Genomic DNA, 56,708 nt, shown 5'->3' with positions numbered 1-56,708 from the left:
AACCCCCGCGAAGAGCCACGGCACCCGCGGACCGCGCTTCCTGCCGCGCCGCCCCGAGGGCAACCGGCTGCACCCGGTCACCCCGTGGCGGCGGGCCTGGGCGCCGCTCGCCGGGCTGCTGGCGTTCGCCGCGCACGACCTCGACCGGGCCCGCGAGTGGTCCGAGCAGCTCACCGCGGCCTGGACGGCGCTGGGACTGGCGGTGCTGCTGCCGGTGGCCTCCGGATACGGATTCCTGTCCTGGTGGTGCACCAGCTACCTGGTCACCGAAACCGAGCTGCGCATCCGTACCGGTCTGTTCTTCCGCCGCACCGCCCACATCCGGCTGGACCGCGTCCAGGCGGTCGACATCTCCCGTCCGCTGCCGGCCCGGATCGCCGGGGTGGCCAAACTGAAGCTGGACGTCGTCGGCACCGAGGACAAGGACGAGCTGGCGTACCTGGGCGAGCGGCAGGCCGTCGCGCTCCGCGCGGAACTGCTCGCCCGCGCCGCCGGCATCGCCCCGGACGCCGCCCCCGAGGCGGGCGAGGCACCCGCCAGGGAGCTGCTGCGGGTGCCACTGCACGCCCTGGTGGTCAGCGTGCTGCTGCGGGGCTCGGTCTGGGGCACGCTGGCCGCGCTGCTCCTCGTACCGACCCTGCTGTGGCTGGCGACGGAGAGCGTGTGGACGGTCCTGGCGACGGCCCTGCCACTCGCGGGCGGCTGCTGGGCGGCGAGCGGCGGGCGGGTCGTCAGGGAGTTCGACTGGACCGTGGCGGAGTCCCCCGACGGGCTGCGCCTGGACGCGGGCCTGCTGGACCGGCAGCACGCCACGGTGCCGCCGGGAAGGGTGCAGGCCGTCCGGATCGCGCAGCCGCTGCTGTGGCGGCGGCGGGACTGGGTGCGGGTCGAGATGGAGGTCGCGGGCACCGGCAGCGGTACCGGGGACGGAGTGCTCGTACCGGTGGCCGACTGGCGGCAGGCCGCGGCCGTGCTCACGCGGGTGCTGCCCGGCGTGGACCCGGACGCCGCCCTGGCCGCGGCGGGGCCCGTGCCCCGTCGCGCCCGCTGGTGCGCCCCGCTGGCCCGGCGCGGCTACGGGCACGGGGTCACCCCCGGCGTCTTCGTCGCCCGCCAGGGGCTGCTGACCCGCCGCACCACCCTGGTGCCGCACGCGAAGGTGCAGAGCGTGCGGTTCGCCCAGGGGCCGTGGGAGCGCCGCCACCGGCTGGCCGACGTATGCGTCGACCTCGGCGCCGGGGGCACGGCACGGGCACGGCTGCGCGACCAGGACGAGGCCCTGGCCCTGCTGCACGCACAGGCCGACCGCTCCCGCACCGGACGCCGCTCGGCGCTCCCGGAGCGCTGGCTGACGGCGCCGGGAGCCTCCGCCGACTGAGACACCCGGCCGCGGCCCCGGCACACAGCCGGACCGGCGGCGCGGTGGCGGTCCCGCCCCCGGGAAGGCGGGCGCCTACCCTGGGCACATGGGTGCGAGAACGCGTGGCCGCGTGGACGGCCTCCCCGAATGGGACCGCTGCGCAGTAATGGGTGTGGTCAACGTGACCCCCGACTCGTTCTCGGACGGGGGGCGGTGGTTCGACACCGAAGCAGCGGTCAAGCACGGGCTCGACCTGGTGGCGCAGGGCGCCGACCTGGTGGACGTCGGCGGCGAGTCCACCCGGCCCGGCGCCGCCCGGGTCGGCGAGGACGAGGAGCTGCGCCGGGTGCTGCCGGTGGTGCGCGGGCTGACCGGCGAGGGCCTGGTGGTCAGCGTCGACACCATGCGGGCCTCCGTGGCGGCGCAGGCGGTGGCCGCGGGTGCGGTCCTGGTCAACGATGTCAGCGGCGGCCGCGCCGATCCGGAGATGGTGCCCGCCGTCGCCGACGCCGGTGTGCCGTTCGTGGTGATGCACTGGCGCGGCCAGAGCATCGACATGAACAACCGCGCCGTCTACACCGATGTCGTCGGCGAGGTGCTCGACGAGCTGCGCACGGCCGTGGAGCAGGCCGTGGCGGGCGGGATCGACCCCGCCCGGATCGTGGTCGACCCCGGGCTGGGCTTCGCCAAGCGCGCCGAGCACGACCTCGCCCTCGTCGCGGCGCTCGCCGAACTGCGGGCCGGGCTGCCCCACCCGATGCTGGTGGCCGCCTCCCGGAAGCGGTTCCTGGGCCGGGTGCTGACCGACGAACAGGGCGCGGCCCCGCCGCCCGCCCGCGAACGCGACGCGGCGACGGCCGCCGTCACCGCGCTGGCGGCCCGCGAGGGTGCCTGGGCGGTACGGGTCCACGAGGTGCGGGCCAGCGCGGACGCCGTCCGCGTCGTCCGGGCCGTGGACGCGGCCGGCGCGGCTCTTCCCGACGCACCCCGGGTTCCGGTCACCCCCGGGACGACGAACCCGGAGGCGGCGACATGAGCGGCGCGCGAACCGACAGCGAGGCGGTCGAGGCCGCCAACACCGCCCTGTACGAGGCGGTCGAGCGGGGCGACATCGAGACTCTCTCCCGGATGTGGCTGGGTGAGGAGGCGGTCGATCCGGACGACCCCGAGGGCGGTGAGGGCGAGCACGGGGTCCGGGTCGTCCACCCCGGCTGGCCGGTGCTGACCGGGCGCGGCGAGGTGCTGCGCTCCTACGCACTGATCATGGCCAACACCGAGTACGTCCAGTTCTTCCTCACCGATGTGGAGATCTCGGTGCTGGGCGACACCGCGCTGGTCAGCTGCACCGAGAACATCCTCAGCGGCGGCCCGGCCGAGGCGGACGGTTCCGCGGGGCCGCTGGTCGGCGGTCTCGTGGTGGCCACCAACGTCTTCCGCCGCACCGAGCAGGGCGAGTGGAAGCTGTGGTCGCACCACGGTTCGCCGGTGCTGGTCGAGCAGGACGACGAGGACGGGGACGGCGAGGGCGAAGGGGACCTGGGCCAGGGCGACATCGAGCTCTAGAAGCGGTGGGCACAGCCCCCGCGAGCGTGCCGGCGGCCTCCTGTCCGGACCCGCTCCGTCCGGCCGCACCGGGCGCCTGCCGGCAACCGTTGCGCGCGGACCACCCGATCCGGCACTCGGCCGGGAATGCGCGCGTGACCGCGAACGCTGTGGGGTAGGCGGCGGCGCGAGCCGTCACGCTCACGGGTAGATTCGATCCGGTGCCGCGAGGGGCCGTCCGGTGCCCCGCGGGCCGGTATACGTTCGCACGACCGACGGGAGTGGTGAAGTGGATCGCGTCGCACTGCGCGGCCTCGCGGCGCGTGGGCATCACGGCGTGTTCGAGAGGGAACGCGAACAGGGGCAGACCTTCGTCGTGGACCTCGACATGGGACTCGACACGCGGTCGGCCGCCGAGCGCGACGACCTGTCCCGTACGGTCCATTACGGAGTCGTCGCCGAAGAGGTCGTCGCGGTCGTCGAGGGGGAACCGGTCGACCTGATCGAGACGCTCGCCCAGCGGATCGCCGACACCTGCCTGCGGCACGAGGCCGTACGCGAGGTGGAGGTGGTCGTGCACAAGCCCGACGCCCCGATCGCCGTGCCGTTCGAGGACGTGACCATCACTATCAAGCGGAGCCGCGCATGACGCCGAACAGTGACCCGACCGTACAGCCGGTGCCCGCCTCCGTGGTGCAGCAGGTGGACGCCGCCGACACGACGCTGCACAACCCGCAGACCGCCGTGCTGTCGATCGGCAGCAACCTGGGCAACCGGCTGGAGTCGCTGCAGAGCGCCGTCGACGCGCTCGCGGACACCCCGGGGATGAAGGTGACGGCCGTCTCGCCGGTCTACGAGACCGAGCCGTGGGGCGTCGAGCCGGGCAGCCAGCCCGCCTACTTCAACGCGGTCGTCGTGGTCCGCACCACCCTGCCGCCCGGCTCGCTCCTGGAGCGCGGCCACGCCATCGAGGAGGCACTGGAGCGGGTGCGCGAGGAGCGCTGGGAGCCGCGCCCCATCGACGTGGACATCGTGGCCTACCAGGGCGTCGTCTCCGACGACCCGCAGCTCACCCTCCCGCACCCCAGGGCGCACGAGCGGGCCTTCGTCCTCGTGCCGTGGCACGACGTGGACCCCGCGGCCGAGGTCCCGGGCCACGGCAGCGTCGAGGAGCTGCTGCGGACGCTCGGCACGGAGGGCGTCACCGTCCGCCCGGACCTGGAACTCATCGTGCACGCCTGAGCGTTGGCTGCGCGTACCCCGTTGCCGTTCCTGCCGTACCCCGTTGCCGTTCCTGCCCGGCGTCCCCCGGCCGACGCCCGCACCGCCCGGACCGCACCCGCGAGGTGGAAGCTCGATGAACCAACTCCGTATCCGCACCCTCGCGGCGCTCTTCGTCATCGCGGGAGTGCTCTCGTGGGGCGGAGCGCGGCTGTGGGACGCGCTGGGCACGCTGCCGGGGGTGCCGTTCGCCGCGCCGATCGTGCTCGGCGCCATCGCGGCCGTGCTGCTGGCCACCGCGCTCTCGCTGCGCTCCCGGCTGAAGGCCCAGCGGGAGCGGGAGCCGGGCGCCAAGGGCGTGGATCCGATGATGGCGGCCCGTGCCGTCCTCTTCGGCCAGGCGAGCGCGCTGGTGGCCGGGCTGGTCTCGGGTGTGTACGGCGGCACCGGGCTGTTCCTGATCACCGAGCGCGCCGAGGTCCCGGCCCGCGCCCAGCAGGCGCTCTATGCGGGCCTCTCCGTGGTGGCGGGCATCGCGGTGATAGCGGCGGCCGTGCTGCTGGAGCGCATCTGCCGGCTGCCCGAGGACGAGGACGAGAACGGCCCCCCTGCTGCCGCGGCCTGAGCCCGGCCGGACCTGAGCCCGCTGCGGCCGGAGCCCGGCGGGCGCGGCCGGAGCGGCCCGGGGCGTCGGCGGCGGGACGCGTGGCCCGGGGGCTCAGGCTCAGGCTCAGGCTCAGGCTCAGGCTCAGGCTCAGGCTCAGGCTCAGGCTCAGCGGGCCAGTATCAGGCTCATCGCCTCGGCCCGGGTGGTCGCGTCGCGGAGCTGTCCGCGGACCGCTGAGGTCGTCGTCTTGGCGCCGGGCTTCCGGACGCCCCGCACCGACATGCACATGTGCTCGCACTCGATGACCACGATGACTCCGCGGGGCTCCAGGATCCGCATCAGCGAGTCGGCGATCTGGGTCGTCAGCCGCTCCTGGACCTGGGGCCGGCGGGCGAAGACGTCGACCAGCCGGGCCAGCTTCGACAGCCCGGTGATCTTGCCGCTGGCGGACGGGATGTAGCCGACGTGCGCCATGCCGTGGAACGGCAGCAGGTGGTGCTCGCACTGGCTGACCACCTCGATGTCCTTGACCAGGACCATCTCGTCGTGCCCCAGGTCGAACGTCGTCGTCAGCACGTCCTCGGGGCGCTGGTTCAGGCCCGCGAACATCTCCCGGTAGGCGCGGGCCACCCGCGCCGGGGTCTCCAGGAGTCCCTCCCGGTCGGGGTCCTCGCCCACGGCGATCAGGAGTTCGCGTATCGCGTTCTCGGCACGCTTCTCGTCGAACACGCTGTCCGGGCTCTCCCCGTCCAGGGTCACCGGGTCGGTCATCTGGTCCCTCGTTCCTCGACTTCCACAACCTGCGAGCCGCCACCGTGCGTGACCGGTTCCGGCTGTCGCGTACACAGCGAAAAGCCGCGCCCCTCGACATTAACCCGAGGGGCGCGGCTGACATTCCGTGGCGCGGTTCTCACCCCGCCCACCTGCGGTTATCCGTTGTCCGGATCCACGGGCTCGACGATGGCGTCCGAGTCCCGGGGGCCGATCTCCTTGCCCAGGTTCGGGCCGGAGTTCCCGTTGGTCAGCGCCGCGGGCGGAGCCGACACCGGGGGCCGGGTGGAGGGGGTGCGCCGCGAGGACCCCGTCCAGGCGGGACGGGCCGGACGCTTGACGACCGGGTTGAAGACCTCGGCGATCTCCTCCTTGTTCAGCGTCTCCTTCTCCAGCAGGGCCAGGACGAGGTTGTCGAGGACGTCGCGATTCTCCACCAGGATTTCCCAGGCTTCGTTGTGCGCCGTCTCGATCAGCTTCTTGACCTCCTCGTCCACCAGTCCGGCGACCTCCTCGGAGTAGTCCCGCTGGTGGGACATCTCCTTGCCCAGGAAGGGCTCGGACTGGTCGGAGCCGAACTTGATGGCGCCCAGCCGCTCGGTCATGCCGTATTGGGTGACCATCGCGCGCGCGGTCGCCGTCGCCTTCTCGATGTCGTTGGCCGCGCCCGTGGTCGGGTCGTGGAAGACCAGTTCCTCGGCCGCCCGGCCGCCCATCATGTAGGCGAGTTGGTCGAGCATCTCGTTCCGCGTGGTCGAGTACTTGTCCTCGTCGGGGAGGACCATGGTGTACCCGAGCGCGCGGCCTCTGGAGAGGATGGTGATCTTGTGGACCGGATCGGAGTTCGGTGAGGCCGCCGCGACCAAGGCGTGCCCGCCCTCATGGTACGCGGTGATCTTCTTCTCCTTGTCGCTCATGATCCGGGTCCGCTTCTGCGGTCCGGCCACGACACGGTCGATCGCCTCGTCCAGATACTTGTTGTCGATCAGCTTCTGGTCGCTGCGCGCGGTGAGCAGCGCGGCCTCGTTCAGCACGTTGCTCAGGTCGGCGCCGGTGAAGCCCGGGGTGCGCCGGGCGACCGCACTCAGGTCCACGTCGGGCGCCATCGGCTTGCCCTTCTGATGGACCTGGAGGATCTCCAGGCGGCCCTGCATGTCGGGGCGGTCGACGGCGATCTGCCGGTCGAACCGGCCCGGACGCAGCAGCGCCGGGTCCAGGATGTCCGGCCGGTTGGTGGCGGCGATCAGGATGACGCCGCCCTTGACGTCGAAGCCGTCCATCTCGACCAGGAGCTGGTTGAGGGTCTGCTCCCGCTCGTCGTGGCCGCCGCCCATACCGGCGCCGCGGTGCCGGCCGACCGCGTCGATCTCGTCGACGAAGACGATGGCCGGGGCGTTCGCCTTGGCCTGCTCGAACAGGTCGCGCACCCGGGAGGCGCCGACACCGACGAACATCTCCACGAAGTCCGAACCGGAGATCGAGTAGAACGGCACGCCCGCCTCACCCGCGACCGCGCGGGCGAGCAGCGTCTTACCGGTGCCGGGCGGGCCGTAGAGCAGCACGCCCTTCGGGATCTTGGCACCGACGGCTTGGAACTTGGCGGGTTCCTGCAGGAAGTCCTTGATCTCGTGGAGCTCCTCGACGGCCTCGTCGGAGCCGGCCACGTCGGTGAAGGTCGTCTTCGGGGTGTCCTTGGTGATGAGCTTGGCCTTGGACTTCCCGAAGTTCATCACCCGGGAGCCGCCGCCCTGCATCTGGTTCATCAGGAACAGGAAGATGACGATGATCAGCACGAACGGCAGCAGCGAGATCAGCATCCCGACGAACGGGTTCTGCTTCTGCGGCGCGACCGTGTATCCCTTCGGGATCTCCTTCTGGTCGTACTTGCTCTGGAGTTCCTTGGCGATGTCGACTCCCTGGGAGTCGATGTAGCTCGCCTTGATCTTGTCGCTGTCCTCGACCTTGGCGCCGTCCTTGAGCTCCAGCTTGACGATCTGCTCGTCGCCCGTGGTGAGCTCTGCGGACTTCACCTTGTCCTGTCGGATCGCCTGTACGACCTGGCCGGTGTCCACCGTCTTGAAGCCGCCGGACGAGCCGACGACCTGCATCAACACGACCACGGCAAGGACGGCCAGCACGATCCACATGACCGGCCCGCGGAAGTATCGCTTCACGTCCATCCATACGGAGCGCGTGGGCCCCGTCCCTCCTGCCACAGTGAGTTGAAAAGCCTGACCTTCGGACGGTACCCCAGCATTGTCACCCGGCGCCGCCGAGGACGGTCAACCGCGACCGCCCTTCGAAGCACCAACGAGGGGGACCGACCCTGTGTTCCCGGGCCGCACACGCGCGCGCCCCGGATCGACCGGGATTCGGCCGCCCGGGGATCACCCGCCGTACACGTGCGGCGCGAGCGTGCCGACGAACGGCAGATTGCGGTACCGCTCGGCGTAGTCGAGTCCGTAGCCGACGACGAACTCGTTCGGGATGTCGAAGCCCACCCACTTCACGTCGATCGCCACCTTGGCGGCGTCCGGCTTGCGCAGCAGGGTGCACACGTTGAGGGAGGCGGGCTCGCGGGACCCCAGGTTGGACAGCAGCCAGGAGAGCGTCAGCCCCGAGTCGATGATGTCCTCGACGATCAGGACGTGCCTCCCCTTGATGTCGGTGTCCAGATCCTTGAGGATCCGGACCACACCAGAGGACTGGGTCCCGGCGCCGTAGGAGGACACCGCCATCCAGTCCATCGTCGCCGGGGTGGACAGGGCGCGCGCCAGGTCCGCCATCACCATGACGGCTCCCTTGAGCACCCCGACCAGCAGCAGGTCCTCGCCCGCGTACTCCGCGTCGATCCGCTCCGCCAGCTCGGCCAGCTTCGCGTCGATCTCTTCCTTGCCGACCAGCACCGACTGCAGGTCGGTGCCCATGTCTTTCTCGTCCACCCGTGCTGCTCTCGCTCGTCGCGGTCCGGTCGCCCCGGCCCGCCGCAGCCTCCGGACGGCCCGGTGAGTGCCGGGGCGCCGGTCAGCTCGGTGAGCCGTGCCGGATGACCAGTCTGCCACCCTGGCGCGCGACCTCCACACGCCCGGGCAGGTTGAGGGCCCGCTGGCCGCGCCACGCGGTGATGAGGCGGTCCATCTCCTCGACGTGCCGGGCGAACAGCGACCCGGCCGGGGAGCCGGCCTCGATCGCTGCCCGGCGCAGCACCCGGCGCCGCACCGCGGGCGGCAGCGCGTACAGCCGGACCACGTCCAGCTCCACCGCTCCGTCGGCGCCGGGCGGACCTTCCGTGCGGGCGACGGCCCGGTCGGAGGGCGTCGAGCCGTCCGCCTGGTCCGGTACCCCGGCGTCCTCCGGGCCGCTGCCGGGGGTGCGCACGACGGCGCGCTCGGCGTCGTCGGTCCACGCGTCGAGCGCGTCCGCGTCGTCCCGGGAGAGCTGCGCCGTACGGGCGAGTGCCTCGATGACGCCCTTGCCGAGCGCCTTCTCCAACGCGGGCAGCGCCTCGTGGCGGACCCGGGAGCGGGTGTAGGCGGGGTCGGCGTTGTGCGGGTCGTCCCAGACGGGGAGCGACTGGACCATGCACGCCTTGCGGGTGGTCTGCCGGTCGACGGCCAGGAACGGGCGGCGGTAGCGGCCGCCGGGGCCGGAGACCGCCGCCATGCCGGACAGCGAGCGGGTGCCGGAGCCGCGGGCCAGCCCGAGCAGCACCGTCTCCGCCTGGTCGTCGCGGGTGTGGCCGAGCAGCACGGCGGCCGCGCCGTACCGCTCCGCGATCGCGTCCAGCGCGGCGTACCGGCCCTCGCGCGCGGCGGCCTCGGGGCCGGTGTTGGTCCGTCCCACCTGGATGGCGACCGACTCGACCGGCGTCAGGCCCAGTCCGGCGAGCCGGTCGGCCACATCCTGGGCGCGCTCGGCGGAGCCGGGTTGCAGACCGTGGTCGACCGTGACACCACCGGCCCGCAGGCCGAGGCGGGGGGCCTCGAACGCGAGCGCGGAGGCGAGGGCCATCGAGTCGGCGCCGCCGGAGCAGGCGACGAGGACGAGCGGTGGCGGCGGCTCGGTGGGAAGGTCGGCGTGGAGGTCGGCGGGGAGGTCGGCGGGGAGGGGGCCGGCGGGCTGGGGAGTCGCCGCGAGCTGTGCGCCGCGCGCGCCACGCGCGCTCGCGTCGTGGGCGCTGAGGTCGTGCGCGCTGAGCACGTCATGGAGTGTGCGGCGGACCGCCAGGCGTATTGCGGCGACCGCGGGGTGGGGACCCATGTCCGATTCACTTCCTCGTCAGGAGCTGCGCGGATCGCGGAAGGAGGCTTCCGCGATCCGGGTGGGGGTGTCGAAGTCGGCAACTGCTGTCACGCTGTGTGTGTCGATGGTGACAGAGACGGACTGTGTTCCCCGAGCATCGCACGCGTACCCCGGCCGCACGGTCCCTCGGAAGGGTGATTGGCGAGGCTTCCGCCCGCCTCAATCGGCCTTGCGGTGCACCCTCGCGATCCACTCGGCGGGTTCGGCGATCTCCGCCTTCGTCGGAAGGGTGTTCGGTGACGTCCACACACGGTTGAAACCCTCCATGCCCACCTCGTCCACCACGGTGCGCACGAACCGCTCCCCGTCCCGGTACTGCCGCAGCTTCGCGTCCAGGCCCAGCAGCTTGCGCAGCGCCAGGTCGAGCCGTCCGGCACCGGCGGCCCGGCGTTTCTGGAACTTCTCCCGGATCTCGGTGACGGTCGGGACGACCTGCGGGCCCACCCCGTCCATCACGTAGTCGGCGTGCCCCTCCAGCAGCGACATGACAGCGGTCAGCCGGCCCAGCACCTCGCGCTGCGCCGGGGTCTGCACCAGTTCCACGAGACCGGGCCGCTCCTCCGCCTCAGCTGCCGCGCCGCTCTCGCCCGACCTGCCGCCGGCCAGCGACTGGACGGCCTCCCGCAGCCGCTCCACCAGCGTCGAGGGGTCGATGTCGGTCTGCTCCAGGAAGGACTGGATCTCCATCCGCAGGTGGTCGCGCAGCCAGGGCACCGCCGTGAACTGGGTGCGGTGCGTCTCCTCGTGCAGGCAGACCCACAGCCGGAAGTCGTGCGGATCGACCTCCAGCTCACGCTCCACGTGCACGATGTTCGGCGCCACCAGCAGCAGCCGGCCGCCGCCGTCGGCACCGCCCGGCAGGTCGCGGCCGGCCGGCGCGAACGTCTCGTACTGGCCCAGCACTCGCGAGGAGAGGAAGGACAGCAGCATGCCGACCTCGACCCCGGTGACCTTGCCGCCGACCGCGCCGAGCACGGCCCCTCCGGGGACCCCGGCACGGCGCTCGGCGACCTTGCCCAGCAGCGGGGAGAGCAGCTCCCGGAATCCGGCGACGTTGGCCCGCACCCAGCCGGGCCGGTCCACCACCAGGACGGGCGTGTCCCCCGCCTCGGCGTCGGCGGGGGCCATTCGGGTGAAGCCGCGTACGTGCTCCTCGGAGACCTTCGCGTGCCGCCGCAGCTCGGCGACGATGCCGCGGGCCTCCTCCCTGCTGACTTCCGGCCCCGGCCGTCCGAGCCGGGTCGCGGTCGTGACCGCGAGATTCCAGTCGACCATCTGCACACCACCGAGGCTCGTCATTCTTTCACCGTACGTGCAGCGCGCGCGGGGCGGGAGGAGAGCGCGAGGACCGGGCGCCCGCCCGGGGATCAGCCCGCGGAGGGCGAATCCCGGCAGCCGCAGTTGGCCAGGGCCGAGGCGAGCCGGTCCAAGGACTGCTGGGCCGCGTCCCGCGCGGCGGCCCCCGTCGTCAGGAACGCGAAGGCCAGCATCCGGCCGTCCGCGTCGACGACGGTGCCGGCCAGCGTGTTCACTCCGGTCAGGGTGCCGGTCTTGGCCCGCACGAGCCCCGCGCCGGGCTCGCCGCGCTCGCCGCCGTACCGGCTGCCGAGGGTGCCGGTGAACCGGGCGACGGGCAGCCCGGTGAGCACCGGGCGCAGCGCGGGCCGCTCCGGGTCGGCCGCGAGGGTGAGCAGCCGGGTGAGCAGCACCGGGGAGACGCGGTCCGCCCGGTCGAGGCCGCTGCCGTCCGCGAAGCGGGCGCCCTCGAGTGGCAGGCCGAGCCGGTCGAGGGTGTGCCGTACGGCGCGGCCCGCGCCGCGGAAGCCGGCGGGCTGGCCCGCGGCGAGGGCTGTCTGGCGCGCGAGCGCCTCGGCCAGGTCGTTGTCGCTGTTGGTGAGCATCCGCTCGACCAGCGCGCCGAGCGGCGCCGAGCGGTGCACGGCCAGCTCGGTGGCCCGCTTCCCCGCGGTGCGCTCCCGGGGTGCGCCCTCGACGGCGACGCCCTTGTCCTCGAGCGCGTCGGCGAACGCGTCGGCCGCCTCCCGGGCGGGGTCGGCGGCGCGCGGGGCCGGGCCGTGGTCGCTGCCGTCCGTGCGGCCTTCCTCGACCATCAGCGGGGTGACCCGGGCCAGGTTCTCGTTGGGCCCGATGACGTGCCGCTCGGTGCCGGTGTAGCGGGAGGTGTCGTACCGGAGCCGGACCGTGTGCGTGTCGCTCCCGTCCAGGGCCCGGGCGGTCCGCGCGGCCAGCGCCGTCAGGTCCTTCCCGGTGAGCGTGGGGTCGCCTCCGCCGACGAGGGTGACCCGGTCGTCCTCGCGGACCGCGCGGGTGGCGATGCGGTACGTCTCGCCGCGGGCGGTCAGCGCGGCGACGGCGGTGGCCAGCTTGATCGTGGAGGCGGGGGCCGAGACCGCCCGGGCGTCCCGGGAGAACAGCTGCCGTCCGGTGACGGCGTCCACGACGGAGGCGTGCCGGACGGCGCCGAGCGAGCCGTCCTCGATCAGCGGCTCCAGCGTGTCGGCGAGGGCCGAGGCGGTGGGCGGCGGCATCTGCTCCGGCCGGCTGTCGCCGCGGCCGGAGCCCTGCGGGCCGCCCTCGCCCGCGCCCTGTTCCGGGACGGGGCCGGCCGCGGCGAGCACCTGGGGGGCGGCGGGGGGTCCGGAGGGGCGACCGGGGGTGTGGTCCGCGCCACTTCCGTGTTCCTGGCGGGCCGCCCGGATCCGCTCGGCCGTACGCTGACCCGAGTCCCACGGCCCCGCCGCGGCCACCGCCAGCAGCGCGGCCACGAGCCCCAGCGCGGTGGCGGCGGCGGTGAACCGGACCGTCAGCCGCTGCTGCGGAGCGACCGCCCGCCAACGACGCCGGGCCCCGTGCAGCGCGGCGCGCCCGCGCGCGGTCGCGCCTGCGGCGGTCGTACGGGCGTGTGCCGCGAGGGCGCGCGCACGGGGCGCGAAGGTCCGGGTCCGCGCCGCCACCGCACGGGCCGCGCGGAGGCCGGCGCGGTATGCCCGGTTCGCGGTGCCACGCACCTTCGATCCGGTGTCATGCACCTCGACCAGCCCCTTTCGCGAGCACACATGTGCGTGGGGGACACTTAATCACCAGACTGGAGTTCTTCTGGGGGACGGCCCCCAGGGCACACGAGTGCTGATCTCATCATGATCTATACGGAGGAGCCTCCCTTGGAGTTCGACGTCACCATCGAGATCCCGAAGGGCTCGCGGAACAAGTACGAGGTGGACCACGAGACGGGCCGCATCCGCCTCGACCGGCACCTGTTCACCTCGACCGTGTACCCGGCGGACTACGGCTTCGTCGACGGCACCCTCGGCGAGGACGGCGACCCGCTCGACGCGCTCGTGCTGCTGGAGGAGCCCACCTTCCCCGGGTGCATCATCAAGTGCCGCGCCATCGGGATGTTCCGGATGACCGACGAGGCGGGCGGCGACGACAAGCTGCTGTGCGTCCCCTCCTCGGACCCGCGGATGGAGCACCTGCGCGACATCCACCACGTGAGCGAGTTCGACCGGCTGGAGATCCAGCACTTCTTCGAGGTCTACAAGGACCTGGAGCCCGGCAAGTCGGTCGAGGGCGCCGACTGGGTGGGCCGCGCCGAGGCCGAGGCCGAGGTCGAGGCCTCCATCAAGCGGCTGGCCGCCGAGGGCGGGCACTGAGAACCGTTTCTGCACGGGGCTGCGCCCCTGCCCCCGTTCGGGTGACGGAGGGGCTGCCCGCTCGCCGGGCGGCCCCTCCGCCGCTCAGAAGCCCCGGGTGCGCTTGGCGGCGCGGCGGCCGGGCAGCGGCGTCTCCTGGCCCGGGGTCTTGATGAAGAGGCGGGCCAGCTCGCCGCCCAGGTTGACCCCGATGGCGATGGCCAGGGCCAGCGCGCCGGCGGTCGCCAGGTGCTCGAACCCCTTGTTGACGTCGCCCTGGGCGATGTTCAGCAGCCCGAAGTAGGTGTTGCTACCCGGCAGCAGCGGGCCGATCGCCGCCGTGATGTACGGCAGCGACGAGGCGAACTGGTACCGGGACAGCAGCTGGCCGAAGAGGCCGACGAGCCCGGCCGCCACCACGGTGGCGGGGACCGGTGTGACGTCGGCCTTGGTCAGCACCCCGAAGATCAGCCAGGCGACGCCCCCGTTCATGGTGGCCAGCACCACGGTGTGGCGCTCCTGCTGGAGCAGCACGCAGAACGCGAGCGCCAGCAGCATGGCGGCCAGCAGCTGGGTGAGCGGCCGGTCGCTGTGGTGCACGATGTCGGGCGTCAGCCGGGCGTTCAGCCGGGCGCCCACGTACAGCACCATCAGCACTCCGCAGACGATGCCGACGATGAGGTAGATGACCTCCAGCAGCCGGGCGGCGGCGGTGATGTAGAAGCCGGTGAGTCCGTCGTGCACGGCCGCGACCAGCGCCCGCCCCGGGATCAGCGCGAAGAGGCCACCGGTGATCACCGCGGACGCCTGGATGCGGGTGTCGGTGTGCTGGGCGAGCAGCGCGACGGCCACGCCCATCCCGGCCGGGGGCATGGCGGCGGCCGCGAACTGGTAGAACTCCGGCAGTCCGCGCCCGGCGCACAGCCAGGCCAGCCGGTCGCCGAGCATGGCGCCGAACGCGGCCAGCACGAAGACCAGCCCGTCGCCGCCCACCAGCAGCGAGGCCGCGCCGGACAGGGCGCCGCTGGCGACGGTCAGCGCCCACTTGGTGTAGGGGTGCCGGTTGCGGCGCATCTCCGCGAGCCGCCGGTAGGCCTCCTCCAGCGACACCTCGCCCTGGGTGATGTCGGCGACGAGTGCGAAGACGGCCGACAGCCGGGTGTAGTCGGTGCCGCGCCTGCGGACGGTCCTGCTGAGCGTGACCGGGTCGTCCACCAGCGAGGGCTGGTGGGTGATGGACAGCAGGGTGAAGGTGACCTCGGGTTCGGTGCGGTCGAGTCCGTAGGCGTGCGCGACGCCGAACATGGCCGCCTCCACGTCCTCGGCGCCCTCCCCGCCCGCGAGCAGCAGCTCGCCGATCCGGAGCGTCAGGTCGAGGACGCGGGGAACGGGGGGCCCGCTCTCCGCGCCCTCGTCGCCGCGCGGGGAGCGCTCGGGCACCGGACGCTCGGCGAGCGGCATCCGGACCATGGAGCGCATCCGGTCCTGCCAGGGCGAGCCGGGCTTGGCGAGCGGCCCGACGACGGGGATGCCGTCGGGCGGTGTGAAGGCGCTGCCGGGGTCGTACGACAGCGGACTGACCAGCCCTTCCGGGATGGTGAACTCGGAGGTCGGGTGCTCCTCCTCCGGGACGGGGGGAAGCGGCACGCCCAAGGGCGCCGTGAAGGCGCTGCGTGATTCGTCGGACGCCGGTTTGGTGTCGTCCGGCTCACCACCCTGCTCCGCGGCGTCGCCGTTTCCCCGGGGCTGCCCCACCACTTTCTGTGCGCTCCTTACCCTCTCGCGCCTGGTGCGCGTTACGTCTCAAGTTTCCAGCAGTGCCACACGACCGACGTGGTGTCCAACGGAAATGGTTCCACGAACCGGAAGCGTGCTACCTCACAGTGGAGCATGAGAAGTGATCCTCTCCCCAAAGGTCCCCCTGTACAGGGGAATTAAAAGTGAGAGAACACGAGGGAGGGGGGTGCGGAGGGGGCTCAGGAGGCGGAAGAACCGCCCTCGCCCCGCTCCCTTCCTACTGCGTTTGCCGCGCGTGCGCGGGCGCGGTCACGTTCGACCTCCTCGTTGGCCGCGATCGCGTCCCGCAGGTACCGGGCCAGCCCCGGCCGGATCGCGTCGTAGGTGGCGGTGAAGCGCTCGTCCTGGACGTACATCTCGCCGAGCCTGCTGTGCATCGCGTGGTCGCACGGGTAGCTCGTCCGGGAGATGAACAGCCGGTGCCGTTCGGCCAGATCGGTCACCGCGGGCGCGTCCGGAGCGTCCCCGGCCGCCATCCGGTCGGCGACCGCGCGGTGGATCTCGTCCAGCTCCCGGGTCAGCGCCTTCCAGTCCTCCTTGGTGCGGGAGGCGGCGCGGCGCTGCGACTCCCGGTACGCCTCGGTGCTGCCCCAGCGGTGCTCCGCCTCCTCGGCGTGCGCCTCCGGGTCGAAGTCCCCGAAGACCTCGAACCGCTCCTCGGGGGTGAGACTGATGCCCATTTTCCGTGCCTCCATGGCGCGTTCCACGGCGGTGGCCATCTCCGTGAGCCGACCGATCCGCGCCGTCAGCACGGCGTGCTGCCGGCGCAGCAGGTCGACCGGGTCCGCAGCCGGATCGTCCAGCAGGACGGCGACCTCCTCCAGGGGGAAGCCCAGTTCCCGGTGGAAGAGGATCTGCTGCAGCCGGTCCAGGTCGGCATCGGTGTAACGGCGGTGTCCGGCCGCCGTGCGCTCCCCGGGGACCAGCAGTCCGATCTCGTCGTAGTGGTGCAGCGTGCGCACCGTGACCCCGGCGAGAGCGGCGACCTGCCCGACGGAGTGGCTCATGTCCGCCTCCTCGTTGGCTTGCGGCATCCACGGTGCTCCCTCACGTCACGTGAGGTGCAAGCCGTTCTTCCGGGCGCCGCTGCGGCGAAGGGCTCAGAACGGGCGCCGGTCCGTCAGGACGCTGAGATCCCGCTCGCCCTCGCCCGCCATCACGAAGGCGCCGCCCTCCAGCCGGGAGATCAGGTCGCGGGCCCACGCCGCGTCGCTCTCGGCCGTGTGCACCCACAGCTTCATGATCTCCCCGATGTGCCCCCACTCCGGCGGAACACCGCCGTCCGGGGTCCAGTTCGAGGTGACCTCCGCGCGCCAGGACTCCAGCGCGGCGACCCGCTCCTCCAGCAGCGCGACGGCCTCGGCCCGGGGCAGGTCCACGAGGAACCCGACGGCGGAGGTGAGCAGCTCCTGCTTCTCCCGGGTCGCGGTCAGCGCGTGCCGCAGCAGCCGGAAGAACTCCGCCTCACCGGCCCCGGTGATCTCGTACTCGGTGCGCGGCGGACCGCCCGCGGTGCTGGGGGCGATGTCGTGGGCGAGCAGCAGGTCCTGCTTGGCGAGCTGCTTGAGCGCGTGGTAGATCGAGCCGGGCTTGGCCGCCGACCACTCGTGCGCGCCCCAGAACTCCAGATCGTTGCGGACCTGGTAGCCGTGCGCCCGCCCCCGCAGACGCACGTCCCCCAGCACCAGCAGCCGGATCGCCGACATCGCTCCCTGTCCCAGTCACACCGCCGTGGTTCTGTCAAGCACCACCCTATGCGGGTCCGCCGGGACGGGGAGCGGCAGCGGGGTCAGTCCTGCGCGGTGTCGCCCCCGCCCGGTGCGCCGCCGAAGGCCGACCAGTCCGGCTCGGGCATCGCACCCGTCTCGAACACGAGGTCGAAAGCGCCCTTGCCGTCGAGCGTCTCGCGGATGATGTCGGCGTGCCCCGCGTGCCGCGCGTATTCCTCGATCAGGTGCAGCAGGCCCCAGCGCCAGGAGAACTCGCCGCCCTTGTCCCACGGCGCGGGCGGCACGACGAAGGTCTCGTCCAGCGAGCCGAGCCCGGCGACGGCCCGATCGGTCTCGGCGCCGACCCGCTCGCTCTCGGCGAGCAGCACCTGGATGGTCTGCTCCGCGCCGGGGGTGAAGCTGGTCTCCCACTCCGCGCGCTTGACCTCCTCAGAGGCCTCGATCCCGCGGAAGGTGCGCAGCCAGCTCGCCTCCATCACGGTCACATGCCTGAGGACACCGGCTACCGACAGTTCGCTGGCCGCGGGGGGCGCTGCGGGCCTGCTCCTCGGTCAGCCCGTGCAGGGCCCGGCGGATGCCGCCGCGCTGCGCCTCCAGGAACGCCAGCAGCGCTCCGCGCTCGTCTCCGGGTGCCTCTGCCTGGACGACTACCGGCATGCTGCTCGCCACCTCTCGGGTCGGTCCGGGGCCTCTCCCCGGCCGAGGACCACAAGCTATGCGGCCTCGCGGTCAGGTTCTGTCCTCGATCGCGCGCGAGAGGGCCCGCATTCCGGAGGCGCCGCCCGGCCCCGGGCGGAGACCGCGACGGGGCCGGGCGGAACGGCCGGGACGGTCAGAACGGGAACTCGCTGCGCTCCCGCTGGATGGAGACCCAGCGGGTGGTGGTGAACGCCTCCACCACCTGCGGCCCGTTCAGCCTGCCGAGGCCCGAGTGCTTCTCGCCGCCGTACGGCACGATCGGCTCGTCGGCGACCGTGGAGTCGTTCACGTGCACCATGCCCGCCTCGATCCGGCGGGCGAAGGCGACACCGCGCTCGATGTCCGCGGTGTGCACCGCGCCGGCGAGTCCGTAGGGGGTGTCGTTGGCGACCCGCACCGCGTCCTCCTCACCGTCCGCGCCGATGATCAACGCGACCGGCCCGAAGATCTCCTCGTGCCGCAGCGGGGAGTCGGCGGGCAGGTCCGCCAGCACGCTGGGCGAGACGAGGTTGCCGTCCGCGGAACCGTGCAGCAGCGCCGTGGCGCCTTCGGAGAGGGCCTGCTCGACGATGGCCGTCACCCGCTCCGCCTGCCGGGAGTTGATCAGCGGACCGATGTGGGTCTCCGGCTGCGCCGGGTCCCCCACCACCAGCCTGCCGACCCGGTCGACGAACTTCGCGGTGAATTCCCGCTCCAGGCTGCGGTCCACGATGATCCGGTTGGCCGCCATGCACAGTTGGCCCTGGTTGACGAAGCGGCTGTAGACCGCGGCGTCGACCGCGTAGTCCACATCGGCGTCGTCCAGCACCACCAGGCCGCTGTTGGAGCCGAGTTGGAGTATCACCCGCTTGAAGTTGCGGCCCGCGACGGTGGCCACGTGGCGGCCGACGCGGTCGGAACCGGTGAAGGAGATGACCTTCGGCACCGAGTGCTCGATCAGCGTGTCGCCGATCTCCGCGCTGTCGGTGATCACCACGTTCACCAGCCCCGGCGGCAGCCCGGCGTCCTCCAGCACCTTGGCGACCAGGGTGCCCCCGCACACCGGGGTCGACTGGTGCGGCTTGAGGACCGTGGCGTTGCCCAGTGCCAGGGCCGGCGCCACGGACTTGACCGCCAGCAGGAACGGGTAGTTGAAGGGGGAAATCACCCCCACGACCCCCACCGGGTCCCGGTAGACGCGGTTCTCCTTGCCGGGCACCGAGGAGGGCAGGATCTCCCCGAGCGGGTTGAGCGAGAGCTGGAGCGCCTCCCGGAAGAACTCCTTCACCATGTGGATCTCGAAGGCCGCCTTGTGCCGGGTGCCGCCCAGCTCGGCGATGATGGCCTCGGTGATCTGCGGCTCGTTCTCCTCGATGACCCGGATCGCCCGCTCGAAGACCCGTCTGCGGGTGTACGGGTTGGTGGCAGCCCAGTCGCGCTGCGCGCGCTCGGCCGCGCGATACGCCTCGTCCACCTCGTCGCGTGTGGCGACGGTGATGGAGGCGAGCTTCTCTCCGTTGTACGGGTTGAAGTCGATGATGTCCCAGGAGCCGGAGCCGGGACGCCACTCGCCGTCTATGCACTGGAGTGCCAGATCCGTGAAGTAGGCCATGCCATTCCTTCGGGGGGTTGAAGGAGATGCTGCTGCTTGGTCATCGTACCGACGTGTCACAGGAGTTGGCGGATTCGCCACAGGTGATCCCGGGTTTCTTCGGGAGAAAGGCTGATATCCACCAGTCGCCGCAGCACCTGGTCGTACTGTGCCACCTCGTCCCGCTTGTCCAGGTACAGGGCACTGGTGAGCTGCTCGAGGTAGACGATGTCGTTGAGGTCGGACTCCGGGAAGCGCAGCAGGGTGAAGGCGCCGGCCTCGGCGGCGTGCCCGCCGATGGTGAACGGGACCACGTGCAGATGCACGTTGGGCTGGTGGGAGACCTCGGCGAGGTGGGCGAGCTGGGCCTCCATGACCGCCGTCGAGCCGAACGGCCGGTGCAGCGCGGCCTCGTCCAGCACGCAGACCAACTGCGGGGCGCTCTCCCCCAGGAGCAGCTTCTGCCGCTCGAGCCGGAGCGCGACGCGGCGCTCGGCGTCCTCCTCGGCCAGCGGGGTGCGGTGGCCGGCGGCGACCACGGCCCGGGCGTACTCGCCCGTCTGCAGGAGGCCGTGCACGAACTGGACCTCGAACGTGCTGATGTGCGAGGCGGCACCCTCCAGCCCGACGTAGGTCTGGAACCAGCCGGGCAGCACGTCGCTGAAGTTGTGCCACCAGCCGGCGACGCTGGAGTCCCTGGCCAGCCCCAGGAGGGGGGCGCGCTCGGCGTCGTCGGTGACGCCGTAGAGCGTGAGCAGGTCCTCCACGTCGCGGGCCTTGAAACTGACCCGGCCCAGCTCCATCCGGCTGATCTTGGACTCGGAGGCCCGGATCGAGTAGCCGGCGGCCTCGCGGGTGACGCCGCGGGCCTCGCGCAATCTCCTGAGCTGCGATCCGAGCAGGATGCGCCGGACCATCGAGCCGCTGGAGCTGTTCACCCCCTTCGCCGCCCCGAGGTCGCTCCCTGCCGATTCTGCTGCCATTCCGATCAGCCCTCCACCCCTGCTTGAAGGGAAGTGTGCCATCCCCGCGCTCCGTTGCGTGCGCAGCCGATTACACACGATCGAAAGTCTCTCGTGCACGTGCATCTGCCCTTGCATCTGCTGTGAGCATTGGGAACCATGGGGAGGGCACAAGTGGACTCGCCGGTAAGCAAGTTGGCCGCGTGGGTTGCGCTGTGGCGCCCGCACCAGACGGGGTAGCACGGCCGACAGGATCCGCACAGGATCGACACTGCCGCTGACGCCAGGAGTGGCCCTTGTTGGGGACCGAAGGATCGACGGTGCTGGAGCCCTTAGGCGAGGGCCTCCGTACGCCGGATGCCGCCTCGGTCTCCGGCTCCGCTTCCTGTGCGCTCCCGCCACGCTACGAAGCGGTCTCCAGTGCCCGGAACTTCACCCGCAGCACGCTCCGGTACTGGGACCTGGCAGAGAAGTTCGACGACGTGGCGCTGGTGGTCTCCGAACTGGTGACCAACGCCATGCGGCACGGCCTCACCCCCGGCGCCGATCACGGGGCGGCGTCGGGGGACGAGGGCGACCCGCCGGTCCGGCTGCATCTGATGCGCTGGTCGGCCCGGCTGGTCTGTGCCGTACGGGACCCCAGCGACCAGCCCCCCGATGTGACGGCCGTGCGGGACACCGCCGCGCACCGGGGGGCACACGGGGGATGCGACGACCGCGGGACACCCGCCGGCCTCCAGGGCCGGCCGGCACTCGCGGGCTCCATGGAGTACGGGGGCTCCATGGATCGAGGGGGTGCCTCGGCTTTCGGGGCCCCTCTTGAACCCGGGAGGCCCCTCGGTTCCGAGGGGCCTCCCGGACACGGGGGACACGGGGGAAACGGGGGACACGGGGGCGCCGTGGAAGCCGCTGACGCGTTCGCCGCGTGCGACGCGTCGGGCGTCTCGTACTCCGAGGACGCGGAGTTCGAGACGCCCGGCTTCACGGCGGAGTCGGGCCGCGGCCTGTGCCTGGTCGACTCCTTCAGCGACGCCTGGGGCTGGCACCCGCTCTCGGGCCCGCTCGCCGGGAAGATCGTCTGGGCGCTCTTCCGGACCGGGCGCGAGGGACCGACTCCCGGCGGGACCCCGGCCCTCGGCGGGGCGGCACCGCTGGGGGAAGCACCGGCCCTGGGCGGGGTACCGGCCGTCAGCGGGCTGTCAGGTCGTCGAACTCACCGTCCTTGACGCCGAGGATCATCGCCTCCAGTTCGGCGGACGTGTAGACGAGCGCGGGCCCGTCGGGGAAGCGCGAATTGCGCATGGCGATCTCCCCGTTGGGCAGCTTGGCGAACTCCACGCAGGCTCCCTGCGAGTTGCTGAAGCGGCTCTTTCTCCACACGACCCCCTGGAGGTCCCTGGCGGCCATGCCGTTGAACGCGTCGGGCACTTGGAACTCCTGAGGTGGTCGAATGTGCAGGACCGGGTCGCGCAGCCGTGAACTGCCAACTTCCCGGGATCATAACTTCGTTCATGTACGGATGCATGTGCCGATGCACGTGCACGACCGCGGGTCGCAAGGCCGTCACAGCTGGTCAGACCCTTGACTTAAACTTAGCTTCAAGTTCTAGCGTCACGCCATGAGCATGGAGATGACGGCTTGGCAGGCGCTCTACAACGCACGCCAGGCCCACCAGGACCAGCACCCCTTCTCCGCGGCCGCGATCGGCCGCATCGTCCGCTTCGCACACCGCCACCACCGCAGAATGCTCGTGTTCATGCTGCTCAGCAGCGTGCTCGCGGTGCTCACCGTGGCCACCCCGCTGCTCGCGGGGCGGGTGGTGACCGCGATCGACCGACAGGCCGCCGCGGGCACCGTGCTGGGACTGGCCGGGCTGATCGCGGCCATCGCCCTGGCGGAGGCGGCCGTCGGCCTTCTGACCCGCTGGCTGTCCGCGCGCGTCGGGGAGGGGCTCATCCTCGATCTGCGTACCGCCGTCTACGACCATGTGCAGCGGATGCCGGTGGCCTTCTTCACCCGTACCCGTACCGGTGCCCTGGTGAGCCGCCTCAACAACGACGTCATCGGCGCCCAGCGTGCCTTCTCCTCCACCCTCTCGCAGGTCTTCAGCAACGTCGTCACCCTGCTGCTGACCCTGGTGGTGATGTTCAACCTGTCCTGGCGGATCACCCTGCTCGCGCTGGTGCTGCTGCCGCTGTTCGTCCTCCCGGCCCGGCGGATGGGCGCCCGGCTCGCCCGGCTGGAGCGGGAGCGGGCCGACCACAACGCGCGGATGAGCACCCAGATGACCGAGCGCTTCTCCGCACCCGGCGCCACCCTGGTCAAGCTGTTCGGACGGCCGCGCGAGGAGTCCGAGGAGTTCGCCGCCCGCGCCGACCGGGTACGCGCCATCGGAGTACGCACCGCCATGGTGCAGGAAGTCTTCTTCACCGCGCTGACCCTGGTGGCAGCCCTCGCACTCGCCCTCGTCTACGGACTCGGCGGCTACTACGCGCTGCGCGGCAGCCTGGAGCCGGGCGCCGTGGTCTCCCTCGCACTGCTGCTCACCCGCCTGTACGCCCCGCTGACCGCACTGGCCAGCGCCCGGGTCGCGGTCATGAGCGCCCTCGTCAGCTTCCAGCGGGTCTTCGAAGTCCTCGATCTCGAACCGCTGATCGAGGAGAAGCCCGACGCGGAAGAAGTGCCCGCCGGCCCCGTCTCCGTCGAGTTCGACGACGTCCACTTCGGCTACCCCTCCCCCGACAAGGTCTCCCTCGCGTCCCTGGAGGAGGTCGCCACGCTCGACACCCGGGGCGGCGAGGAGGTGCTGCACGGCATCTCCTTCCGCGCCGAACCAGGACAGATGGTCGCGCTCGTGGGCTCCTCGGGCGCAGGCAAATCCACCCTCGCCTCGCTGCTCCCCCGCCTCTACGACGTGGACAGCGGCGCCGTCCGGCTCGGCGGGACGGACGTGCGCGACCTGAGCGCCGCCACGATCCGGCAGACCCTCGGCATGGTCACCCAGGACGGGCACCTCTTCCACGACACCATCCGCGCCAACCTGCTGCTGCCCCGCCCGGAGGCCACCGACGAGGAACTCTGGTCCGCGCTGCGCCGGGCCCGCCTCGACGGGCTGGTCGCCGCCCTGCCCGACGGGCTGGACACCCTCGTCGGGGAACGCGGCTACCGGCTCTCCGGCGGCGAGCGGCAGCGGCTGACCATCGCCCGGCTGCTGCTCGCCCGGCCCCGCCTCGTCCTGCTGGACGAGGCGACGGCCCACCTGGACTCCACCTCCGAGGCCGCCGTGCAGGAAGCGCTCGCCGAGGCGCTGCAGGGTCGCACCTCCCTCGTCATCGCCCACCGGCTGTCCACCGTGCGGGCCGCCGACCGGATCCTCGTCCTGGAAGAGGGCCGGATCATCGAGCAGGGCACCCACGAGGAGCTGCTGGCCGCGGGCGGCCGCTACGAGGAGCTCCACCGCACGCAGTTCCTCGCGGGCGAACAGCCCGCGGCGGCGCCGGCCGCGCAGGTGCCCGGTACGCCGGAGGCGGTTCCCCGCGGGTGAGCGCGCCGCGGAGGCGCGCACCGCGGCCGGCGCCGGGCCCGGGAAGCACCGGAGCGCACCCGGACGCGGGCCGCGGACCGGCCCGCGTCACTCCCGCGGACGCGCTCGGCGGGCGCGCCCCCGCGCAGCGGCACAGGCTGAGCCGTGGACCGTCCCTCGGTTCCGTCCCGCGGCGGTCCACTGGTACACGCCAGCCTGCCGGAAGGACACGAGCGCCATGAGCTGCTCCAGCCTTGAGTCTCTGACCCGCTGCTCCGTCGCCGTCGACCTGGGGGCGGCCAGGACCCGTGTGTACGCGAAGGGTGCGGGGCTCATCGTCGACCAGCCGTCGGCCGTCGCGGTGAACACCTACTCCGGCAGCCTGATCGCGGTCGGCCAGGCCGCGGAGCGGATGGCCGGGCGCACGCCGCAGCACATCGAGGTCATCCGGCCGATCGCCAACGGCCACGTGGTGGACATCGAGATGGCCCGGCGGATGGTGCGGACCCTCATCGGCGAGAAGCTGCCCCGTCTCAAGCGGCGCCGGACGATGCAGCGGGCCGTGGTCACCGTCCCGCACGACGCCGACCCCCTGACGCGCCGCGCAGCCGTCGAGACGCTCTCCGGGGTGGGGGCGCGCCACGTCGAACTGGTGGAGGCCCCGATCGCCGCGGCGATCGGCTCCGGACTCCCCGTCGTCCACCCCGAAGGGGCGATGGTGCTGCTGTGCGGGACGACCAGCACCCAGATCGCGGTGGTCTCCCTGGGGGCCATCGTGGCGGCGGGCACGGTCGGCCTGGGCGGGGACACCATCCACCACTCCGTAGTGCAGTACCTGCGCAACCGGCACGAGCTGCTGCTGCCCAGCCAGGACGTCCGCCCGCTCCACCTGGCGCTGCTCGGCAGCGGCGGGGTCGGCACCGGCGTCTACACCGGGACCATCGAGGTACAGGGCCGGGACGTGGTCTCGGGCCTCGCCCGCACCGTCACCATCGACCCGGAGGAGGTGCGCGGTGCCATCCAGACCCCGCTCACCGGCCTCCTGGACACGATCCGGATCGTGCTGCACCGCTGCCCTCCCGACCTGGTGGCCGACCTCGCCGAGCACGGCATGGTGCTGGCGGGCGGCACCGCGCTGCTGCCCGGCCTCGCCGACCAGCTGCGCGAGCACACCGGAATGGCCGTGCAAGTGGCGGAGGAACCGGAACTGTGCGCGGTCAACGGACTCGCCGCGATGATGTCCGGCCGGATCACCCCGCACCCCACGGGCTGGGACTCCTCGGCGGCCGAGGGCGCGGCCGTCCCCGCGGGCGCGGGTGCGCTCGTCGGGGGCGCGGACGCCGTGCCGGTGCCGGGGCAGGACCTCGGCTAGCCGCCGCCCCGGCCGTCCGGGCCGGTGAACCGGCAGCGAACGGGGGGCCGTGCGGCGTCGCGGTTCAGATCGGGTCGGCGGCGGCGTCGTGCGGCGCGTAGGGCCCGAACAGATCCACCAGCCGGGCACGGCAGCGCTGCAGCCGGTCCGCCATCACCGCGGCCACCGACCTGGTCATCGCCAGGCCCAGCGCTTTGTCCTCGTCGCACAGCACCCGGACCGTGAGGGCGTCGAACTCCAGGGCGCGGACGGGACTGTCCGCCTGGGCCGCGAGCGACCACACATACGGCTGGAACATCCAGGACCAGCCGAGCAGCTCCCCGTGCCGGACGTGGTCGATGGCCACGTCCCGGTGTCCCGGTATGTGTATGGCCAGCGTCGCCGATCCGGTGTGCAGTATCCAGAACCGGTCGGCTCTCGCACCCTCCTCGAAGATCCGTTCCCCGGCGTCGAAGTGCACTTCGGACCCCAAGGAGCGCACCCGCTCCCGCTGCTCGGGGGTCAGCTCGCCGAGCAGTCCCGTCGTGGTCTGCATGGCCCGCCCTCCCTTCCGGGAACGGAGCGACGTATTCCCACGTCACGGCCTTTTCACCGTACCTCTCCTCACTCGAACAGGCGAGCCGGGAGAGACGCGACGTACCGTCGGCAGTATGTGCAGAAGCATCCGGACCCTGCGTCCGCCCTACGCCGAGGCCGTCACCGAGCAGGACGTGCGCGCGGCCGCACTCCAGTACGTCCGCAAGGTGTCCGGATTCCGTGCCCCGGCAGCGCACAACCAGGCCGCATTCGACCAGGCCGTCGAGCGGATCACCGCGGCGACCGAGGACCTCCTGGAAAGCCTGGTGGTCAAGGGCTCCCGGTGAGCGCCGGGGCGCCTGAGCCCCGTGCCGCAGCTCAGCGCCGGGTACCCGCCTCCTCGCGGCTCTCCAGCAGCCGCAGCAGCTCGCCCAGCGTCCGGGCGAGCCCGTCGCGCTCCTCCTCGCCGAGGCCCGCCAGCAGCGACCGCTCGAACGCCACCTGCTCCGGCAGGATCCGGTCCACCAGCTCGCGCCCCTGCACGGTCAGGGAGAGATGCGCGACGCGGCGGTCCCGCGCGTCCGGGCGCCGCTCGACCAGACCCCGCTCCTCCAGGGTGCGGACCCGCTTGGTGACCGCCGTCCCCGAGGCGTAGGTCTCCCGCGCCAGCCGCCCCGGGGTCAGATCCCGGTCCTCGCGGCGCAGAGCGCTGAGGATGTCGAACTCGGGACGCGAGAAGCCCTCCCGGGCCAGCGGTGCGTCGGACGACTGCCGCAGCAGCGCCGCGCACCGGGTGAGGCGGCCGATCACCCCGATCGGCTCGGTGTCCAAGTCGGGCAGCACCTGCCGCCACTGCCCCAGGACCCGCGCGACGACATCCCCCTCGGCCGTCCAGCCGTTCTCCCCCGCCGCTCCCGCTCCGTCGGCTCTTCCTCCGTCGGCTCTTTCGCCGGGTGCGCCTTCCGCCGGCACGCGCTGCCCCTCTCACCCGAGCTCGTCTCTCCCGTACACCGCCCAATTCTGCCGCCGGGGGTGGGAGCAGTACGGGAGCGGGGTCCCGCCGGGCGCGCGTGGCGCCCGGCGGGACCCCGGGGAGTGGCCGGCGGCCCTGCGGATCCCGCCGGTGACGGGGCCGCCGGCCGGCCACCGCGAGCAGGAGCCGGACGGACTCGCGGTCGGGTTCGGGCACGGCTCCGGGCCGGTTCGGACCCGGCTCCGCAGCGGCGGCGCCGTCAGGCCCGGCTCCACAGCGACGGCGCGTCCTGCGGGTTCCAGCCCGGCTGCGCGGTGTGGGCCTGGACGCAGCGGTAGGTCACCCCGTTGTAGGTGACCTGGTCGCCCACCCGGTACGCGGTGCCCGCGGCCCAGCTGCCCTGGTCGGGCGGGTCCGTCGGACCACCGCCGCCGCTGGTCACGAGGGTGAGGCCGTAGGCCTGGAGCGCCGGGTTGACCGGGTAGAAGAACGTGGTGCCGCCCGAGGTGCAGTCGCCGGAGCCGCCCGAGGTCATGCCCTGGGCCTGGCTGCCGGAGATGAACGAGCCGCCCGAGTCGCCGGGCTCCGCGCACACCGTGGTCCGCGTCACCCCCGAGACGGTGCCCTGCGGGTACGTGACGCTGGTGTTGCGCTGCTGGATGGTGCCGCAGTGCCAGCCGGTGGTCGAGCCGGAGCGGCACACCGACGAGCCCACCGGTGCCTCGGTGGAGCCGGCCACCGTCACATCACCGCCGCCGTAGCCGTTGACCAGCGGCCGCGGCGTCCAGGAGGAGTTCGCCGCGACCCAGGCGTAGTCCCGGCCGGGGAACGTCGAGCCCTGGAAGCTGCCCTGGGCCTGCTGGTTGTACCCGGAGGTGGAGGTGCCCGGGGTGCCGCAGTGGCCCGCCGTCACGAATCCGCCCTGGCCGCCGCGGGTGACGGAGAATCCGATGGAGCACCGGCCGCTGCCGTTCATGTAGTAGGCGTCGCCGCCGCGCAGGTCGGCCAGCGGGCGGGGCTCGGCGGTGGTGCGGCGCACCGTCACCGCGTCCCGGTCCACACCTGCCCGCTTCAGCAGCGCGTGCGCCGCCGAGGTGCTGCGGGCCTCCACGACGACATCGTTGCGGACGGTGTCGATGTACCAGACGGGGACGTCCTTCGGCGCGGAGCGGGCCGCCGCGCGGTCGAGGGCCTTCTGCACCCGGTCGAGCGCGCCGAGGTCCCGCGCGACGACCCGCGCGGTGGCGCCCGCCTCGGCGATACGCGACCGCTCGGCCGCGTCCGTGGTCGCGACCGTCAGCCGCTTGGCCGTCCGGCCGCTGACGTGGGCCCCGGCGAAACTGTCGCCGAGCGCGGTGCGCAGCGCCCTGGACGTGGCGGCCGCCGCTGCCTCGTTGCCGAGCCGGGTCTCGGCCTCGGACGCGGTGAGCCCGAGATCGCGGCTCATCGCCCGCACCAGGTCGGGGTCGGGGGCCGCGTGGGTGCCGGGGGCACGGGCCCCCTCGGCGGCAGCGGCGGGGGACGGCTCGCTCAGCCCGGCCAGCACCAGGCCCGCGACGGCCAGTACGGCGGCGGCAGCGGCGGCACCCTGCCGACGCACGGAACGGGATCCGGGTGGGAGGCTTCCGGAACTCGTGGGTCTCGCCATGGAGTTCTCCTCTGTGGGGCGCTCCCGGCGGGGACGGGGAGCGGGTTGGCGAAACCGTAGACCGGACCACCATTGGTCCGGACCTCCCATCCGCCCCCCTGCCACGGTGTTATGGCGCCGCTGTCCTGGTGCGGGATTCCGCGCTGCGGGGGCGCCGGGGCATGGTGGGGGCCGCCGCGCGGTGACGGCGCCCCGCTCCCGGAGCGGCCCTCCGGCCTGTCCGGCGCTGCGCCGTGGCTCGGCCTGCCGGGGGGCCAGGGTGCCGACCTCCGTGCCGTGGTACGGGCTTCCACGGCACGCGGCGGCCCGGGTCCCTCACCCGGCTCTGCACGTCACGTCGGCGCCTGCCGCAGTCGACTCCAGTGGGCGTAGCTGGGGCTGAGCGCGGCGGCACCGGCGTGCACGGCGCGGGCGTGCGCCAGGACGCTCTCCGCGGTCTCGGCGGCCGGCGTGTCCGGATACCAGCCCAGGACGTGCCGCCACATCAGCGGCGAGCCGAGCAGGGGGCGCGTCACCAGCCCGGGAGTCGGCGGAAACGTCGCCCGGCACAGGCCCACCGCCCGCCCCACCTGCACCAGGTGCACACAGGAGGCGGTGTCCGTCTCGTACACCGCCTCCGGGGTGAACCCCACCCGCGCGCAGGCCGCCGCGAAGCACTCGGCGAAACACCCGTCCCCCGGAACGTTGGTCCAGCACGCGTCCGCCAACTCCCCCAGCGGCACCTCCTCGCAGGCCGCGAGCGGATGCCCCTCGGGCAGCATCACGAACACCGGATCCACCGCCACCTCCCGCCACACCACCGCCGCACCGCTCCCGGCAGTCGGCGGACGGCTCAGCCCGCACACCCCCGTCAGCGCGTAGTCGATCCGCCCCTCGGCCAGCAGTCCCGCCAGCTCGCGGGTCGACCACGAGGTGCACGTCGTCACCGACGCCGCAGGACAGGCCGAGGCCAGCCGGTCCACCAGGCCGCCCAGCAGCGGCCCGTGCGTCCCGCCCAGCCGGTAGCGGGCCCGCCGGTCCTGACCGGCCGCGCGCTTGCGGCTGAAGCTGCGCGCCTCCTCCTGGAGCTCCGCGACCGCGGGCACCAGCACCCGGGCCCGCTCCAGCACCAACTCCCCCAGCTCGGTGGGCCGCACCCCGTGCGGGCCCCGGACGAACAGCTCACCGCCCAGCGCCCGCTCCATCCGCTTGAGCTGCGCGCTCAGCGCCGGCTGCGCCAGCCCCAACCCGGTCGCGGCTCGCGTCAGGCTCCCCGCCTCGGCGATGGCCGAGACGACCTTGAGGTGTCGGAGTTCCAGGTCCATTCCCATACGGTGCGGCGCCCGCCGACCGCCGACAAGAGGGCGGCACCCGGCCCTTCCGACCCGACGGGGGACCGCGCTCCCGCCCCCTCCGAGAGGTGAGTACCGTTGTCACACTGCAAATGTTCCGGGGGAGAAAGAAGGACACCCTATGGGCGCGACGGGCGGCCCCGGCACCGCACGGGCAGAAGTCGTGCGGCTGCCGCACGGAGACGGCCTGTGGGCGGTGCGCGCGGAAGGCGGCGTGACGGACGCCGACCACCCGGCGCTCCGCGCAGCCGTGCGCCCCGCGACCGGCTGCACCGCCGTGGTGATCGACCTCGCCCTCGTCCCGCACGTGTCGCCGGCGGGCGTCCGCGCGCTGGCCGCCTGCGCGCGTACGCTCGCCGCCGACGGCCACACGCTGCTCCTGGCCGTCCCGAACGAGCGGCTCCGCCGCGCACTCTCCACGGAGGGGATTCTCACCGCGGAGGATGGGCACTCCGCGGAGGGCAGCTCCTTCGCGGAAGGCCGCCCGGTCGTGGTCCGCTCCGTCGCGGAGGCGGCCGCGGGCCGCGTCGCGAGGGCGGCCGGCTCCGCCGCGGAGGCGACCGACGCCGCCGCGGGATGCGAAAGGCCCGCCGCGCAGTCGGGCGCCGCGCCACCCGGACCACCCGCGTCCGCCACCCACCCGGCGGAGCATGCGCCTTCGCCGGGCGAACTCCTCCTGCTGCGCAAGGAGATACGTCACCTGCGGGCCAAAGCCCGCACCCACCCGCTGATCTCGCGCGCCCAGGGCATCCTGGAGGAACGCTACCGACTACCGGACGACCGGGCGGCGTTCTCCCTGCTGGAAGCCAGCTCGCAGCGGTTCAACGTACGGCTCCGCACCCTCGCGACCGCGCTCGTCACCACACCGGGCCCCCACTCCTACGACAGCGTGTGGTTCCCGGCACGGGAGCGGCGCACCCCGCCACGGCTGGCCTTCGCGCCGGGGCTGCGGACGGCCTCCGCGAACACCGCGGAGGTACTCTCCGCAGTACTGCGCCGCAGCATGGAGATCGTCGGCACGGACATGGGCAACGTCCAGCTCGTCGACCCGGTCACCGGCGACCTGCGGATCGAGAAGCACCGCGGTCTGGACGAGGACTTCGTGGAGTTCTTCGACCGCGTCGGCAAGGACGGCACCGCCTGCGCGCAGGCCTCGCAGCACGTCGCCCGCGTCACCGTCACCGACGTGGCCACCGACCCCGTGTTCGAGGAACCCGCCCGGAAGGCGATCCTGGCCGCGGGCAGCCGCGGCTGCCACAGCACACCCCTGGTGAAGCAGTCCTCGGACCGGCCCGAGGGAGTGGTCTCCACCCACCACGAACGCCCGGTGCGGGCGCTCTCGGCCGCGGAGGCCCGGTCCCTGGACGAGGTGGGGGCGCAGACCGCGGAGTGGCTGGAGTGGTACCGGCACACCGTCGTCCTCGACGCCCTGGAGGACCTCCACTTCGCAGGAAGCACCTGGCGCTGACCCCTCCGGGCCCCGCCCCCCTCGCGGGGCACCCCCTGGTGGCGGCCCCGCGGCCTTGGTGAGGGCACGCGTCTTCGGCTGCAGCCGGTGCGGTTGCCGCGGGTGCGGTTGCCGCGGGTGCGGGGTTGCCGTGTTGTGGGGGCACGCCCCTGTTGTTCTTCGGCTGTCGCCGAGAGGTCGTGTCGGGGGGCTCCGCCCCCCGACGGCCCCCCGCTAGTGGGCTTCGCCCCCTAGAACCCCCGTCCGCATCTGCGGCACCGTCCGGCTCCGGGCACCCTGCGAGGTGCCTCCGCCCCGGGTAGGGCCGGTGACAACCCTGCGGGCCGTCGGAGGGAAAGAAGCCTGCCCTTCGTCCTCCTGCAAGAACGACCCGCAGGGTTGTCACCGGCCGGATCGGGGACCCGGCCTCCGCGCCGCTGACACGTGTTCAGAGCGGTGGCCCCTGGGCGGCCGGGGGTCCTAGGGGGCGAAGCCACCTAGCGGGGGGCATACCCCCATCAACGAGTCGCCCCGCGACGTTCGCGAGGGCACCGTCACGGCTCCGTCACAGCGGCATGCTGGAGCCTTCTGAACTGCACTGGTGTCCTAGGGATGTGCGAATATCGCCCCGTACGGTCCGGCCGGATGTGCGGCCGGGGCAAGGGGGAGGGGGACCCATGTCGTTGCGCGATCTCGTCCACGACACCGCCGTGGCGCGGATGTCCGCGTCCGAGCGGCTGGACCGGCTGCGTTCCGCACGTCTGTACTTCCAGCGTCCTGAGAATCCCGGTTTCCTGGTGGCCGAGACGGTGGACGGCCCGGTGGTGCCGGTCTTCACCTCCTGGGAGCGACTGGCCCTGTTCGCCGGAGTGTGCGACTGGGCTTCCACCACGGCGGAGGACTTGGTGGAACTGCTGCCCGACGGCGTCCGGGCACTGGTGGACCCGCTGGGCGAGCACCCCTTCCTGCTGGACGCGGACCGGCTGACGCCGCCGGAGACGGCCGGGCCCGACGCCGACCAGGGGACCCCGAACGCGGAACCCGCGGACGCCGGGGCCGCGAACGGCGATGCCGCCCGGAGGGGGTGAGCATGTCGGGGGACGAGAAAGGCGCGTACGACGGCCCCAAACCCGGTGACGGGTACGCGATCGAGATCGCGGGCGTCCGCAAGATCCTCAAGCCGCTGGAGGAGTCGGTCGTCGCCGCTCGGAAGATCAAGGACGACTGGAAGTCGATGGCGAGCGGGATCAACAACGCGGCCACCATCGAGATCGAGAAGCCCGCCAAGGAAGTGCTCTCCGAGTGGGGCTTCGGGATGGGGCGGGTCGCCGAGCACACCGATGTGATCGTCGAGACACTGCGGCAGGTCATCGCCGCCTACATGCTGGCCGATCTGCTGCGGGTCAAGGATTTCTCGCCGACCGAGGACAACATCGCCAAGCTGCCGTTCGGTGAGCACGGACTGCGGGCGTGGCAGAACGGGGACCGCGGGAAGTTCGATCCGCCTCCGGAGATCTACCAGGAGCCCTGGCTGGACGACGGCAAACCGGGCGGCGACGGCACGACCGTCACGGGTGATCTGCCCACCAACCCGCGCTATCGGGTCGCGGGCGAGGGCGGCGAAGGCTGGGTGGTCGACGGCGGACAGGGGCCCATCGCATGACCTGGCCCTGCCCGACGCATCGACCTCGGACACTCCCCGCGGGACGCGGTGGTGGAAAGGACCCCCTCGTATGACGCAGAAGGACGCCATGGAGGGCGGCACAGCCGAACGCCTGCCGCCGCACGCCAAGCCCGACGAGGTCATACCCGGCGACCCGGACAAGATCGATGATCTGGTCGTCAAGCTGCGTGCCTACGCGGGTGCGTTCAAGGACGGCTACGACAAGCTGACCGATCTGTCCCTGCTGCCGTGGACCGGCGCCGGCTCGCGCAGCTTCGAGGACGCGAGCAAGAGCCTGCCCAGGGAACTGGAGTCCGCTCGCAAGTACTTCAAGTCGGCGGCCGGCGCACTGGACGCGTACGCGGACAAACTCCGCTCCGTCCACAAGCGGGTCAAGCCGATCATCAAGGACGCGGACGAGATCCGAGCCGCCTCCAAAGCCCACTGGAAGAAGGTCAAGGCGTACAACGACGCCGTGGACCGGGGTGACGAGACCCTTCCGGAGCGGCCGCCGGACGAGGATCCCATCACCGGGCTGGACTCCTGCTACAGCCGGCTGGACAAGCTGGAGAAGGAGCTCCAGGGCGTCGTCGACGACTCAAAGAGCAAGCTGGACAAGGCGGCGGAGAAGGCTCCCGATCCCCCGAAGGGCTGGAACCGCTTCAAGAAGGGTGCCAAGGACTTCTTCGGCGGTGCGGGCGACAGTGTCCACGGGATGTGGAAGCAGTTCGAGTACCTGACCGAGGACGGTCTGGACGGGGCGAGCCTCCAACTGGCGGGGATGGTGGACGGGGCGGCCTATGCGGCCCATCATCCCAAGGAGTTCGCCAAGGCGGTCGTCAACTGGGAGGAGTGGCAGCGCAACCCCTCCCGCGCGGCGGGACAGCTCACCCCGGACCTGCTCCTGGCGCTCGCCTCCGGCGGCGGGGGCGCGCTGCGCAAGGGCGGCTCGGCGGCCAAGAACGCCGCCCAGCGGCTCGCCGGCCGGGAGCGGGCCCTGCGGCGGGACGGCAGTGCGCGGGACCGGGCGGACGGGCCGGACCAGAGCGACGTGGGCAGCGGCGAGAAGAAGGGGCTCAACGAGCCTGTCGACGCGGCGACGGGTGAGATGTTCACCTCTGCCACGGATGTTGCTCTGCCCGGGGATCTGCCGTTGTCGTTGGAGCGGCATTATGTGTCGGGGCATCCGTGCGGGGGCTGGTTCGGGCCGACGTGGGCGGGGACGCTGGATCAGCGGGTGGAGCTGGACGAGCGGGGGATCGTCTTCGTCGCGGACGACGGAATGGTGCTCAGCTATCCGGTGCCCGAGGCGGACGTGCCGGCGCTGCCGGTCAGCGGGCCCCGGTGGCCGCTGTGCTGGGACGGCAAACCGGACGGCACGATGACGATCACCGTACCGGAGCGCAACCGCACCCTGCACTTCGCCCCGCTGCCGGCCGGAGGACGCGAACTGGCACTGCGGACGATCAGCGACCGGGCCGGCAACCGCATCGACATCACCTACGACCAGACCGGCGCACCGCAGCGGGTGACCCACTCGGGCGGCTACCGGATCGCGGTGGACACCGATGCGGACCTGATGCGGATCACCGCGCTGCGCATGCTGCACGGCCCGGACCAGGAGCGCAGCACCCTCCTGGTCTCCTACCGCTACGACCCGGCCGGGAACCTCGCCGAGATCCTCAACTCCACCGGCCAACCGCTGCGCTACCGCTACGACGAGGCCCACCGCATCACCTCGTGGACGGACCGCAACGGCACCGCCTTCGGCTACGTCTACGACCACCGCGGCCGCGTCCTGCGCACCATCGGACCCGACGGCACCTTCTCGGGCCGCTTCCACTACGACCAAGCGGCCCGCACCACCCGCTACACCGACTCCCAGGGCCACCAGTCCCTCTACGTCCACAACGAGGCCCACCGCATCGTCGCCGAGACCGACACTCTCGGCCACACCACCCGCACCGAATGGGACGCGGCCAACCGCCACCCGGTGGCCGTCACCGACCCGCTGGGCCGCACCACCCGCTACACCTACGACGAGGCGGGCAACCTCACCCGCATCCAGCGCCCCGACGGCAGCACCACCACCGCCCTCTACGACGACGACTGCCTCCCGCTGGAGATCCGCGACCCCAACGGCGGCCTGTGGCGGCACGCCTACGACGACCAGGGCAACCGCACCTCCACCACCGACCCGGCCGGCACCACCACCCGCTACACCTACAACCAGACCGGACACCTCACCTCCGTCACCGACCCCCTCGGCCACACCACCACCGTCACCCCCAACCCGGCCGGCCTCCCCACCGCCCTGACCGACCCCCTCGGCAACACCACCCACATCCGCCGCGGCCCCCACGGCCGCATCACCGCCCTCACCGACCCACTGGGCCACACCACCCGACACGGCTGGACCATCGAAGGCAAACCCGCCTGGCGGGAGTACGCCGACGGCGCCTGGGAGGAGTGGAAGTGGGACTGCGAGGGCAACCTCGTCTGCCACACCGACACAGCGGGTCACACCACGGAGTACACCCACACCCACTTCGACCTGCCCGTCACCCGCACCGACCCGGACGGCGCGAAGTACGCCTTCGCCTACGACACCGAACTGCGCCTGGTGCAGGTCACCAACCCGCAGGGCAGGACGTGGCGCTACGAGTACGACCCGGCCGGCCGCCTGATCGCCGAGACCGACTTCAACAACGCACGGCAGACCTACGAACTGAACGCCGCAGGCGACCTCCTGGCCCGCACGAACGCCATGGGCGAGCGGCTGACCTACACCCTCGACCCCCTCGGCCGCCCCGTCGAACAACGCGACGAGACCAGCGGCGAGGTGACCACATACGCCTACGACCCGGCAGGCGCCCTCGTCCACACAGCCAACGCGGCAGCGGAGGTGACGCTGGAGCGGGACGCACTGGGTCGGCTGCTGGCCGAGACGGTCAACGGACGCAGAACGTCCTACACCTACGACGCCTCAGGCCGCCGCACCGGCCGCACCACGCCCGCCGGGCACAGTTCGACCTGGTCTTTCGACGCCGCCGACCGCCCGACCACCCTCACCACCGACGGCGGACGCCTCTCCTTCACCCACGACGCGGCGGGCCGCGAAACACGCCGCGAACTGGTGGAGTCGGTCACCCTCACCCAGCAATGGGACACGACCCATCACCTCACCCGCCAAACGGTGCAGACGGCGCACGGGGACATCCTCCAGCACCGCGCCTACGCCTACCGCCCCGACGGCTACGTCACCGAGATCCGCGAACTGACCGCCGGGACACGCCGCTTCGACCTCGACCCCCTGGGCCGCGTCACCGCCGTCCACGCCCACGGCTGGACCGAGAAGTACGCCTACGACACAGCCGGCAACCAATCCCACGCCCAAGCCCCGGCCCACCCCGCAACAGGCGACCGCGAACACGACGGCACCCTCATCCGACGAGCCGGCCGCACCAGCTACGAACACGACACCGCAGGCCGCCTCACCCGCAAAACCCGCACACTCCTCAACGGCCAGACCCGCACCTGGACCTACGCCTGGAACAACCACGACCGCCTCATATCGGCAACCAACCCCAGCGGCGAGACCTGGCACTACACCTACGACCCACTCGGCCGCCGCCTCACCAAAACCGGACCCGAAGGACGCTCCACCACCTTCACCTGGGACGGCGCCCGCACAACAGAACAGACCACTCAGGACGGCACGACCACCACCTGGGACTACGCCCCCGACACCCATCGCCCCGTGGCCCAGACCACCCGCGACCCACTCGTCAGAACCCCGCAGTTCCACGCCATCATCACCGACACCGTGGGCACCCCCACCGAACTCCTCGCCTCCGACGGCACCCTCGCCTGGCAAGCCCGCACCACCCTCTGGGGCACCCCACTCCCCTCCCCCACCACAGCAGTCGACTGCCCTCTCCGCTTCCCCGGCCAGTACGCCGACCCCGAAACCGGCCTCAACTACAACTACTTCCGCTACTACGACCCGGAGACATCTGGCTATCTGTCTCCGGATCCGCTGGGGCTGAAGGCTGGACCGCATCACCTCCGATACGTCCCCAACCCGCTTGCTTTCACGGACCCACTCGGCCTGTACGACTGCCCCAAGGCAAATGTGGGACAGCAGGACCCGTCGAGCCAATCCGGGCATGTCGACCTCGTCGCGGACACCATCGCTGCCCACGCCAGCCACCGCTCGATTCCCGGTGTTGACGATTTGGACGTTCCCGAGCACCTGGAGGACGTGATGAGAGGTTCACCGGGATACCGCCTCCGCGACGGCCAAAGCAGGGATGGAAATGCCGTCCCTCGCTGGGCATGGTGGGACGATGCCACGGGAACGATGATCATCCGCGAAGGCGACCAGGGAACCTTCATGCAACCGAGCCGAGGGCACGATTACTTCATGGATCAACTCAATGAATAGGGAAAAAGTGCCGCAAGAGATTCGGACCCCCAGGACCGAGACAGCATTCTCCTCCCTCACCGAGGAAGAATTCAACGCCATCAAGGAGTGGGACGACGGCCGACTGCGGCTGGAAAAGAGCAGAGTAGCGCCGCATGTGGCTGCGCGCATGACCAGCCCAGCGAACTCCATTTTTCGCATGATGCGAGAATGGGAGATCATGGTCGCGTCGATGGAGGCGGACTGGAACGTAGAACCGCGGCCACTGCTCGACGACTACCTGCACGCGCTGGAGAGCAGGGCTGGACTGGAGAAAGCGCTGGATGAACTTCACCCCCTTCAGCGGGAGACGCTCACCCAGACACTTGCTTCCCTGGACCAGCACTTCCTGGAGTGCACCGAGGAGACGGGGGCGACCGGCGCAGGACTGCTAGAAAAATGGCTGGATCCGCTGCCGAAGCGCCCACCTGAGTGGCTGTGGAAGCGCTGTCCACGGGTATTCCCATGGTGAGTGCAAAGGAGTGAAGGGAGGCGGCTCTCCCGGATCCACGGGCAAGCGAACTTGAGACCGGACCCAGCTGATGAACGCTCCCATGCTCGTGAGGTAACGGGATGACCGACGAAGGCCACCCTGCCACAATCCACACATCCACGGGCACGTATCGGGGATGGCAGCTCTCGTGAGAGCGGTGTCGACGTCGACCTGGATCTTCGCATGCATTTGTTGCTCTACCCGTACGCCCCGAATATGTGGCGCACATGAGCAAAGAACACACCAGGCCAGATGGGCACTTGGAAGCCACCTGAACGTATCACCCACAAGTAATGGAAAAATAAAACCGAAAGGCCTCGCACAGCCCCCACTCGACCCGCAATCCACCAAACAGTGAAAGAATTTCTTTATTTCTACGCCGAGGTGCGCGTAATTGATTCCCCTGAGAGGCCCGAACTCGTGGGCTCTGTCGGAGCAGTTATAGGAATCACCGAAAATAGCACCCCAGCCGCACGTCCGTCCTACGCCGTAATGCTGGACAACTACGACCGAGTAATTCAATTCAATCACCGTCAGCTATCACCTACAGGTCACACGAGAGATCAAGAAGACTATTATTAGCGGGCGGTACCTGTTCGCATTTCCGGAACCGCTGAGTTCACGGAAGAGGAGCATGCGAGACATCGAAGCCCTGGACAGCCTGTGGGCGGAGTACTGCCTTCCGTTCTGTGACGCCCTGTATGTGCGCCAGGGCGAGCAGGCGCGGGCCTATGGCGTCTCGTACGACTCCGACCGGCCCGGGGGCCTGGTGATCGGGGAGTCCTTCGACCTCGCGGCGGAGTCGGCCGAGGACCCGGAGCGGGTCTCCTGGGTGGACGGGCAGCGGGAGGTGGAGCTGCCCGGTGGGGGACTCCTGTGGGCCGGCGAGGGTGACCAGGGGTCGCAGGGGTTCTTCGCACGCCTCGCCGAGGACGGAACCCTGGTGTGGGCGGTCTTCCTCACGGAGTCCAATCCGTTCACGGAGATCCGGCTGGTCGGGTGCGGGGCGACGTTCACCTCGACGGCCGGGGTCGCGGTCACGGTGGACATCGACGACCCCGCCCGACGCTGACAGAGCATTCGCGGAGCCCCGGCCCGACCGGCCGACGACCGTTGTCGCGTCGGGCACCTCGCTGAGTCCGGCGAAGCTTCCCCTGCCGCTGGACGACGTGGAGCTCCAGGTGCGGGACCTCGCGGGGAGGTCGAGTACCCCGGCGGTCCCGGCCGACCCCGCGCTCATCCGGCCGGGCCGCGCCAGTGGTAGAGGTGTACCGGGCGGCCGGTCTCGCCGTGTCTGAGGCGGTGGCGGACCAGCCCGGCGCTCTCCAGGAGTTTGAGGTAGCGCTGTGCGGTCTGGCGGCTGAGGCCGGCGCGGTCGGCGACTTCCTGGGCCGAGAGGGCGTCCGGGGCGCTGTGCAGCACCTCCCGCACCAGGTCGGCCGTCAGGACGGAGTGACCCTTGGGCAGGGTCTCCGCGGAGCCGGGCGGGGTGGGGGCGCCGAAGACGCGGTCCACCGTCTCCTGGGTGGCGCCGGACCGCGGGGCCGTCGCCAGTTCGTGGCGGAGAGCGGCGTAGCTGTCGAGCTTGCCGCGCAGATGGGCGAAGGTGAACGGCTTCACCACGTACTGCAGTGCGCCGTGCCGTTGGGCCGCCCGTACGGTCGCGGTGTCGCGGGCGGCGGTCACCATGATGACCTCCGTCTCCACGCCGAAGTCGTGCAGGCGGCGGAGGAGGGTGAGCCCGGACTCGTCCGGCAGGTAGTGGTCGAGCAGCACCAGGTCCACCGGATGCCGACGCAGGAAGCGCAGCGCGGCGGCCGCGCTGTGCGCGGTTCCGGCGACGCGGAAGCCCGGGACCTTGGCCACATAGGCGGCGTTGATCCGGACCACGTCCGGGTCGTCGTCGACGACCAGCACGTCGATCATGTCCGGGATCCCGTGTCGGATTCGGCTCCGGTGCGGGCGTCGGCTTCCGCGGCGGTCCCCGGTGGGTCGCCCTCCGGCGGTAGCCGATCCGCTGCCGCCGAGCCGGCCGCGGGGTGGACGGCAAGGGCTTCCGCGGGTGCGCCCCCGTGGACGCGGACCGGGGAGCCCGGCGGCGCGTGGGCGGTGTCCGTCAACGCCTCCGGCAGGACGACGCGGAACTCGGCGCCGCCCCCGGCACGCGTGTCGTCCCCGGCCCGCGAGTCGTTCGCGGCGGCGCCGACCCGTACCTCGCCGCCCGCGCGTTCCGCGAAGCGCCGGATCAGGGCCAGGCCGAGACCTCGGTGCGCCGTGCCGCCGCTCTCGTCGCCGTCCGCACCGCCGTCCGCGTCAGCATTCGCGGGGGCCTTCGTGGACCAGCCCTCCTCGAACACCAGCTTCCGGTGCGCGGCGGGGACGCCCGGGCCGGTGTCGCGTACGGCGAGCACCACCGTGCGGTCGTCCTCGGTGCGCAGCTCCACCTCGACCGCCGGGTCCGCGCCGCCCGCCGCCGCGTCCAGCGCGTTGTCCACCAGGTTGCCGACGACCGTGACCAGGCCGCTCGGGTCGGCCAGCCGGTCGGGCAGGAGGGAGCCGGGGTGGAGGCGGAGCGCGACGCCGCGTTCGGCGGCCACCGCCGCCTTGCCGACCAGCAGCGCCGACACCAGGGGGTCGTGCACGCGCTCGGTGACCTCTTCGGCCGTCGCGCGGTGCACTCCCAGCGCCTCGGTGACGTACCGCGCGGCCTCCTCGTGCAGGCCGAGTTCCAGCAGGCCGAGCAGGGTGTGCAGCCGGTTGGCGTGCTCGTGGTCCTGGGCCCGGAGGGCGTCGAGCAGACCGCGGGTGCCTTCGAGTTCGCGGCCGAGGCGTTCGAGTTCGGTGCGGTCCCGCAGGGTGGCGACGGCGCCGCCGTCCGCGGTGGGCATCCGGTTGGCGACCAGGACGCGGGAGCCGCGCACGGTGACCAGGTCGCGGCCCGCCACCCGGCCGGAGAGCACGTCGGCTGTCCGGCCCGCACCCAGGGCCTCGGTCACCGGGCGGCCGAGCGCGTCGTCACCGAGGCCGAGGAGCCGCCGGGCCTCGTCGTTGACGAGCCGTATCCGGCCGTCCGCGTCCAGCGCCACCACGCCTTCGGCGAGACCGTGCAGCATGGCCTCGCGCTCGGCGAGCAGTGCCGAGATGTCGGAGAAGGCGAGCGCATGGGTGCGCCGCCGCAGCCGCCGGGCGAGGAGGTAGGCGGCCAGCGCTCCCACGGCCAGTGCGCCGCCCGCGTATGTCAGCAGCTTGGGGACGAGCGCCAGCAGGCTCTCGCGGACGTTCGCGTAGTCGATGCCGACCGAGACCGCGCCGATGATCCGGCCGTCGGCGTCCCGCAGCGGGGCCTTGCCGCGTGCGGTGCGGCCCAGGGTCCCCTCGTCGATCTGGGCGACGTCCCGGCCTGCCAGCACAGCTCCCGGATCGGTGGAGACGTGCCGGCCGAGGGCCGAGGGCGAGGGGTGGGACCAGCGGATACCGCGCTCGTCCATGATCACCACGTATTCGGCACCGGTGGCGTGCCGGATGCGTTCCGCCTCGGTCTGCAGGGGGCCGCGCGGGCTGGGGCGCTCGGCTGCGTGTGCGGCGGCGGTCAGCTCGTGGGCCAGTCCCGGCCGGGCGGCGGTGGTCTGGGCGATCGCGAGGGCGCGGCGGGTGGCCTGCCGGTCGAGCTGATCGCTCAGCGGGGCCAGGAACACTCCGCTGACCAGCGCGGTCACGCCGACGACGAGAGCGAGCTGGGCCGTCAGCACATGCGAGGAGACGCGGCGTGGTGATCCGACGCGCATCCGCCCGCCTCCTCTCGTCCGCTCCCGTCGCCCGGTCGGGCCGTTCCCCTCGCCCGGTCGGGCCGTTCCCCTCGCCCGGTCGGGGCGTTCCCGCCGTCCGGCCCCGTCGTTCTGAGCCGTTCGGCCGGTCCGGCCGCATCCGCCCGGCGCCGGTCCCTGGTCCTGGTCCCGCTCCCGGTCCTGGCCCGGCCCGGTCGGCCGCGGCTTTCCGGTCCCGGCTCCGCGATGCCGGGAGCCGTCCGCCCGGGGCGGCCGAACCCGTCCGGAATCAGGTCTTCCGGTACTTCTTGCGAGGAAGCGTAGAGGACGGCCGCGGCGGGGTGTCCAGGAAAGCCCGGCTACATGATCCCGAAGAGCAGTCCCGCGCCCAGCACCGTCAGGGAGGTCAGCACCGCCCACTTGATCGTGAACCGGGTGTGCTCCCCGAACTCGACCTTCGCCATCCCGACCAGGACGTAGACCGCCGGGACCAGCGGGCTCGACATGTGCAGCGGCTGGCCGACGAGCGAGGCGCGGGCGATCTCCAGTGGGCTGACCCCGTGCGCGGCCCCGGCTTCGGAGAGGATCGGGACGATGCCGAAGTAGAAGCCGTCGTTCGACATCAGGTAGGTGAACGGGATGCTCAGGATCGCGGTGACCACCGCCATGTGCGGCCCCAGCGCGTCGGGGATCGCGCCGACCACGGTGCGCGCCATCTCCTCCACCATGCCGGTACCGGTCAGTACGCCGGTGAAGACGGCCGCGGCGAAGACCATGCCCGCCACGTTGAGCACGTTCTCGGAGTGCGCGGCGATGCGGGCCTTCTGGTCGGCCATGTCCCGGAAGTTGACCGTCAGCGCGACCGCCGCACCCAGCAGGAACAGCACGGGGATGGGGAGAAGCTGGGTGATCAGCAGGGCCAGGAGGGCGACGGTGAGGGCCGCGTTGAACCAGTAGAGCCTCGGGCGCAGTGTGGACCGGTGCGGGTCGAGCACCGCGGCCCCGCCCGCCGCGCTGCCGGAGGGTGCGGCATCGCCGCCGGTGCCGGGGAGCGCGGTGCCGCCGCTGCCTGTACCGGACTGTGCACCGCCGTCCGCACCCCTGGGCCGGCCGCCCGGGCCGCCGGGGCCCGCAGCGCCGCCGGGCCGCACCTTGCTCAGCGAGACCCGTCCGGCGCCCGCACGGGTCCCCGCGCCTGCGCCCACCAGTACGGTCTCCGCCTCGACGCCGGTCCCGGACCCGGCGTCGGGGTGGCCGCGCTCGTCCCGCTCGTCCGCATCGGCACCGGACGTTCCGGCCCCGGACGTTCCGGCCCCGGACAGCAGACCGAGGCGGCGGCGCTCCCGCAGGCCGAGGGCGTAGGAGAGGACCAGTACGCACAGCAGACCGACGGCGAGCGCGGGGATCATCGGGACGAAGATGTCGCCCGCGTCCACGTGCAGCGCGGTCGCGGCCCGCGCGGTGGGCCCGCCCCAGGGGAGGGTGTTCATGACGCCGTTGGCGGTGGCGGCGACACCGGTCAGCACGACGACGCTCATGCCCAGCCGCCGGTAGAGCGGCAGCAGCGCGGAGACGGTGATCATGAAGGTGGTCGAGCCGTCCCCGTCCAGCGAGACGATGGCGGCGAGCAGCGCCGTGCCCAGCACGATCCGCAGCGGATCGGCTCGGCAGAAGCGCAGGATGCCGCGGACGATCGGGTCGAAGAGGCCGACGTCGATCATGACGCCGAAGTAGATGATGGCGAACATCAGCATGGCGGCCGTGGGGGCGAGGTCGCCGACGCCGTCGAGGACGTACTCGCCCAGGTGCGCACCCTGTCCGACCAGCACGCAGAAGAGCGCGGGGATGAGCACGAGCGCGGCGATGGGGGACATCTTCTTGGCCATGATCAACACCAGGAAGGTGGCGATCATGACAAATCCGAGGATCGTCAGCATGGAAAACCAATCTCTCGCCCGCCGTGACGCGGCGGGGGGAAGCCGCCCGCGCCCCTGCCGTGTCCCGGCGGGGCCCGGTGCCGGTGACGGAGCGCCCGGTGGCGGCCCTGTGACGGGCCCCGGCGCCCTGCGGTCGCCCGACGGTAAGCAGCGCCGACTCGCCGTCACAAGGGCGTCATCCGCGAGCAATATGCGCGAAACCCCAGTTCACGCGGGGTGACCGAGGCTCCCGGGCGGCGGATGGCCGCGTCCCGACCCCTCGCGGCCGCCCGGGCCGGGGCGGCACCCGGGCAGCTGCGGGGGCGGTCGGGTGCGGGCGGGCCCGGGACCGGAGCCGTCGGGCCGGGTCGGCGCCGACCTGGTTGGACGCGGCGGGGCTGGGCACCCGGGGAGGGCACGCGGTGCGAGGGGAGTGAGAGGGCGTGCCTACGGAAACCATGGAAACGGTCCGGATCAGGACCGGCGGCGGAACGGTGCTCACCGGCGATCTCCAGGTGCCGGACCGGGTGACGGGCGCGGTGCTGTTCGCGCACGGCAGCGGCAGCTCGCGCTTCAGTCCCCGCAATCGCGCGGTCGCTGCCGCGCTGCGCGAGGAGGGGCTGGCCACCCTGCTGCTGGATCTGCTGACCGAGGACGAGGAGCGGATCGACGCCGCGACAGCCGAGCACCGGTTCGACATCCCGCTGCTGGGCCACCGTCTGGTGGCAGCCGTCGACGAACTGACGCGGCACGGGCGGACGGCCGGGCTGCCGGTGGGCCTGTTCGGCGCGAGCACCGGGGCGGCGGCGGCACTGACGGCCGCGGCCGAGCGGCCGGGCACCGTGTACGCGGTGGTCTCCCGCGGAGGCCGACCCGATCTGGCGGGCGACGCCCTGCCGCAGGTACTGGCCCCCGTACTGCTGATCGTCGGAGGCGACGACCACCAGGTGCTGCGGTTGAACGAGGCCGCCGCCGAGCGGCTGCGCGCCCCGCACCGGATCCACGTCGTCCCGGGCGCCACCCATCTGTTCGAGGAGCCCGGAACCCTGGAGGAGGTCGCGCGGGTGGCGGCCGGATGGTTCGCGCTCCCGCCCACCACGGACGGCGAATGAGGGTGCGGTCCGGGACGGGCCGCGCATCGGCCGGTGCCGGCCGGGCGCCGGCCGGACGTCGCGAGAAGGGAGCCGAGATGCGTTTCGCAGACCGCGTCCAGGCGGGCCGCGAACTCGCCGCGGAGGTGCGCCGGTTGCAGCGGACGGAGGAGTTGCGGGACCCGCTGGTGCTGGCGCTGCCGCGGGGCGGGGTACCCGTCGCCGCCGAGGTGGCACGCGCGCTGCACGCGCCGCTGGACGTGCTCGTCGCCCGCAAGATCGGGCTGCCGGGCCGGCCGGAGTACGGCGTCGGAGCCATCGCCGGGGAGGATCCGCCGGTCTACGACACGACGGCCCTGGAGATGCTCGGGCTCACCGCCGACCGGCTGTCCTCGACGGTGGCGCACGAGCGCACCGAGATGCACCGCCGCCAGGACCTCTACCGGGGCGGCCGCCCCGAACCGCGGATCGAGGGCCGCACCGTCGTCGTCGTCGACGACGGGCTGGCCACCGGCGTCACGGCCCGGGCCGCGCTGCGGCATCTGAGGCGGCAGCGGCCGGCCCGGCTCGTCCTGGCGGTCCCGGTCGGTTCGCCGCAGGCCGTCAGGGACCTCAGCCGCGAGGCGGACACCGTGCTCTGCCCGAACCAGCCGGCCGTCTTCGAGGCGGTGGGCCTCTGGTACCAGAACTTCCCGCAGATCACCGATGCGGAGGTGACCGAGGCCCTGCATGCGACGACGGCCGGGTGAGGCCCGCCCGCGAGCCCGCGCGGCCGGCCGGCGAGCCGGTGCCGCCGCTGCCGTACCGGCCGCTGTCGGCCGACAAGTCCCCGCCGAGGGCAACCGGGGCCCACGCAGTGCGGGCGCCCCCGGCGCCGAGGTTCCGGCGCCGGGGGCGTCCGACGGTGCCGTCAGGCGGCTGCCGCGGCGCCGGGGGTGGCCGCCGGGGCCCGGCGCGCGGCCTGCCCCGCACCGGGCGTCCGGCGGCTGCCGTGCCCGGTACCGGTGCGCCCGGTCCGGCCGGCGCGGCCGGAGTTCGCCTCCGCGGGGCGGCGTGCGGCCCGGCGCTCGTGTTCGACCTGACTGCGGACCCGCTCGCAGCTCTTGGACAGCAGCCGGGAGACGTGCATCTGGGAGATGCCCAGTTCCTCGCCGATCCGCGACTGGGTCATGTCGCGGAAGTAGCGCAGATACAGCACCTGCCGCTGACGCTCGGGCAGTTCGCGCAGGCACGGCTTGACCGCCTCCCGCGCCACCACCGTGTCGTACTCGGGCTCCGAGGCGCCGAGTGTGTCGGCGAGCGAGAAGCCGTCGTCGGCACTGCCCGCGACGGACGCGTCCAGCGACAGCGACCGGAAGCTGTCCAGCGCCTCCAGCCCCGCGGCCACGTCCTCCTCGGACATGCCGGTGTGCTCGGCGATCCTCGCCACCGACGGCGGCCCCTCCTCCAGGCCTGCGGTCAGCTCCCGCACGGCGTTCCGCACCTTGTTCCGCAGCTCCTGCACGCGCCTGGGGACGTGCACGTCCCAGGTGTGGTCACGGAAGTGCCGCCGGATCTCACCGGTGACGGTCGGCACCGCGAACGGCACGAACGGCGTCCCCTGCGCGGGGTCGTACCGGTCCACCGCCTTGACCAGTCCGAGCGCGGCGACCTGCTCCAGGTCCTCCAGCGACTCACCGCGGTTGCGGTACTTGGCGGCCAGCCGATGCGCCATCGGCAGCCACGCCTCCACCAGGCGGCCGGCCAGCTCCTCCCGCTCCGGGCCCTCGGGGAGTGCCGCCAGCCGCGCGAAGTCCTCCGCGGTGTCGGGTGCGTCGTCGTGGCTGTGGCGGGTGCGCTGCGGCCGGTACCTCACGGGGCACATGGGATCGGGCTCCTCCCGGTGTCGCTGACACGTGGACAACCGCGGGAGAAACGGCCCGGGTGACACACCCGGGGGACCCTGGGGGTCTCCTCCCGCGATGTGCCTGTACTCCCAAGCACGTGGAGTCTCGTGTATCCGACTCGGACGCCGGTAAACACCCCGAACCTGTCAGGTGGGCACACGATTCCGCGGGCCGCTTCCCCGGCGGCCCGGAATCGCCCGCCGTGCTCCGGAGGCGGCGCGGGCGGCCGATGCCCGGACTGCACGGGGGCTGCCCGGGCGTTCCTGGAAGTGTCCGGGGCTGCACGGGACTGTACGGAGTTTGTGCGGATCTGTGCGGGACGGTCCGAGCGCGCAGCGGCGGCGGGCCCGCGTGGAGACGGGCCCGGGGCCAGGGCGTAAGGTCGGCGTCCGGCCATCTGCATCCCTGTGGATGGCCGGTTGTTTGTCCATACCCTCACCAGGAGATTCTCCGCATGACGACCGACAGCGCCACCGGTCCGCCCATCTACAGCAGCCTGATCGAGGAGCACGGCGACGTGCCCGGCGATGTTCGCCAGGCCGCCGAGGCACTCACGCAGGAAGCCGAGCAGGCGGTGGACTTCTCACCCGTGCACCACCGCCACCCCAGTACCGGAAGACCCGAGTCAGCCGAGCCTCCGGCGACCGGTCCCGCGCCTGCCTCCGCTCCTGGCCCTGGTCCCGGACACGGTCCGGCACCGGCTCCGGCTCCGGCTCCGGCTCCGGCTGAGCAGGCACGCCGCACCGCACCGCCCGCACCCAAGGCGCCGGCCGGGCCCTCCGGCCCGCGAGCCGGTCAGCAGCCCGGCCGTCCGGCCCCGGAGCGGCCGCAGGAGTACGCGGCCGAGTAGTCGCTCCCACCGAGGCCCGGACCGGTGCGGTTGCGCGAACGCGGCTGCACGGGCCCGGGCTGCGCGCATCGGGACCGGGCACCGCTCGGGGCGGCGACACGGGGTGGGGCGGGACGGACCGCGTGGCTCCCGGACCTGCCGCCCCGGTCTTCCGGCCGGTGCCCGGCTCCGGGTCGCGCCGCCGGTGTCAGCGCGGTGGCCGCGGCTCGCGGCGGTCCGGTGGCCCGCTTCCGCCGCGTCGGCCGGGCGGCGTCCGCACCTCGCGCAGAGCGGTGGCCAGATGCTTGCGCACCGGCTTGGGGACGGCGGTGCCCTCGGCGCCGGACACCAGCGCGGCGGCCACGCTCCGGAGCTTGACGTTGGAGTGCTGGGACACCCGTACCAGGACCTGCCAGGCCGTCTCCGCGTCGCACGGCGCCAGGGCCATCACCATGCCCCTGGCCTGGTCGATGACGGGACGGCTGGCCAGCGCCTCCCGGAGCTGACCGACTTCCGTGTCGAGTTCGTCGATCCGCGCGGTCAGCTCATCGCGCTCCCGCGCGGACAGCGGCGCGTCACCAGGGCCCGCCGAGCCGTCCGGCGCCGTCCCGTCCACGGCGACGGGCTCGGGTTCGGTCCTGTACGCCGGGGGCGCGGCCGGAGTCGTCGCCTCGCCCGGCGGTACGGTTCTGGGCCGCGGGCATCCCGCGAGCGCAGTCGTACGCGCAGACCCGGTTGCGGCACTCATCAAGCTCTCCCAGCGTCGGACGGTCCTTCACGGAACCGCTGTCACAGCCGACCCGCGTTCCGGACTCCTCCGAGCGTGAACCCACCGGCCCGATACCAGCAACCCTGCGCCAACCGGGCATCGCAGGTGAAAAACGGCACCGGGGGCTGTGTCCCCAACCCGCCGGTGCCTCCGCGAGGCGAGCTCACTCTCGCGTACCGGTGCACGTAACCGCCGATCCGCCGGGGCAAACCCACCGGAGGCCGCGGCGCGCCGGAAGAGGCTGCTGCCCGCCGGAGCGGCGGAACGGAGTTCGGCTGGAAATCGCCCCTTGCCCCGTGTTCAGAAGCCGCCCCCGAAGTCACCCCCACCGAAGCCACCGCCGTCACCGAAGCCGCCGCCGAAGTCACGCGGATCGGCGCCGCCCCCGGAGAAGTCACCGCCGAAGTCGCCCCCGCCGGAGGGGTCGCCGAACCCGTCCGGGTACGGCCCGCCGAGCGCGCCGCCCAGCAGGGTGCCCATCAGCAGGCCCGGCAGCAGCCCTCCGCCGAAGTAGCCGGCGGCCCACGGCGCGTACACCGGTCCGGCCTCCCAGTACGGCCGGGGGCCCTGCGGGGTGCCGACCTCGCGGGCCGCGGGCTCCTGGCCGCCGGCCAGCCGGGCGGCGTCCGCCGCGCAGACGGGGACGGCCCGCTCGGTTCCGCCCGGCGGCGCCCATTGCACGTCCTCGACCGACGGCCCGTGCCGCGGGTCGAAGAAGCACGGGGCCCGGCGCTCGGGCAGGGCCGCGCCGTGCAGCCGCGCTTCCAGGGTGGCGAGGGCGAACCTGCCGTCCGCCAGCGCCCGGCTCACCTCACGGACGTCCTGCGGGCGGCGCGCGGCGGCCATCCGGGTCTTGGCGTCGTCGTAGGCGTCGAGTGCCCGCGCGTAGTCCTCGCGCGCGGCATCCGCTTCCTCCCCGTCCGTTCCGGCCCCGGTCCGGGCGGCAGCGGCGCGGGTGCCGGTGCCGCCCGGACCGGGGCCGGGGCGAGCGGTGGCGGTGGCCGGGTCGAAGCCGATCCGGCTCAGCTCCTCCCCGAACGCGGTGATGTCCTCGTCCACGACCGGGCGCAACTTCTCCAGCCCGGCCCGCTCCAGCCGGGCCCGCCGTCTGCGGGAGCCCCGGCTCACCAGGAAGGCGCCGCCTCCGGCGAGCAGTACGAGGACGCCCAGGGTGACGATGGCCGCGGTGCCGCCTCCGGTACGGCCGCCGTCCTCGGCGGCACCGTCCCCGTCCCAGGCCGCGGGTGCCGAGCCGGAGGCCTGCCGGACCGCCCGGTCGGTGAAGTCGGTGACCATCGCACCGGGGTCTCCCGGGTGCGCGCGCCGTACGGCGCCGACCGCGTCCCGGACGGCCTCCCGCGACATGATCCGGTGGTCGGCGCCGGCGTCGAAGCGGTCGCCGAGCGCGACCGCGTAGACGCCGGCGATGCCCGTCTCGGCGCGCAGCTGACGCAGCAGTGTCTTCCGGTCGAAGTCGCCGTCGGCGGGCAGCACGGCGACGAGGACCGGTTTGCCGGCCCGTTCGACGGTGCTCCGCAGCGCCTTGGCGGCCGCCGGGGGGAGCGCGTCGCGGGCGCGCGGGTCGACGTGGACGGGGCCGTCCCGCAGTGCGGCGGCCGCGGCGGACACCCCGTCGCCGTCCGCGGCGTGCGGCCCGCCGGGGCCCGCGGTCGTCAGCAGCAGCGCGACCAGCGTCGCGGTGAGCACCGCCACGAGCCGCGCACCTTTTCGTACGGTGTTCATACGATCACGTTAGCGCAAAACGGGCATTCTCTTACTTTTGGGAATGCCCTCCTCGGCGGCGGAAACCGACCCTGACTCACGGTGAACTTTTCCGCCGGACCCGGCATCCAACGCTGCACCGGCCTCCGGGTCCGGCTCCGGGGCGGAGGCCGGGCGCGGAGGCCGGCCTCTGGCGGCCGCACCCCAGGGGGTGGCGCGGACATGTATACACCCCGTGTATACACATGATGTAGAGTCGCGCCGTGTCCATCCGCCGCCCGCCGCACCGGCCTCGTCGGGGGCGGCCCACTTGCCCCGCGCCGGCCCCCGGAGGCCGTCGCCCCACCACGAACCCAACCCCGGAGGTGCGCCCCGTGCTCCCCCCACTCAGCACCGGTCAAGGGTCCGACCCGTCGGCCGGACCCCTGCTGCACGCCGAGGGCGTGCACAAGACCTACGGATCGACAGCGGCGCTCTCCGGTGCCGACTTCTCCGTCGCCGCCGGCGAGGTCGTCGCGGTGATGGGCCCCTCGGGCTCCGGCAAATCCACGCTGCTGCACTGCCTGGCGGGAATCGTCCCGCCGGACGCGGGCCGGATCACCTACCAGGGCCGGGAGATGTCGGCGCTCTCCGACGCGGAGCGCAGCGCGCTCCGCCGGGGCGACTTCGGGTTCATCTTCCAGTTCGGCCAGCTGGTGCCCGAGCTGACCTGCCTGGAGAACGCGGCCCTGCCGCTGCGTCTGGCGGGCGCACGCCGCAAGGAGGCCGAGGCGCGGGCCCAGGAGTGGCTGGCGCGCCTGGAGGTCGACGACGTCCGCCACCACCGGCCCGGGCAGGTGTCCGGCGGCCAGGGCCAGCGCGTCGCCGTGGCCCGCGCGCTGGCCGGATCGCCCCGCGTCGTCTTCGCCGACGAACCGACCGGCGCGCTCGACTCGCTCAACGGGGAGCGGGTCATGCAACTGCTGACGGCGGCCGCCCGCGAGACCGGGGCCGCGGTCGTGCTGGTCACCCACGAGGCGCGGGTGGCCGCCTACTCCGACCGCGAGGTCGTCGTCCGGGACGGCACGGCACGGGACATGAGCGGTGTGGTGGGCGCGGTATGAGCGGCAGGCCCAGGGCGCACCGGGTGCGCGAGTGGACACGGGACCTGGCCATGGGCGCCGGGTTCGCCTTCTCCGGCCGGCAGGGCCGGCTCCGCACCCTGCTGACCGCCGTCGGGGTGGGGCTCGGGGTGGCGATGCTGCTGCTGGCCGCCGCGGTGCCGTCGATCATGGGCGCGCAGGAGTCCCGCCGGGACGCCCGCGCGGTCAACGGCTCGGTGCTGGGGAACGCCACCTCGACGGACGAGAGCCGGGCCACCGAACACACCCTGCTGACGGCCGTGGCGAACACCACCTTCCACGGGCAGGACATCGACGGCCGGCTCCTGCAGGCCGACGGCAGCCACCCGGTCACCCCGCCCGGCACCGAGCGGATACCCGGGCCCGGCGAGATCGTGGTCTCGCCCGCGCTGAAGGAGCTGCTCGACTCCGCGGAGGGCACTGAGCTCGCGAAACGGCTGAACGCGCGGGTCGTCGGCGTCATCGCGGACGACGGCCTGCTCGGACCGGCCGATCTCTCCTTCTACCTGGGCAGTGACACACTGCGGGCCGAGGACGCGCAGCGCGTGAAGTACTTCGGCCACGTCGAGGAGCACCGCGACGTGGACCCGCTGCTGATCCTGCTCGGCGCGGTGGCGTGCGCGGTGCTGCTGATGCCGGTGGCCACCTTCATCGCGACGGCCACCCGGTTCGGCGGCGAACGGCGGGACCAGCGGTTGGCGGCCCTGCGGCTGGTGGGGGCCGACGCGGCCATGACCCGCCGGATCGCCGCCGGGGAATCGCTGGCCGGAGCGGTGCTGGGGCTGCTGCTCGGCGGCGCGGTCTTCCTGCTCGGGCGCGGACTGGCCGCGGACGTCACCCTCTTCGACGTCAGCGTCTTCCCCGCCGATGTGGTGCCGGACCCGGTGCTGGGCGCTCTGGTGGTGCTCGGGCTGCCGCTGGTGACGGTCGGCGCCGCCGTGTTCGCGCTGCGGGGCGTGACGATCGAGCCGGTACGGGTGACGCGGGAGAGCACACCGCGGCCGCGCCGTCTGTGGTGGCGGCTGCTGCCCCCGGTGGTCGGGCTGGTGCTGCTGCTGCCGCTGGCCGGGGCGCTGGGCTCGGGAGGCGGCGGCCAGGTGAACGAGTTCCGGGTCGCCGCCGGGGTGGTGGCGCTGCTGAGCGGGATCGCACTCCTGCTGCCGTGGGTGGTGGAGCGGCTGGTCGGCAAGCTGCGCGGAGGGCCGGTCTCCTGGCAGCTCGCGGTGCGCCGGCTCCAGTTGTCCAGCGGCACGGCGACCCGGGCCGTCAGCGGGATCACCATCGCCGTGGCCGGGGCCGTCGCGCTGCAACTGCTGTTCGCCGGGGTCCAGGCGGAGGCCACCCAGGAGACCGGCCAGGAGCGGTCCGCGCCGCGGCAGGTGAACGTCATCGACCTCGCGGCGGACACCGCGGGTGCCCGGAAACTGGACCGGGCTCTCGCCGCCACCCCGGGGGTCGCCGGGTCCACCGGATTCCTGGAGGGCACCCAGGAGGTCGCGGGGAAGCCGGCGGGCACCGACGCGGCGGAGTACGCGCAGGTCATCGTGGGCGACTGCGCAACGCTTCGGAAGGTGGCGGACATCGGCTCCTGCCACGACGGGCGGGTCTTCCGCGCCGCGGCCGACCCGCGGGACACGGACGAGGAGACCAGCCGTCCCGCTCCGCCGCGCCCCGGAGCCGCCCTCCGGGTGGCCGGGCCCGACGGCCGCGGCACCGGGAACTGGCGGATCCCCGACGACACGCCCACCGTGCCGGCGAAGCCGTCCGGCTGGGGCGCTCCGGTCACCGGGATCCTGGTGACGCCCGGCGCGCTCTCCCCCGACCGGCTCGACCTCCAGTACACCGGCCTGGTGCGGCTCCAGAACGACGCGCCGGAGGCGCTGGAACGCGTCCGGACGACCGTCTACCGGCAGAGCCCGGCGGCCGACGTGTGGCTGTCCCAGCCGACGAAGGTCTCCGCCGGGTTCGCCGAGCTGAGCCGGGTCATCTTCGCCGCGGCCACCGCGGTGCTGGTGCTCATCGCCGCCAGCATGGTCGTCTCCCAGGCGGAGCAGCTGCGCGAACGCAGGCGGCAGTTGGCGGTGCTGGTGGCGTTCGGGACCCGTCGCGGCACGCTGGGCGCCTCCGTGCTCTGGCAGACGGCGATCCCGGTGACACTGGGTCTCCTGCTGGCCTCGGCGTTCGGGCTCGGCCTCGGCTGGACCCTGTTGCGGGTCATCTCGCGGTCGGTCGCCGACTGGGGCGTCATCTGGCCGATGTTCGCCGTCGGCGCCGGGCTGGTCGCCGTGGTGACGCTGCTGAGCCTGCCGCTGCTGTGGCGCATGATGCGCCCGGCAGGCCTCCGCACGGAGTGACGCGCGGCGGCGCGCTCCCCGGCGCCGCCCTCCCCGCAGTCGCCGCCTCCCCGCGCCGCCGGGGCCGCAGCGCGGGGAGGCCCGGAGCCCGGAGAACGCGCGCAGGACGGGGGCCGCGGAGGAGGGGGAAAGGGCGCGCCGGGAAGCACGCGGGGAAGGGCCCGCCGCGGCCGCTCACGCTCCGGCGGCGAACGGGCCTCCGTCCGCGAACACGTGCGCGGCGAAGCGTTCGCCGATGCGGCGGTGGGCGGCCGCGTCCGGGTGGAGCGCGTCGGGCAGCGGCAGCTCGGCGGCGTCCGCCTCGCCGTACAGCTCCAGTCCGTCGAGGTAGTACAGGTTCGGGTCGTCGGACGCGCGGGACCGCACCACCCGGGACAGCTCCTCGCGGATGCCGCGCAGGGTCAGCTTCCCGGCGGCACGCTCCGCCGGATCGCCCATGGCCAGGAACCGCAGCCGGCCCCCCTCGAAGGCCTCCGGGTCCGGGAGGCTGGGGCCGGGGGTGTCCTCGTGGATCGGGCACAGGATGGACGAGACCACCAGCAGCGGCGTGCCCGGGTGCCCCTCGCGGAGGGTGTCGAGGAAGCCGTGCACGGCCGGAGTGAAGGCGCGCAGCCGCATCAGGTCGCTGTTGACCACGTTGATGCCGATCTTGACGCTGATCAGGTCGGCCGGGGTGTCCCGCATCGCGCGGGCGGTGCCCGGGTCGAGCAGTGCCCCGCCGCCCAGCCCCAGATTGACCAGCTCCACACCGCCGCGCGCGGCGGCGAGCGCGGGCCAGGTCGTGCTGGGGCTCGCCGCGTTGGAGCCCTGGCTGATCGAACTGCCGTGATGCAGCCACACCCTGCGGCCCCGGTCGGGCAGCGGCTCGACGGCGGCGTCGGTGCGCAGGGCCAGCAGCTCGGTGGTCTCGTTGTGCGGCAGCCAGATCTCGACGTCCTTCATGCGGTCCGGCAGCCCGGTGAAGCGGAGCGTGCCGCCGCGGCCGGAAGCGGTCTCGGCGGTCCCGGCCCGCATGTCGACGGTCAGGGTGTTGCCGCCCGGCACCCCGCCCTGGTCGACCAGGCTGCCGTCCACGACCAGGTCGTACAGCCCGTCGGGGAGGGCCGGGAGGCCGGTGTAGGCCCGCTTGGTGGGCAGGGTGTCGAGTTCGACGGCGGTCGCGGCGGTACGGAAGGCCAGCCGCACCCCGGAGGGCTGGGACTCGGCCATGTGCAGCTGCCCGTCGTCGCACTGCGCCCGGGCTGCGGCGGGCAGCCGGTGCGGCAGCAGGCCGTGCTCGGTGCGCTCCAGTGCCGACGCGCCGCGCACGAGGTCCGCGGTCAGGGGTGTGGTGGTCCAGTTGTCCTCGGCGTGCATGTCGTCAGCCTGTTCGCGTCGTCGGTCGGTCGGATCGGTCGGGGCGGTTCAGGTGGTCACGGGCGGTACAGGTCGGCGTGGGTCGGGCGGTGGCGGGTGTCACGGGCGGGGTGCGGGCCAGTTGCGCAGCAGCGCGTCGAGGGAGTCCAGCACCCGCTCCCACGTCTGCTGGGTGTCCGGGGCGCTGTGGCTGAACCCGCCGCCCATCTCCAGGCTCACGTAGCCGTGGAAGACGCTGCCCAGCAGCCGGACCGCGTGCGTCTGGTCCGGCTCCGCCAGGTCGTAGCCGCGCAGCAGCGCCCGCGTCATCCGGGAGTGCCGGACTCCCGCGCTGGCCGCCGCGGTCTCCGGGTCCAGCCTGGTCTGCGCGGCGGCGTAGCGCCCGGGGTGCTCCCGCGCGTAGTCGCGGTAGACGTTCGCGAAGGCTGTCAGCGCGTCCTTGCCGGAGCGTCCGGCGAGCGCCTCCGCGGCCCGGTCCGCCATCTCCTCCAGGGCGAGCAGCGCGATCTTCGTCTTGAGGTCCTGCGAGTTGCGCAGATGCGAGTACAGGCTCGCGACCTTGACGTCGAAGCGACGGGCCAGCTCCGAGACGGTCACCTGGTCGAAACCGACCTCGTCGGCCAGCTCCGCGCCCGCCCGGATCAGTCGCTCCGTGGTCAACCCCGCACGCACCATAAAGCTCCTCCTGTTCAGCTGAGCTGATTATGCATTTGCCTAACCTCTTTAGGCAAATTAGCCTCACTCTTATGGAACCGTTGACCGAGCGAGAGATCCGGGCCGCGTTCGTGAACTGCACGAAGGGAGAGGCCAAGCGGCTGTCCGTGCCACGCGACCTGGCCGAGCGGCCCTGGGAGGACCTGGACTACCTGGGCTGGCGCGACCCCCAGGCCCCCGACCGCGCCTACCTGGTCACCCGGCGGGGCGACCGTCCCAGGGCCCTCGCGCTGCGCTGCCCCGCCCCGGCTCCCTGGCAGACCCGGCGCAGCATGTGCTCGATCTGCCTGACCGACCACACGGGCGGCGTCTCGCTGATGGTCGCGCCGATGGCCGGCAGAGCCGGCAAGCAGGGCAACTCGGTGGGCACCTACCTGTGCAGCGACCTGAGCTGCTCGCTCTACGTACGGGGCAAGAAGGACACGGGCCTCGCCGTCCGGTACCGCGAGTCCCTCACCGTCGAGGAGAAGATCCAGCGCGCGGCGGCCAACCTCGACGCGTTCCTGGCCAGGGTGACGGCCTGACCTCCGGGACGGCCCCCGGGGGGGCCGCAGGCCCCGGCTACGACGTCGCCCGGCGGGCTGCGCCCGGCAGGAAGACGACCGAGAGCATCACGACCACGGCCGCCGACAGGAACACCGGCGACAGGCCGGCCGGGCTGCCGTCGCCGGTCCGGATCGCGCCCATGAAGTCGACCGCCGCGAGCCCGTTGACCGTGCCGTACCAGAGGGGTAGATAGGCGAACTGGAAGAGGCGGTGCGTCCGGCCGAGTGTGCCGAGGACCAGCGCGAAGGACGGGATGAACAGCGCCCCGAGGAACCAGTGGACCAGGCCCTGGACGTCCGCTCCGGTGGCCATGCGGAGCGCCGGTCCGATGCCCGCCGCGGCGGTGAGCAGGACTCCGGCTCCCCACTCCGCAGCCGTCCTGCCGCGCACCGCGGGGTAGGCGCCCAGCAAGGCCTCGACGCCGTGCTCATGGCGCTGGGTGCCCAGCCGGGACCAGATGAGCACCGGCCAGATCCAGGCCGCTGGCAGCAGGACACGGGAGACACCGGTCGCGGGCGTGACCGTCTGCGAGACGACCGCGAGCACGAGGACTCCCGCCCACCACCACAGCGGAGTGCCCTGGACGAGAATGCGCGCCTCCCCCACCAGCAGCCGCGGCGCGGGACTGCCGTATGTCACGGCGGTGCGCGGCGGATGCGCGGATGCGGCGGGCCGCGCCGCCACGCGGTCGTCCGGGATCCCCGCGGCGGGGCCGGGCGCTGCGGCTCCCTCCAGCACGGCACCGCCTCCGGTGCCCGCTGCCGGACGCGGGAAGAGACCCGAGGCGGAGGACCGGAATCCGCTCCCGCGGGCCGGGTCGAACCGGGGGAACCAGAGCACCGGCAGCAGCGCGAGGCCCAACGCGATCGCGACCAGCGCATACCGGCCGAGCAGGAAGGCGGGGTCCGGATCGAAGCCCTGCCAGTCGAAGGTCCTCAGCGGCTCCTGGATCTGCGTCAGCCCCAGGCTGAACTCGCCGGCCGTGTCCGGGTCGA

General features: G+C 72.9%; 47 protein-coding genes and 3 pseudogenes (2 of these 50 cut by a window edge). 24 read left to right on the top strand and 26 right to left on the bottom strand.

The annotated features are described in order from the left end of the window. The 6 genes from ACFYMO_RS18175 to ACFYMO_RS18150 form a co-directional block, all read left to right on the top strand. On the top strand, positions 1–1,378 hold the 3' portion of the coding sequence (locus ACFYMO_RS18175; protein WP_388547351.1) for a PH domain-containing protein. The gene continues 92 nt to the left of window position 1, outside the view; 1,378 of the gene's 1,470 nt are visible here — the last part of the coding sequence; its start codon lies off the left edge, out of view; its stop codon occupies positions 1,376–1,378. An 88-nt stretch (positions 1,379–1,466) separates the two neighbouring features. After that, positions 1,467–2,396 (top strand): dihydropteroate synthase, encoded by a 930-nt coding sequence (folP, locus tag ACFYMO_RS18170; protein ID WP_366773859.1) that lies wholly within the window; start codon positions 1,467–1,469, stop codon positions 2,394–2,396. Then, the gene (locus ACFYMO_RS18165) at positions 2,393–2,923 is read left to right on the top strand and encodes a nuclear transport factor 2 family protein (RefSeq protein WP_366773860.1); all 531 of its coding nucleotides are present in this window, start codon (positions 2,393–2,395) and stop codon (positions 2,921–2,923) included. Before folP ends, ACFYMO_RS18165 begins: the two co-directional genes overlap by 4 nt. A 268-nt stretch (positions 2,924–3,191) precedes the next feature. After that, a complete protein-coding gene (folB, locus tag ACFYMO_RS18160; RefSeq protein WP_366773861.1) occupies positions 3,192–3,551 on the top strand; it encodes a dihydroneopterin aldolase in 360 nt (119 codons plus the stop codon). Beyond that, on the top strand, positions 3,548–4,144 hold the full coding sequence (gene folK / locus ACFYMO_RS18155; protein WP_366773862.1) for a 2-amino-4-hydroxy-6-hydroxymethyldihydropteridine diphosphokinase: 597 nt from the start codon (positions 3,548–3,550) through the stop codon (positions 4,142–4,144). Before folB ends, folK begins: the two co-directional genes overlap by 4 nt. A 115-nt stretch (positions 4,145–4,259) precedes the next feature. After that, positions 4,260–4,748, top strand: coding sequence for a DUF3180 domain-containing protein (locus ACFYMO_RS18150; RefSeq protein WP_366773863.1), 489 nt, complete (start codon positions 4,260–4,262; stop codon positions 4,746–4,748). A gap of 147 nt (positions 4,749–4,895) precedes the next feature. Here the strand turns inward: ACFYMO_RS18150 and folE are convergent, their stop codons facing one another. From folE to dacB, 6 genes are all read right to left on the bottom strand, one after another. Then, a complete protein-coding gene (gene folE, locus ACFYMO_RS18145) occupies positions 4,896–5,501 on the bottom strand; it encodes a GTP cyclohydrolase I FolE (RefSeq protein ID WP_366773864.1) in 606 nt (201 codons plus the stop codon). 158 nt (positions 5,502–5,659) lie between these two features. Continuing rightward, complete coding sequence (gene ftsH / locus ACFYMO_RS18140) at positions 5,660–7,681, bottom strand: ATP-dependent zinc metalloprotease FtsH (RefSeq protein ID WP_020699826.1); 2,022 nt, start codon at positions 7,679–7,681, stop codon at positions 5,660–5,662. A gap of 207 nt (positions 7,682–7,888) precedes the next feature. After that, positions 7,889–8,428, bottom strand: a complete 540-nt coding sequence (hpt, locus tag ACFYMO_RS18135) for a hypoxanthine phosphoribosyltransferase (protein ID WP_388547420.1) — start codon at positions 8,426–8,428, stop codon at positions 7,889–7,891. Between the two features lie 97 nt (positions 8,429–8,525). Further along, a complete protein-coding gene (gene tilS, locus ACFYMO_RS18130; RefSeq protein ID WP_366773865.1) occupies positions 8,526–9,761 on the bottom strand; it encodes a tRNA lysidine(34) synthetase TilS in 1,236 nt (411 codons plus the stop codon). Positions 9,762–9,962: 201 nt separating this feature from the next. After that, the gene (locus ACFYMO_RS18125) at positions 9,963–11,102 is read right to left on the bottom strand and encodes a zinc-dependent metalloprotease (RefSeq protein WP_366773866.1); all 1,140 of its coding nucleotides are present in this window, start codon (positions 11,100–11,102) and stop codon (positions 9,963–9,965) included. Between the two features lie 68 nt (positions 11,103–11,170). Next, positions 11,171–12,853, bottom strand: a complete 1,683-nt coding sequence (gene dacB, locus ACFYMO_RS18120; protein WP_388547342.1) for a D-alanyl-D-alanine carboxypeptidase/D-alanyl-D-alanine-endopeptidase — start codon at positions 12,851–12,853, stop codon at positions 11,171–11,173. Between the two features lie 132 nt (positions 12,854–12,985). On the opposite strand from dacB, the gene ACFYMO_RS18115 reads away from it, so the two are divergent. Then, positions 12,986–13,477: an inorganic diphosphatase gene (locus tag ACFYMO_RS18115; protein WP_019355633.1), complete on the top strand. Its 492-nt coding sequence runs from the start codon at positions 12,986–12,988 to the stop codon at positions 13,475–13,477. 84 nt (positions 13,478–13,561) lie between these two features. Here the strand turns inward: ACFYMO_RS18115 and ACFYMO_RS18110 are convergent, their stop codons facing one another. From ACFYMO_RS18110 to ACFYMO_RS18085, 6 genes and pseudogenes are all read right to left on the bottom strand, one after another. Next, positions 13,562–15,214, bottom strand: a complete 1,653-nt coding sequence (locus tag ACFYMO_RS18110; RefSeq protein ID WP_366773868.1) for a threonine/serine exporter family protein — start codon at positions 15,212–15,214, stop codon at positions 13,562–13,564. Between the two features lie 218 nt (positions 15,215–15,432). Continuing rightward, positions 15,433–16,260, bottom strand: coding sequence for a MerR family transcriptional regulator (locus ACFYMO_RS18105; protein WP_366773886.1), 828 nt, complete (start codon positions 16,258–16,260; stop codon positions 15,433–15,435). A 93-nt stretch (positions 16,261–16,353) separates the two neighbouring features. Beyond that, on the bottom strand, positions 16,354–16,959 hold the full coding sequence (locus ACFYMO_RS18100; RefSeq protein WP_366773869.1) for a PadR family transcriptional regulator: 606 nt from the start codon (positions 16,957–16,959) through the stop codon (positions 16,354–16,356). Between the two features lie 83 nt (positions 16,960–17,042). Further along, positions 17,043–17,640, bottom strand: a pseudogene (locus ACFYMO_RS18095) (DinB family protein). Between the two features lie 175 nt (positions 17,641–17,815). Beyond that, positions 17,816–19,273, bottom strand: a complete 1,458-nt coding sequence (locus tag ACFYMO_RS18090) for an aldehyde dehydrogenase family protein (RefSeq protein WP_366773871.1) — start codon at positions 19,271–19,273, stop codon at positions 17,816–17,818. Between the two features lie 56 nt (positions 19,274–19,329). Next, complete coding sequence (locus ACFYMO_RS18085; protein WP_388547336.1) at positions 19,330–20,235, bottom strand: helix-turn-helix domain-containing protein; 906 nt, start codon at positions 20,233–20,235, stop codon at positions 19,330–19,332. Positions 20,236–20,534: 299 nt separating this feature from the next. Here ACFYMO_RS18085 and ACFYMO_RS18080 point away from each other — a divergent pair. Both ACFYMO_RS18080 and ACFYMO_RS18075 read left to right on the top strand, forming a co-directional pair. Further along, positions 20,535–20,891, top strand: a pseudogene (locus ACFYMO_RS18080) (ATP-binding protein); the annotation flags it as partial. A gap of 303 nt (positions 20,892–21,194) precedes the next feature. Further along, positions 21,195–21,440 (top strand): annotated as a pseudogene (locus tag ACFYMO_RS18075) (ATP-binding protein); the annotation flags it as partial. Here ACFYMO_RS18075 and ACFYMO_RS18070 read toward each other — a convergent pair. Then, positions 21,403–21,642 (bottom strand): DUF397 domain-containing protein, encoded by a 240-nt coding sequence (locus tag ACFYMO_RS18070; RefSeq protein WP_019355625.1) that lies wholly within the window; start codon positions 21,640–21,642, stop codon positions 21,403–21,405. The pseudogene ACFYMO_RS18075 and the gene ACFYMO_RS18070 sit on opposite strands and share 38 nt — an antisense overlap. 190 nt (positions 21,643–21,832) lie before the next feature. Here ACFYMO_RS18070 and ACFYMO_RS18065 point away from each other — a divergent pair, with 190 nt between their 5' ends. After that, positions 21,833–23,758 (top strand): ABC transporter ATP-binding protein, encoded by a 1,926-nt coding sequence (locus tag ACFYMO_RS18065; RefSeq protein ID WP_388547332.1) that lies wholly within the window; start codon positions 21,833–21,835, stop codon positions 23,756–23,758. A 217-nt stretch (positions 23,759–23,975) separates the two neighbouring features. Beyond that, positions 23,976–25,109 carry a rod shape-determining protein gene (locus ACFYMO_RS18060; protein WP_366773874.1) on the top strand — a complete coding sequence of 378 codons (1,134 nt, stop codon included), beginning with the start codon at positions 23,976–23,978 and terminating at the stop codon, positions 25,107–25,109. 64 nt (positions 25,110–25,173) lie between these two features. On the opposite strand, the gene ACFYMO_RS18055 is transcribed toward ACFYMO_RS18060, so the two are convergent. Beyond that, a complete protein-coding gene (locus ACFYMO_RS18055; protein ID WP_388547328.1) occupies positions 25,174–25,644 on the bottom strand; it encodes a Crp/Fnr family transcriptional regulator in 471 nt (156 codons plus the stop codon). A gap of 115 nt (positions 25,645–25,759) precedes the next feature. Here ACFYMO_RS18055 and ACFYMO_RS18050 point away from each other — a divergent pair, with 115 nt between their 5' ends. Continuing rightward, on the top strand, positions 25,760–25,972 hold the full coding sequence (locus tag ACFYMO_RS18050) for a DUF2277 domain-containing protein (RefSeq protein ID WP_019355620.1): 213 nt from the start codon (positions 25,760–25,762) through the stop codon (positions 25,970–25,972). A 31-nt stretch (positions 25,973–26,003) separates the two neighbouring features. Here ACFYMO_RS18050 and ACFYMO_RS18045 read toward each other — a convergent pair whose 3' ends face one another. The 3 genes from ACFYMO_RS18045 to ACFYMO_RS18035 all read right to left on the bottom strand — a co-directional run bounded on the left by ACFYMO_RS18045 (position 26,004) and on the right by ACFYMO_RS18035 (position 29,550). Continuing rightward, positions 26,004–26,597, bottom strand: a complete 594-nt coding sequence (locus tag ACFYMO_RS18045) for a MarR family winged helix-turn-helix transcriptional regulator (protein ID WP_388547325.1) — start codon at positions 26,595–26,597, stop codon at positions 26,004–26,006. Positions 26,598–26,857: 260 nt separating this feature from the next. Further along, positions 26,858–28,246, bottom strand: coding sequence for a carbohydrate-binding protein (locus ACFYMO_RS18040; RefSeq protein WP_366773876.1), 1,389 nt, complete (start codon positions 28,244–28,246; stop codon positions 26,858–26,860). A 332-nt stretch (positions 28,247–28,578) separates the two neighbouring features. Then, positions 28,579–29,550 (bottom strand): LysR family transcriptional regulator, encoded by a 972-nt coding sequence (locus ACFYMO_RS18035; RefSeq protein WP_366773877.1) that lies wholly within the window; start codon positions 29,548–29,550, stop codon positions 28,579–28,581. 148 nt (positions 29,551–29,698) lie between these two features. Here ACFYMO_RS18035 and ACFYMO_RS18030 point away from each other — a divergent pair, with 148 nt between their 5' ends. The 6 genes from ACFYMO_RS18030 to ACFYMO_RS18005 all read left to right on the top strand — a co-directional run bounded on the left by ACFYMO_RS18030 (position 29,699) and on the right by ACFYMO_RS18005 (position 38,717). Continuing rightward, the gene (locus ACFYMO_RS18030) at positions 29,699–31,045 is read left to right on the top strand and encodes an ANTAR domain-containing protein (RefSeq protein WP_388547320.1); all 1,347 of its coding nucleotides are present in this window, start codon (positions 29,699–29,701) and stop codon (positions 31,043–31,045) included. A 656-nt stretch (positions 31,046–31,701) separates the two neighbouring features. Continuing rightward, positions 31,702–32,112: an SseB family protein gene (locus ACFYMO_RS18025; RefSeq protein WP_366773879.1), complete on the top strand. Its 411-nt coding sequence runs from the start codon at positions 31,702–31,704 to the stop codon at positions 32,110–32,112. Positions 32,113–32,114: 2 nt separating this feature from the next. After that, on the top strand, positions 32,115–32,687 hold the full coding sequence (locus ACFYMO_RS18020) for a hypothetical protein (RefSeq protein WP_366773880.1): 573 nt from the start codon (positions 32,115–32,117) through the stop codon (positions 32,685–32,687). A gap of 70 nt (positions 32,688–32,757) precedes the next feature. After that, positions 32,758–37,134: a DUF6531 domain-containing protein gene (locus ACFYMO_RS18015; RefSeq protein ID WP_388547315.1), complete on the top strand. Its 4,377-nt coding sequence runs from the start codon at positions 32,758–32,760 to the stop codon at positions 37,132–37,134. After that, on the top strand, positions 37,127–37,624 hold the full coding sequence (locus ACFYMO_RS18010) for a hypothetical protein (RefSeq protein WP_366773398.1): 498 nt from the start codon (positions 37,127–37,129) through the stop codon (positions 37,622–37,624). Before ACFYMO_RS18015 ends, ACFYMO_RS18010 begins: the two co-directional genes overlap by 8 nt. 655 nt (positions 37,625–38,279) lie before the next feature. Beyond that, positions 38,280–38,717: a hypothetical protein gene (locus ACFYMO_RS18005; RefSeq protein WP_388547312.1), complete on the top strand. Its 438-nt coding sequence runs from the start codon at positions 38,280–38,282 to the stop codon at positions 38,715–38,717. Between the two features lie 164 nt (positions 38,718–38,881). Here the strand turns inward: ACFYMO_RS18005 and ACFYMO_RS18000 are convergent, their stop codons facing one another. From ACFYMO_RS18000 to ACFYMO_RS17990, 3 genes are all read right to left on the bottom strand, one after another. After that, on the bottom strand, positions 38,882–39,571 hold the full coding sequence (locus tag ACFYMO_RS18000) for a response regulator (RefSeq protein ID WP_388547309.1): 690 nt from the start codon (positions 39,569–39,571) through the stop codon (positions 38,882–38,884). Beyond that, the gene (locus tag ACFYMO_RS17995; protein WP_366773395.1) at positions 39,568–41,430 is read right to left on the bottom strand and encodes an ATP-binding protein; all 1,863 of its coding nucleotides are present in this window, start codon (positions 41,428–41,430) and stop codon (positions 39,568–39,570) included. Before ACFYMO_RS17995 ends, ACFYMO_RS18000 begins: the two co-directional genes overlap by 4 nt. Before the next feature lie 338 nt (positions 41,431–41,768). After that, the gene (locus ACFYMO_RS17990; RefSeq protein WP_366773394.1) at positions 41,769–43,346 is read right to left on the bottom strand and encodes a citrate:proton symporter; all 1,578 of its coding nucleotides are present in this window, start codon (positions 43,344–43,346) and stop codon (positions 41,769–41,771) included. A 437-nt stretch (positions 43,347–43,783) separates the two neighbouring features. On the opposite strand from ACFYMO_RS17990, the gene ACFYMO_RS17985 reads away from it, so the two are divergent. Next, complete coding sequence (locus ACFYMO_RS17985; RefSeq protein WP_366773401.1) at positions 43,784–44,437, top strand: alpha/beta family hydrolase; 654 nt, start codon at positions 43,784–43,786, stop codon at positions 44,435–44,437. 77 nt (positions 44,438–44,514) lie between these two features. Continuing rightward, positions 44,515–45,165, top strand: coding sequence for a phosphoribosyltransferase family protein (locus ACFYMO_RS17980; RefSeq protein WP_366773393.1), 651 nt, complete (start codon positions 44,515–44,517; stop codon positions 45,163–45,165). 161 nt (positions 45,166–45,326) lie between these two features. Here the strand turns inward: ACFYMO_RS17980 and ACFYMO_RS17975 are convergent, their stop codons facing one another. Further along, on the bottom strand, positions 45,327–46,280 hold the full coding sequence (locus tag ACFYMO_RS17975; RefSeq protein WP_366773392.1) for an RNA polymerase sigma factor SigF: 954 nt from the start codon (positions 46,278–46,280) through the stop codon (positions 45,327–45,329). A gap of 476 nt (positions 46,281–46,756) precedes the next feature. On the opposite strand from ACFYMO_RS17975, the gene ACFYMO_RS17970 reads away from it, so the two are divergent. Next, positions 46,757–47,152, top strand: a complete 396-nt coding sequence (locus ACFYMO_RS17970; protein ID WP_388547304.1) for a hypothetical protein — start codon at positions 46,757–46,759, stop codon at positions 47,150–47,152. A gap of 187 nt (positions 47,153–47,339) precedes the next feature. On the opposite strand, the gene ACFYMO_RS17965 is transcribed toward ACFYMO_RS17970, so the two are convergent. Together ACFYMO_RS17965 and ACFYMO_RS17960 are read right to left on the bottom strand one after the other, a co-directional pair. Further along, on the bottom strand, positions 47,340–47,879 hold the full coding sequence (locus ACFYMO_RS17965) for an ANTAR domain-containing protein (protein ID WP_388547301.1): 540 nt from the start codon (positions 47,877–47,879) through the stop codon (positions 47,340–47,342). A 321-nt stretch (positions 47,880–48,200) separates the two neighbouring features. Continuing rightward, on the bottom strand, positions 48,201–49,643 hold the full coding sequence (locus tag ACFYMO_RS17960; RefSeq protein ID WP_366773389.1) for a hypothetical protein: 1,443 nt from the start codon (positions 49,641–49,643) through the stop codon (positions 48,201–48,203). A gap of 353 nt (positions 49,644–49,996) precedes the next feature. On the opposite strand from ACFYMO_RS17960, the gene ACFYMO_RS17955 reads away from it, so the two are divergent. Then, positions 49,997–50,725 carry an ABC transporter ATP-binding protein gene (locus ACFYMO_RS17955; RefSeq protein ID WP_388547297.1) on the top strand — a complete coding sequence of 243 codons (729 nt, stop codon included), beginning with the start codon at positions 49,997–49,999 and terminating at the stop codon, positions 50,723–50,725. Continuing rightward, on the top strand, positions 50,722–53,097 hold the full coding sequence (locus ACFYMO_RS17950) for an ABC transporter permease (RefSeq protein ID WP_366773387.1): 2,376 nt from the start codon (positions 50,722–50,724) through the stop codon (positions 53,095–53,097). The genes ACFYMO_RS17955 and ACFYMO_RS17950 overlap by 4 nt, the downstream gene beginning before the upstream one ends. A gap of 174 nt (positions 53,098–53,271) precedes the next feature. Here ACFYMO_RS17950 and ACFYMO_RS17945 read toward each other — a convergent pair whose 3' ends face one another. Together ACFYMO_RS17945 and ACFYMO_RS17940 are read right to left on the bottom strand one after the other, a co-directional pair. Beyond that, positions 53,272–54,453 (bottom strand): GDSL-type esterase/lipase family protein, encoded by a 1,182-nt coding sequence (locus ACFYMO_RS17945; protein ID WP_366773386.1) that lies wholly within the window; start codon positions 54,451–54,453, stop codon positions 53,272–53,274. A gap of 99 nt (positions 54,454–54,552) precedes the next feature. Continuing rightward, positions 54,553–55,128 carry a TetR/AcrR family transcriptional regulator gene (locus ACFYMO_RS17940; RefSeq protein ID WP_366773384.1) on the bottom strand — a complete coding sequence of 192 codons (576 nt, stop codon included), beginning with the start codon at positions 55,126–55,128 and terminating at the stop codon, positions 54,553–54,555. Between the two features lie 71 nt (positions 55,129–55,199). Between ACFYMO_RS17940 and ACFYMO_RS17935 the strand changes: the two genes are divergently transcribed. After that, positions 55,200–55,691, top strand: coding sequence for an FBP domain-containing protein (locus ACFYMO_RS17935; protein WP_388547294.1), 492 nt, complete (start codon positions 55,200–55,202; stop codon positions 55,689–55,691). 37 nt (positions 55,692–55,728) lie between these two features. On the opposite strand, the gene ACFYMO_RS17930 is transcribed toward ACFYMO_RS17935, so the two are convergent. Continuing rightward, a protein-coding gene (locus tag ACFYMO_RS17930) for a hypothetical protein (RefSeq protein ID WP_366773382.1) crosses the window boundary here: on the bottom strand, positions 55,729–56,708 show its 3' portion. The gene runs 670 nt beyond the window's last position; 980 of the gene's 1,650 nt are visible here — the last part of the coding sequence; its start codon lies beyond the right edge, outside the window; it ends in the stop codon at positions 55,729–55,731.

Origin of the sequence: Streptomyces sp. NPDC007025 (genome assembly GCF_042869455.1) — a bacterium.
GTDB lineage: Bacteria > Actinomycetota > Actinomycetes > Streptomycetales > Streptomycetaceae > Streptomyces.
Note: the sequence above shows the minus strand (reverse complement) of the source record. Positions and strands in the feature narration are given on the sequence as shown.

Coding starts and splice junctions, on each gene's coding strand:
- folP (WP_366773859.1), top strand. CDS start 1,467: ATGGGTGCGAGAACGCGTGGCCGCGTGGACGGCCTCCCCGAATGGGAC.
- ACFYMO_RS18165 (WP_366773860.1), top strand. CDS start 2,393: ATGAGCGGCGCGCGAACCGACAGCGAGGCGGTCGAGGCCGCCAACACC.
- folK (WP_366773862.1), top strand. CDS start 3,548: ATGACGCCGAACAGTGACCCGACCGTACAGCCGGTGCCCGCCTCCGTG.
- ACFYMO_RS18150 (WP_366773863.1), top strand. CDS start 4,260: ATGAACCAACTCCGTATCCGCACCCTCGCGGCGCTCTTCGTCATCGCG.
- folE (WP_366773864.1), bottom strand. CDS start 5,501: ATGACCGACCCGGTGACCCTGGACGGGGAGAGCCCGGACAGCGTGTTC.
- ftsH (WP_020699826.1), bottom strand. CDS start 7,681: ATGGACGTGAAGCGATACTTCCGCGGGCCGGTCATGTGGATCGTGCTG.
- hpt (WP_388547420.1), bottom strand. CDS start 8,428: ATGGGCACCGACCTGCAGTCGGTGCTGGTCGGCAAGGAAGAGATCGAC.
- tilS (WP_366773865.1), bottom strand. CDS start 9,761: ATGGGTCCCCACCCCGCGGTCGCCGCAATACGCCTGGCGGTCCGCCGC.
- ACFYMO_RS18125 (WP_366773866.1), bottom strand. CDS start 11,102: ATGACGAGCCTCGGTGGTGTGCAGATGGTCGACTGGAATCTCGCGGTC.
- ACFYMO_RS18105 (WP_366773886.1), bottom strand. CDS start 16,260: ATGAGCCACTCCGTCGGGCAGGTCGCCGCTCTCGCCGGGGTCACGGTG.
- ACFYMO_RS18100 (WP_366773869.1), bottom strand. CDS start 16,959: ATGTCGGCGATCCGGCTGCTGGTGCTGGGGGACGTGCGTCTGCGGGGG.
- ACFYMO_RS18090 (WP_366773871.1), bottom strand. CDS start 19,273: ATGGCCTACTTCACGGATCTGGCACTCCAGTGCATAGACGGCGAGTGG.
- ACFYMO_RS18085 (WP_388547336.1), bottom strand. CDS start 20,235: ATGGCAGCAGAATCGGCAGGGAGCGACCTCGGGGCGGCGAAGGGGGTG.
- ACFYMO_RS18065 (WP_388547332.1), top strand. CDS start 21,833: ATGAGCATGGAGATGACGGCTTGGCAGGCGCTCTACAACGCACGCCAG.
- ACFYMO_RS18060 (WP_366773874.1), top strand. CDS start 23,976: ATGAGCTGCTCCAGCCTTGAGTCTCTGACCCGCTGCTCCGTCGCCGTC.
- ACFYMO_RS18055 (WP_388547328.1), bottom strand. CDS start 25,644: ATGCAGACCACGACGGGACTGCTCGGCGAGCTGACCCCCGAGCAGCGG.
- ACFYMO_RS18050 (WP_019355620.1), top strand. CDS start 25,760: ATGTGCAGAAGCATCCGGACCCTGCGTCCGCCCTACGCCGAGGCCGTC.
- ACFYMO_RS18040 (WP_366773876.1), bottom strand. CDS start 28,246: ATGGCGAGACCCACGAGTTCCGGAAGCCTCCCACCCGGATCCCGTTCC.
- ACFYMO_RS18035 (WP_366773877.1), bottom strand. CDS start 29,550: ATGGACCTGGAACTCCGACACCTCAAGGTCGTCTCGGCCATCGCCGAG.
- ACFYMO_RS18030 (WP_388547320.1), top strand. CDS start 29,699: ATGGGCGCGACGGGCGGCCCCGGCACCGCACGGGCAGAAGTCGTGCGG.
- ACFYMO_RS18025 (WP_366773879.1), top strand. CDS start 31,702: ATGTCGTTGCGCGATCTCGTCCACGACACCGCCGTGGCGCGGATGTCC.
- ACFYMO_RS18020 (WP_366773880.1), top strand. CDS start 32,115: ATGTCGGGGGACGAGAAAGGCGCGTACGACGGCCCCAAACCCGGTGAC.
- ACFYMO_RS18015 (WP_388547315.1), top strand. CDS start 32,758: ATGACGCAGAAGGACGCCATGGAGGGCGGCACAGCCGAACGCCTGCCG.
- ACFYMO_RS18010 (WP_366773398.1), top strand. CDS start 37,127: ATGAATAGGGAAAAAGTGCCGCAAGAGATTCGGACCCCCAGGACCGAG.
- ACFYMO_RS18005 (WP_388547312.1), top strand. CDS start 38,280: ATGCGAGACATCGAAGCCCTGGACAGCCTGTGGGCGGAGTACTGCCTT.
- ACFYMO_RS18000 (WP_388547309.1), bottom strand. CDS start 39,571: ATGATCGACGTGCTGGTCGTCGACGACGACCCGGACGTGGTCCGGATC.
- ACFYMO_RS17995 (WP_366773395.1), bottom strand. CDS start 41,430: ATGCGCGTCGGATCACCACGCCGCGTCTCCTCGCATGTGCTGACGGCC.
- ACFYMO_RS17990 (WP_366773394.1), bottom strand. CDS start 43,346: ATGCTGACGATCCTCGGATTTGTCATGATCGCCACCTTCCTGGTGTTG.
- ACFYMO_RS17985 (WP_366773401.1), top strand. CDS start 43,784: ATGGAAACGGTCCGGATCAGGACCGGCGGCGGAACGGTGCTCACCGGC.
- ACFYMO_RS17980 (WP_366773393.1), top strand. CDS start 44,515: ATGCGTTTCGCAGACCGCGTCCAGGCGGGCCGCGAACTCGCCGCGGAG.
- ACFYMO_RS17975 (WP_366773392.1), bottom strand. CDS start 46,280: ATGTGCCCCGTGAGGTACCGGCCGCAGCGCACCCGCCACAGCCACGAC.
- ACFYMO_RS17970 (WP_388547304.1), top strand. CDS start 46,757: ATGACGACCGACAGCGCCACCGGTCCGCCCATCTACAGCAGCCTGATC.
- ACFYMO_RS17965 (WP_388547301.1), bottom strand. CDS start 47,879: ATGAGTGCCGCAACCGGGTCTGCGCGTACGACTGCGCTCGCGGGATGC.
- ACFYMO_RS17960 (WP_366773389.1), bottom strand. CDS start 49,643: ATGAACACCGTACGAAAAGGTGCGCGGCTCGTGGCGGTGCTCACCGCG.
- ACFYMO_RS17950 (WP_366773387.1), top strand. CDS start 50,722: ATGAGCGGCAGGCCCAGGGCGCACCGGGTGCGCGAGTGGACACGGGAC.
- ACFYMO_RS17945 (WP_366773386.1), bottom strand. CDS start 54,453: ATGCACGCCGAGGACAACTGGACCACCACACCCCTGACCGCGGACCTC.
- ACFYMO_RS17940 (WP_366773384.1), bottom strand. CDS start 55,128: ATGGTGCGTGCGGGGTTGACCACGGAGCGACTGATCCGGGCGGGCGCG.
- ACFYMO_RS17935 (WP_388547294.1), top strand. CDS start 55,200: ATGGAACCGTTGACCGAGCGAGAGATCCGGGCCGCGTTCGTGAACTGC.